45 protein-coding genes, 4 pseudogenes and 3 CRISPR repeat arrays (2 of these 52 cut by a window edge) are annotated in these 57,671 nt (G+C 42.8%); of the genes and pseudogenes, 24 read left to right on the top strand and 25 right to left on the bottom strand.

Going from position 1 to position 57,671, the window contains the following annotated elements; all coding sequences use genetic code 11:
- Together AC6IZ0_RS18935 and aroC are read left to right on the top strand one after the other, a co-directional pair.
- A pseudogene (locus AC6IZ0_RS18935) lies at window positions 1–422 on the top strand (glutamate-5-semialdehyde dehydrogenase) (it extends 885 nt beyond the left edge of the window).
- A gap of 220 nt (window positions 423–642) precedes the next feature.
- Window positions 643–1,734: a chorismate synthase gene (gene aroC, locus AC6IZ0_RS18930; protein WP_271734211.1), complete on the top strand. Its 1,092-nt coding sequence runs from the start codon at window positions 643–645 to the stop codon at window positions 1,732–1,734.
- Window positions 1,735–1,788: 54 nt separating this feature from the next.
- Here the strand turns inward: aroC and AC6IZ0_RS18925 are convergent, their stop codons facing one another.
- Window positions 1,789–2,595, bottom strand: coding sequence for a hypothetical protein (locus AC6IZ0_RS18925; RefSeq protein WP_497724387.1), 807 nt, complete (start codon window positions 2,593–2,595; stop codon window positions 1,789–1,791).
- Between the two features lie 57 nt (window positions 2,596–2,652).
- Here AC6IZ0_RS18925 and AC6IZ0_RS18920 point away from each other — a divergent pair, with 57 nt between their 5' ends.
- The 5 genes from AC6IZ0_RS18920 (at window position 2,653) to crtW (ending at window position 6,245) form a co-directional block, all read left to right on the top strand.
- Window positions 2,653–2,907, top strand: a complete 255-nt coding sequence (locus AC6IZ0_RS18920) for a SemiSWEET family sugar transporter (RefSeq protein ID WP_271734209.1) — start codon at window positions 2,653–2,655, stop codon at window positions 2,905–2,907.
- Between the two features lie 41 nt (window positions 2,908–2,948).
- Entirely contained in the window at window positions 2,949–4,556 is a 1,608-nt protein-coding gene (locus AC6IZ0_RS18915; RefSeq protein ID WP_497724386.1) for a B12-binding domain-containing radical SAM protein, read from the top strand.
- Window positions 4,557–4,745 carry a CPXCG motif-containing cysteine-rich protein gene (locus AC6IZ0_RS18910; RefSeq protein ID WP_280792888.1) on the top strand — a complete coding sequence of 63 codons (189 nt, stop codon included), beginning with the start codon at window positions 4,557–4,559 and terminating at the stop codon, window positions 4,743–4,745.
- A 19-nt stretch (window positions 4,746–4,764) separates the two neighbouring features.
- Window positions 4,765–5,214, top strand: coding sequence for an SRPBCC family protein (locus tag AC6IZ0_RS18905; RefSeq protein ID WP_497724385.1), 450 nt, complete (start codon window positions 4,765–4,767; stop codon window positions 5,212–5,214).
- A 233-nt stretch (window positions 5,215–5,447) separates the two neighbouring features.
- Complete coding sequence (gene crtW / locus AC6IZ0_RS18900; RefSeq protein WP_497724384.1) at window positions 5,448–6,245, top strand: beta-carotene ketolase CrtW; 798 nt, start codon at window positions 5,448–5,450, stop codon at window positions 6,243–6,245.
- Here the strand turns inward: crtW and AC6IZ0_RS18895 are convergent.
- From AC6IZ0_RS18895 to AC6IZ0_RS18885, 3 genes are all read right to left on the bottom strand, one after another.
- Window positions 6,203–6,844: a DUF2834 domain-containing protein gene (locus tag AC6IZ0_RS18895; protein ID WP_271734219.1), complete on the bottom strand. Its 642-nt coding sequence runs from the start codon at window positions 6,842–6,844 to the stop codon at window positions 6,203–6,205. The two genes, crtW and AC6IZ0_RS18895, sit on opposite strands and share 43 nt — an antisense overlap.
- 14 nt (window positions 6,845–6,858) lie before the next feature.
- A complete protein-coding gene (gene hrcA, locus AC6IZ0_RS18890; protein ID WP_497724383.1) occupies window positions 6,859–7,956 on the bottom strand; it encodes a heat-inducible transcriptional repressor HrcA in 1,098 nt (365 codons plus the stop codon).
- 295 nt (window positions 7,957–8,251) lie between these two features.
- Window positions 8,252–8,611, bottom strand: a complete 360-nt coding sequence (locus tag AC6IZ0_RS18885; RefSeq protein WP_497724382.1) for a rhodanese-like domain-containing protein — start codon at window positions 8,609–8,611, stop codon at window positions 8,252–8,254.
- Between the two features lie 117 nt (window positions 8,612–8,728).
- On the opposite strand from AC6IZ0_RS18885, the gene AC6IZ0_RS18880 reads away from it, so the two are divergent.
- Window positions 8,729–10,363: a DUF3352 domain-containing protein gene (locus AC6IZ0_RS18880; RefSeq protein ID WP_497724381.1), complete on the top strand. Its 1,635-nt coding sequence runs from the start codon at window positions 8,729–8,731 to the stop codon at window positions 10,361–10,363.
- A gap of 259 nt (window positions 10,364–10,622) precedes the next feature.
- The gene (gene cysE / locus AC6IZ0_RS18875; RefSeq protein WP_497724380.1) at window positions 10,623–11,387 is read left to right on the top strand and encodes a serine O-acetyltransferase; all 765 of its coding nucleotides are present in this window, start codon (window positions 10,623–10,625) and stop codon (window positions 11,385–11,387) included.
- Here the strand turns inward: cysE and AC6IZ0_RS18870 are convergent.
- The 3 genes and pseudogenes from AC6IZ0_RS18870 to bioD all read right to left on the bottom strand — a co-directional run bounded on the left by AC6IZ0_RS18870 (window position 11,384) and on the right by bioD (window position 13,977).
- Window positions 11,384–11,971 carry an Npun_F5749 family FMN-dependent PPOX-type flavoprotein gene (locus AC6IZ0_RS18870; protein WP_497724379.1) on the bottom strand — a complete coding sequence of 196 codons (588 nt, stop codon included), beginning with the start codon at window positions 11,969–11,971 and terminating at the stop codon, window positions 11,384–11,386. The two genes, cysE and AC6IZ0_RS18870, sit on opposite strands and share 4 nt — an antisense overlap.
- Window positions 11,964–13,183: pseudogene (locus tag AC6IZ0_RS18865) on the bottom strand (M20 metallopeptidase family protein). The gene AC6IZ0_RS18870 and the pseudogene AC6IZ0_RS18865 overlap by 8 nt, the downstream one beginning before the upstream one ends.
- A gap of 116 nt (window positions 13,184–13,299) precedes the next feature.
- Window positions 13,300–13,977 (bottom strand): dethiobiotin synthase, encoded by a 678-nt coding sequence (bioD, locus tag AC6IZ0_RS18860; protein ID WP_497724378.1) that lies wholly within the window; start codon window positions 13,975–13,977, stop codon window positions 13,300–13,302.
- A gap of 377 nt (window positions 13,978–14,354) precedes the next feature.
- On the opposite strand from bioD, the gene AC6IZ0_RS18855 reads away from it, so the two are divergent.
- From AC6IZ0_RS18855 to AC6IZ0_RS18840, 4 genes are all read left to right on the top strand, one after another.
- A complete protein-coding gene (locus AC6IZ0_RS18855) occupies window positions 14,355–15,371 on the top strand; it encodes a ribose-phosphate pyrophosphokinase (protein ID WP_497724377.1) in 1,017 nt (338 codons plus the stop codon).
- An 89-nt stretch (window positions 15,372–15,460) separates the two neighbouring features.
- The gene (locus AC6IZ0_RS18850) at window positions 15,461–15,691 is read left to right on the top strand and encodes a hypothetical protein (RefSeq protein WP_497724376.1); all 231 of its coding nucleotides are present in this window, start codon (window positions 15,461–15,463) and stop codon (window positions 15,689–15,691) included.
- Window positions 15,692–17,284: direct repeats of the CRISPR family, unit length 36 nt; unit sequence GTTTCCATTCAAATAATGTCCCCAGCGAGTGGGGAC.
- Window positions 17,285–17,499: 215 nt separating this feature from the next.
- Window positions 17,500–17,664: a hypothetical protein gene (locus AC6IZ0_RS18845; protein ID WP_497724375.1), complete on the top strand. Its 165-nt coding sequence runs from the start codon at window positions 17,500–17,502 to the stop codon at window positions 17,662–17,664.
- A 356-nt stretch (window positions 17,665–18,020) separates the two neighbouring features.
- The gene (locus tag AC6IZ0_RS18840) at window positions 18,021–19,571 is read left to right on the top strand and encodes an ATP-binding protein (RefSeq protein WP_497724374.1); all 1,551 of its coding nucleotides are present in this window, start codon (window positions 18,021–18,023) and stop codon (window positions 19,569–19,571) included.
- On the opposite strand, the gene AC6IZ0_RS18835 is transcribed toward AC6IZ0_RS18840, so the two are convergent.
- Window positions 19,558–19,695 carry a hypothetical protein gene (locus tag AC6IZ0_RS18835; protein WP_497724373.1) on the bottom strand — a complete coding sequence of 46 codons (138 nt, stop codon included), beginning with the start codon at window positions 19,693–19,695 and terminating at the stop codon, window positions 19,558–19,560. The two genes, AC6IZ0_RS18840 and AC6IZ0_RS18835, sit on opposite strands and share 14 nt — an antisense overlap.
- Window positions 19,696–19,946: 251 nt before the next feature.
- Window positions 19,947–21,698: a CRISPR direct-repeat array (repeat unit 36 nt; unit sequence GTTTCCATTCAAATAATGTCCCCAGCGAGTGGGGAC).
- 215 nt (window positions 21,699–21,913) lie between these two features.
- Here AC6IZ0_RS18835 and AC6IZ0_RS18830 point away from each other — a divergent pair.
- Together AC6IZ0_RS18830 and AC6IZ0_RS18825 are read left to right on the top strand one after the other, a co-directional pair.
- Window positions 21,914–22,078 (top strand): hypothetical protein, encoded by a 165-nt coding sequence (locus AC6IZ0_RS18830; RefSeq protein WP_497724372.1) that lies wholly within the window; start codon window positions 21,914–21,916, stop codon window positions 22,076–22,078.
- 419 nt (window positions 22,079–22,497) lie between these two features.
- A complete protein-coding gene (locus tag AC6IZ0_RS18825) occupies window positions 22,498–22,737 on the top strand; it encodes a hypothetical protein (RefSeq protein ID WP_497724371.1) in 240 nt (79 codons plus the stop codon).
- Here the strand turns inward: AC6IZ0_RS18825 and cas2 are convergent.
- From cas2 to csx18, 3 genes are all read right to left on the bottom strand, one after another.
- Window positions 22,730–23,011 (bottom strand): CRISPR-associated endonuclease Cas2, Ssr7093 family, encoded by a 282-nt coding sequence (gene cas2, locus AC6IZ0_RS18820; protein WP_497724370.1) that lies wholly within the window; start codon window positions 23,009–23,011, stop codon window positions 22,730–22,732. The genes AC6IZ0_RS18825 and cas2 overlap by 8 nt on opposite strands.
- 36 nt (window positions 23,012–23,047) lie before the next feature.
- Window positions 23,048–24,040, bottom strand: a complete 993-nt coding sequence (locus AC6IZ0_RS18815; protein ID WP_271734224.1) for a CRISPR-associated endonuclease Cas1, Slr7092 subtype — start codon at window positions 24,038–24,040, stop codon at window positions 23,048–23,050.
- Between the two features lie 72 nt (window positions 24,041–24,112).
- Window positions 24,113–24,382, bottom strand: a complete 270-nt coding sequence (csx18, locus tag AC6IZ0_RS18810) for a CRISPR-associated protein Csx18 (RefSeq protein WP_271734225.1) — start codon at window positions 24,380–24,382, stop codon at window positions 24,113–24,115.
- A 532-nt stretch (window positions 24,383–24,914) separates the two neighbouring features.
- Between csx18 and AC6IZ0_RS18805 the strand changes: the two genes are divergently transcribed.
- Complete coding sequence (locus AC6IZ0_RS18805; RefSeq protein WP_497724369.1) at window positions 24,915–26,108, top strand: helix-turn-helix transcriptional regulator; 1,194 nt, start codon at window positions 24,915–24,917, stop codon at window positions 26,106–26,108.
- Window positions 26,109–26,229: 121 nt separating this feature from the next.
- On the opposite strand, the gene AC6IZ0_RS18800 is transcribed toward AC6IZ0_RS18805, so the two are convergent.
- Genes AC6IZ0_RS18800 through cas10 form a run of 6 tightly spaced genes read right to left on the bottom strand, consistent with a single transcriptional unit; the run spans window position 26,230 to window position 34,981 of the window.
- The gene (locus AC6IZ0_RS18800) at window positions 26,230–27,759 is read right to left on the bottom strand and encodes a hypothetical protein (RefSeq protein WP_497724368.1); all 1,530 of its coding nucleotides are present in this window, start codon (window positions 27,757–27,759) and stop codon (window positions 26,230–26,232) included.
- Window positions 27,756–29,687, bottom strand: coding sequence for an RAMP superfamily CRISPR-associated protein (locus tag AC6IZ0_RS18795; protein ID WP_497724367.1), 1,932 nt, complete (start codon window positions 29,685–29,687; stop codon window positions 27,756–27,758). The genes AC6IZ0_RS18800 and AC6IZ0_RS18795 overlap by 4 nt, the downstream gene beginning before the upstream one ends.
- A gap of 5 nt (window positions 29,688–29,692) precedes the next feature.
- Window positions 29,693–30,088, bottom strand: coding sequence for a hypothetical protein (locus AC6IZ0_RS18790; protein ID WP_497724366.1), 396 nt, complete (start codon window positions 30,086–30,088; stop codon window positions 29,693–29,695).
- Between the two features lie 40 nt (window positions 30,089–30,128).
- Window positions 30,129–30,911 carry a type III-B CRISPR module RAMP protein Cmr4 gene (gene cmr4 / locus AC6IZ0_RS18785; RefSeq protein WP_497724365.1) on the bottom strand — a complete coding sequence of 261 codons (783 nt, stop codon included), beginning with the start codon at window positions 30,909–30,911 and terminating at the stop codon, window positions 30,129–30,131.
- A gap of 27 nt (window positions 30,912–30,938) precedes the next feature.
- On the bottom strand, window positions 30,939–32,042 hold the full coding sequence (locus AC6IZ0_RS18780) for a type III-B CRISPR module-associated Cmr3 family protein (RefSeq protein ID WP_497724364.1): 1,104 nt from the start codon (window positions 32,040–32,042) through the stop codon (window positions 30,939–30,941).
- Complete coding sequence (gene cas10 / locus AC6IZ0_RS18775; protein ID WP_497724363.1) at window positions 32,042–34,981, bottom strand: type III-B CRISPR-associated protein Cas10/Cmr2; 2,940 nt, start codon at window positions 34,979–34,981, stop codon at window positions 32,042–32,044. Before cas10 ends, AC6IZ0_RS18780 begins: the two co-directional genes overlap by 1 nt.
- A gap of 256 nt (window positions 34,982–35,237) precedes the next feature.
- Between cas10 and AC6IZ0_RS18770 the strand changes: the two are divergent.
- Window positions 35,238–35,807, top strand: a pseudogene (locus tag AC6IZ0_RS18770) (Uma2 family endonuclease).
- 215 nt (window positions 35,808–36,022) lie between these two features.
- Window positions 36,023–37,813 (top strand): translational GTPase TypA, encoded by a 1,791-nt coding sequence (typA, locus tag AC6IZ0_RS18765; RefSeq protein WP_497724362.1) that lies wholly within the window; start codon window positions 36,023–36,025, stop codon window positions 37,811–37,813.
- 54 nt (window positions 37,814–37,867) lie between these two features.
- Here the strand turns inward: typA and AC6IZ0_RS18760 are convergent, their stop codons facing one another.
- Window positions 37,868–38,671 (bottom strand): type 1 glutamine amidotransferase, encoded by an 804-nt coding sequence (locus AC6IZ0_RS18760; RefSeq protein WP_280792865.1) that lies wholly within the window; start codon window positions 38,669–38,671, stop codon window positions 37,868–37,870.
- Between the two features lie 384 nt (window positions 38,672–39,055).
- Here AC6IZ0_RS18760 and AC6IZ0_RS18755 point away from each other — a divergent pair, with 384 nt between their 5' ends.
- Entirely contained in the window at window positions 39,056–39,835 is a 780-nt protein-coding gene (locus AC6IZ0_RS18755; protein WP_280801415.1) for a hypothetical protein, read from the top strand.
- A gap of 1,357 nt (window positions 39,836–41,192) precedes the next feature.
- Here the strand turns inward: AC6IZ0_RS18755 and AC6IZ0_RS18750 are convergent.
- Window positions 41,193–42,743: an ATP-binding protein gene (locus AC6IZ0_RS18750; RefSeq protein ID WP_497724361.1), complete on the bottom strand. Its 1,551-nt coding sequence runs from the start codon at window positions 42,741–42,743 to the stop codon at window positions 41,193–41,195.
- A 483-nt stretch (window positions 42,744–43,226) separates the two neighbouring features.
- Between AC6IZ0_RS18750 and AC6IZ0_RS18745 the strand changes: the two genes are divergently transcribed.
- On the top strand, window positions 43,227–43,649 hold the full coding sequence (locus AC6IZ0_RS18745) for a thermonuclease family protein (RefSeq protein WP_497724360.1): 423 nt from the start codon (window positions 43,227–43,229) through the stop codon (window positions 43,647–43,649).
- Between the two features lie 136 nt (window positions 43,650–43,785).
- On the opposite strand, the gene AC6IZ0_RS18740 is transcribed toward AC6IZ0_RS18745, so the two are convergent.
- Window positions 43,786–45,336, bottom strand: a complete 1,551-nt coding sequence (locus AC6IZ0_RS18740; RefSeq protein WP_497724359.1) for an ATP-binding protein — start codon at window positions 45,334–45,336, stop codon at window positions 43,786–43,788.
- 918 nt (window positions 45,337–46,254) lie between these two features.
- The gene (locus AC6IZ0_RS18735; protein WP_497724358.1) at window positions 46,255–46,473 is read right to left on the bottom strand and encodes a hypothetical protein; all 219 of its coding nucleotides are present in this window, start codon (window positions 46,471–46,473) and stop codon (window positions 46,255–46,257) included.
- 61 nt (window positions 46,474–46,534) lie between these two features.
- On the opposite strand from AC6IZ0_RS18735, the pseudogene AC6IZ0_RS18730 reads away from it, so the two are divergent.
- Together AC6IZ0_RS18730 and AC6IZ0_RS18725 are read left to right on the top strand one after the other, a co-directional pair.
- Window positions 46,535–47,209, top strand: a pseudogene (locus AC6IZ0_RS18730) (hypothetical protein); the annotation flags it as partial.
- A gap of 174 nt (window positions 47,210–47,383) precedes the next feature.
- A complete protein-coding gene (locus AC6IZ0_RS18725) occupies window positions 47,384–50,452 on the top strand; it encodes a Calx-beta domain-containing protein (RefSeq protein WP_497726106.1) in 3,069 nt (1,022 codons plus the stop codon).
- Window positions 50,453–50,758: 306 nt separating this feature from the next.
- Here AC6IZ0_RS18725 and AC6IZ0_RS18720 read toward each other — a convergent pair whose 3' ends face one another.
- From AC6IZ0_RS18720 to AC6IZ0_RS18705, 4 genes are all read right to left on the bottom strand, one after another.
- Complete coding sequence (locus tag AC6IZ0_RS18720; RefSeq protein WP_497724357.1) at window positions 50,759–52,309, bottom strand: AAA-like domain-containing protein; 1,551 nt, start codon at window positions 52,307–52,309, stop codon at window positions 50,759–50,761.
- Between the two features lie 87 nt (window positions 52,310–52,396).
- A complete protein-coding gene (locus AC6IZ0_RS18715) occupies window positions 52,397–53,947 on the bottom strand; it encodes an AAA-like domain-containing protein (RefSeq protein ID WP_497724356.1) in 1,551 nt (516 codons plus the stop codon).
- 6 nt (window positions 53,948–53,953) lie between these two features.
- Window positions 53,954–54,079, bottom strand: coding sequence for a hypothetical protein (locus tag AC6IZ0_RS18710; RefSeq protein WP_497724355.1), 126 nt, complete (start codon window positions 54,077–54,079; stop codon window positions 53,954–53,956).
- A gap of 227 nt (window positions 54,080–54,306) precedes the next feature.
- Window positions 54,307–55,074: a CRISPR direct-repeat array (repeat unit 36 nt; unit sequence GTCCCCACTCGCTGGGGACATTATTTGAATGGAAAC).
- A 239-nt stretch (window positions 55,075–55,313) separates the two neighbouring features.
- On the bottom strand, window positions 55,314–56,651 hold the full coding sequence (locus AC6IZ0_RS18705) for a MurT ligase domain-containing protein (protein ID WP_497724354.1): 1,338 nt from the start codon (window positions 56,649–56,651) through the stop codon (window positions 55,314–55,316).
- 119 nt (window positions 56,652–56,770) lie between these two features.
- Between AC6IZ0_RS18705 and AC6IZ0_RS18700 the strand changes: the two genes are divergently transcribed.
- Window positions 56,771–57,370 (top strand): thylakoid membrane photosystem I accumulation factor, encoded by a 600-nt coding sequence (locus tag AC6IZ0_RS18700; RefSeq protein ID WP_497724353.1) that lies wholly within the window; start codon window positions 56,771–56,773, stop codon window positions 57,368–57,370.
- A gap of 214 nt (window positions 57,371–57,584) precedes the next feature.
- Window positions 57,585–57,671, top strand: partial view of a hypothetical protein gene (locus AC6IZ0_RS18695; protein ID WP_497724351.1) — the start only. It continues 522 nt past the right edge of the window; the window shows 87 of its 609 coding nt (coding positions 1–87); its start codon is at window positions 57,585–57,587; the stop codon falls past the right edge of the window.

The following is a 57,671-nucleotide window of genomic DNA, read 5'->3' as shown; positions in this document are numbered from 1 at the left end:
CTTTAGAGATTATACCCCATATTGGCAGGGCGATCGCCACAGACTGGGAAACAGAATACAGTGATTTGATTTTAGCAATTAAAATTGTAGACTCCATAGAACAGGCGATCGCCCATATTAACGAGTATGGTTCCCGCCATACTGAGGCCATTATCACAGAAGACCCAGCAGCGGTAGAAACCTTTTTTGGACTAGTAAACGCAGCGGGGGTATTTCACAACTGTTCTACTCGCTTTGCTGATGGTTTTCGCTACGGCTTTGGCGCAGAAGTAGGTATAAGTACGCAACAGATGCCCCCCCGTGGACCCGTTGGTTTAGAAGGGTTAGTTACCTATAAATATCAGATGACCGGTAACGGTCATATAGTAGCCACTTACACCGGAGCCAATGCTAAACCCTTTACCCATAAAAACTTAGAGTAAAAACCCACAGATAACTCATCTATGTTGATCTGTGCGCTGGGGTAGACAATTTATTAAATATAGCCTTTCTCCCTATTCCCCCTATTCCCTCTATTCCCTATTCCCTCTATTCCCTATTCCCTATTCCCTATTCCCCCTGTTCCCTGTTCCCTGTTCCCTGTTCCCTATAACTAATAACTTTCGGTACAATACAAAAGCCTCAACGTTTTTCCTCAATATCATGGGCAATACCTTCGGAAATTTATTTCGTATTACTACATTTGGCGAGTCCCACGGCGGTGGTGTGGGAGTGATAATTGACGGTTGTCCCCCTCAATTAGAAATTTCTCCCGCAGAAATTCAACTAGAATTAGACAGGAGAAAACCCGGACAAAGTAAAATTACCACACCCCGCAAAGAAGCCGATACCTGCGAAATTTTATCTGGAGTATTTGAGGGTAAAACCTTGGGAACACCCATCGCCATGATGGTGCGCAACAAAGACACCCGACCCCAAGACTACGACGAGATGGCGCAAAAGTATCGCCCCTCCCATGCTGATGCAACTTATGATGCTAAGTATGGTATTCGCAATTGGCAAGGAGGGGGGAGATCCTCCGCCCGTGAGACAATAGGGAGAGTGGCCGCAGGTGCGATCGCCAAAAAAATCCTCCGTCAAGTTGCTAATATTGAAATCATCGGCTACGTCAAGCGCATCAAAGACTTAGAAGCGGTGATTGACCCCAACACCGTCACCTTAGAACAAGTAGAAAGTAACATAGTCCGCTGTCCCGATAGCGAGTCAGCAGAACGGATGATTTCATTAATTGAGCAAATTGGTAGAGATGGTAATTCAATTGGCGGTGTAGTAGAATGTGTAGCTCGCAACGTTCCCAAAGGCTTAGGGGAACCAGTCTTTGATAAATTAGAAGCGGATATCGCTAAAGGTGTGATGTCTCTCCCCGCTAGCAAAGGTTTTGAAATTGGCTCAGGTTTTGGGGGGACTTTGTTAACCGGGATTGAACACAACGACGAATTTTATATAGATGACAGTGGAGAAATTCGCACCGTCACCAACCGTTCAGGGGGTATTCAAGGGGGAATTTCCAACGGTGAAAATATTATCTTGCGAGTTGCATTTAAACCCACGGCCACCATTAGAAAGGAGCAAAAAACAGTTACCCAAGCAGGGGAAGAAACTGTTTTAGCTGCAAAGGGAAGACATGACCCCTGTGTATTACCCCGAGCAGTACCCATGGTAGAGGCGATGGTGGCTTTAGTCCTGTGTGACCATTTGTTACGCCATCATGGACAATGTAAATTGTTGTCATAAATAGCAGTTTTAGATAACCGACTTCTTCAAGAAGTCGGGTATATTAAATAATTCCTAGACTTCATAGTAAATTGTTAAAAAGTCTTGTCCTCGTCTATCAATACCACCAGATAAATGTCCTAGTTTCTTAGAGGATGTTTGTTGATACAAGTAATTAAAACTGTGAGCATTAATTCCATAATGCTGGCGCATCTTACCTAAATAATTATAAATATCTTGCAAGGGGATGTTAGCTTTATAAAAATTTAAATCAAAGGATTTACGGGGATTATTTTCTTCACTTACCTCTAGATAAATAAAGGGATTATCATTAACCCTGTCAGCAGCAAAATTGATTAGCTCCTGGACTATTTTCCCCGGATGAGAGTGATTATAACCCTGATAAATAGATGATATCCTGTTTAAAATCTCTGCTACGGAAAGCAAAGGATAGCAGGTATATGTAGATATAACCCCCTTGGTATTGTCCAGGGCGTTCCATTTAAACCCTAAACCCAGAAGATGGGTTTCGGTTTTATGAGATTTACTTTTGAGATCCTTAACCATTTGATCCCAAAATTCTAAATATACTTTATAAATACAACTGACTTCATTACCTTCAAAACCAAAGTATACTACACTTGCCTGAGATAAATTCTGCTGAAATATTTCTAAATATTTATCTGGTATATCCATTTGTTTGCAGAAATATAAAAACTTATCCCTCAAGTTGTCTGCTGCTTGTATTGCCAATATAAAGCGATTTTTATGTAGTCCATTTTTACTAATTTTCCAAGATGCTTCTAAACGGAATTGCAAATTGAGATATTCTAAGGTATCAAAGATTAAATAGGCTTTTTGATCTATTATTTGTTGTGACATATAAGTATATTTTTATCGACTGATGGTTATATAATGACAAAAAATTAACTATTGAGTATGGATTCTATCACACTGTTAGGACTATGTGCGGCTGTTTTAACAACTAGCGCTTTTTTACCCCAAATGGTGAAAACCTGGAAAAGTAAGTCAGCTAAAGATGTCTCTTACCTGATGTTAGTTACGTTTATGAGTGGTCTTTTTTTATGGTTGGTTTATGGAATATATCTGAAATCTTTACCGATTATCCTGGCTAATAGTATCAGTTTCTGTTTCAACTTCATCATTCTATCCCTTAAAATTAAGTATAGATAAACCTTTAAAATTAAGCTCCTACTCCCCAATTACGTATTAATATGACTGTATTTGCCTCAGAACGCCTGTTATTCACCCCCACAAACCCTAACAGCGATGCAATCCCGCTGATTTTTGCTTTTCCCAATGAGTATACAGTGGGTATTACTAGTCTGGGTTATCAGGTGGTTTGGGCAACTTTGGCTACCCGTGAGGATGTACAAGTCAGTCGCTTATTTACTGATATCCAGGAAGCACTCCCTAGAAACCCGGAAATTTTGGGTTTTTCTATTTCCTGGGAACTGGATTATGTGAATATTTTAAATTTACTGGAATCTTTAGATGTTCCCATTCGCGCTCACTCCCGTAATGATTCCCATCCCCTGGTTTTTGGTGGCGGTCCGGTACTGACTGCTAACCCGGAACCTTTTGCGGACTTCTTTGATGTGATTTTACTCGGTGATGGGGAACATCTGCTGACTAATTTCATTGAGACTTATAAACAGGTGAGAAACGCTTCTAGAGCAACTCAACTCCAAGCACTGGCCCAAGTCCCAGGAATTTATGTTCCTAGTTTGTATGAGGTGGAATATCACGGTAAAGATGGGGTGGTGAAGTCGATTACACCGATTTTACCGGAAGTTCCCCCGGTGGTGCAAAAGCAAACTTACCGCGGTAATGTTCTGTCCCGGTCTACTGTGGTCACACAAAAGGCGGCATGGGAAAATATTTACATGGTGGAGGTGGTGCGCAGCTGTCCGGAAATGTGTCGCTTTTGTCTTGCGAGTTATTTGACTTTACCTTTTAGAACAGCTAGCTTAGAGGGTTCTTTAATTCCCGCTATTGAACAGGGGTTAGCAGTGACTAACCGCTTGGGGTTGTTGGGGGCTTCGGTAACTCAACATCCGGAGTTTGAGGAGCTGCTAAACTATATTAGTCAGCCGAAATATGATCATGTGCGGTTGAGTATCGCCTCGGTGCGCACTAATACGGTGACGGTACAGCTGGCGGAAACTTTAGCTAAAAGGGACACGCGATCGCTGACTATTGCTGTAGAAACGGGTTCAGATCGGCTGCGCCAAATCATCAACAAAAAGCTGCATAATGATGAAATCATCCAAGCTGCCATCAATGCCAAGGCTGGAGGATTAAAAGCTTTGAAACTTTATGGTATGGTGGGTATCCCCGGCGAAGAACCGGAAGATTTAGAGGCCACTGTGTCTATGATGGCTAATGTTAAAAAAGCTGCCCCTGGTCTGCGGTTAACATTGGGATGCAGTACCTTTGTACCCAAGGCACATACACCTTTTCAATGGTTTGGGGTCAATCAGCAAGCAGAGAAGCGGTTACAGATGCTACAGAAAAAACTCAAACCCCAGGGGATAGACTTTCGCCCAGAAAGTTATAATTGGTCAATTATACAAGCTTTGTTGTCCAGAGGCGATCGCCGGTTGTCCCAACTTCTAGAATTAACCCGTGAGTTTGGGGATTCTTTGGGTAGCTACAAACGTGCATTTAAGCAACTCAAAGGGCAAATACCCGACTTAGAATTTTACGTTTACAGCAACTGGTCAACAGAGCAAATTTTACCCTGGAATCACTTGCAAGGACTACTCCCACATTCTACACTACTAAAGCACTTAGCAGAAGCTACGAGTCAATTCAAATAAATGCAAAATACTGCTGAATACTACTGCGCTTATTGCGGCGAACCAAACTTAACTTTTATCGATTTGAGTGCTGGGTCACAACAGTCTTATGTAGAAGACTGTCAGGTGTGCTGTCACCCGAATATTTTGTATGTGCGGCTTGATGAGGATACCCTAGATATTGAAATTGATACTGACTGCGAAGGTTAGATTTTAGGTTGTTTTGGCCATGCTGCACTTTCAACATTCCTCCATCATTAATGCACCCCCCGAAGTAGTGTGGAAATTCCACGAAAGACCAGATATATTGCAATTACTCACCCCACCTTGGCAACCTGTAAAAGTAGTCCGTCGGGAAGGGGGGTTAGAAGTAGGTGCTATTACTGAATTTCGCCTGTTTTTGGGACCATTACCTTTAACTTGGTTAGCTCGTCACACTGAATGTGAGAAAAACCGCCTGTTTATTGATGAACAGATATCTGGCCCTTTTGAGTCTTGGGTACATCGCCATGAGTTTGTGGCGGCAAATGGTAAAACTAAGCTTACTGATGATATTTCTTTCTGTCTGCCTGGTGGTAGTACAGTAGAGATGATGAGTGGCTGGCTAGTACAAGCTCAACTTGAAGCTATGTTTCGATACCGCCATTATATCACTAACCGGGAGTGTGAGTCAAGATAATAGGTGAGGATTAACCGCCGTGATTTCAGGGTAACGCAGGAAATCACTAATATTAGGTGTGTCCTGACCTTTTACACATAATTTATTGTCAAATTATGTGTAATACTATTTAAGGTATCTTAATATTTAAACATATTTACTAAATGTCATAAATATTAATACTGTTGACTTGCCAAATACGAGCAGTTACTGCTTGTTGTCATGGCTACATGAATTATACGCGGAGTAAAAGCGTGTTCCAGTTAGAACCACTACCATTACCTGATAAAAAAATCAGTACCACGGCAGCAGTGAGCAGTAAATTCCTGTTTAGGGGTATTTTGGTTGCGATCGCGATTATGACTATATGGGCTATCAGTTTGGGTGTGTTAATTTATATTGATATATCCCAGTGGAAAATTTGGCTCTTATTGCCAATGATACTTTGGCAAACATTTTTATACACGGGATTATTTATTACAGCCCATGATGCCATGCATGGGGTAATTTTTCCCAAAAATCTGAAAATAAACCATTTTATAGGTTCATTGTGCCTATTTCTCTATGGGCTGTTATCCTATCCCAAGCTGTTAAAAAAGCACTGGTTACACCACCATAATCCAGCCACAGACAAAGATCCAGATTTTCATAATGGTAAATATAAGAACTTCTTAGCTTGGTATTTATACTTTATGAAAGGTTACTGGAGTTGGCGACAAATCATCACATTAATGATTATTTATAACTTAGGAAAATATATCGGACATCTGCCAGAGGATAACCTCAATTATTTTTGGGTAATTCCCTCAATCTTAAGTTCCCTACAATTATTCTATTTTGGCACCTTTCTACCCCATAGTGAACCCCTAGGAGGTTATCAAAACCCCCATCGTTCCCAAACTATTAGCCGTCCTATTTGGTGGTCATTTATCACTTGCTACCATTTTGGTTACCATTACGAACATCACGAATACCCCCATCTTCCTTGGTGGCAACTACCTCAAATTTATCAGGTATTTAATTCCGGTAACGGGGGACGCACAGATAAATAAATTAAGGGTCCGAATAAGGGAATTAAAGCTATTAACCAGAAAAATCCCCGATTTTTCACACCCCGACGCGCCATATCATCCCCCAGTAATGTGGGAAATAACAGACAAAGTAAGCAGAAATCTAAACTCATCACATGAATGAAACGGCTACTTTGCCACTGGTGTATAAAATTTTCCCCTTCTCCTTGGAAACCATAGGCGAAGAGAATCACCACGACGATAGTTAAAATCACACCAGTCACAGGGGAATCTAGGAACTTGAGCAAGAGAGTCTTTTTCCCAGAGAACTCCGGATTGGGTGAGCGTAAAGCTAAATAGGGTAACACAGCAAAAGCCCCAACAGCAAAAGATGCGGCTGCAAAAGGCCAAGCTGGGATTTTTTGACCCGTACCATCACTTAAAAGTACTGCACTATAAATTACAGGCCAGATGCCCATGAGGTTAAATAATGCTATGACTAGGGGGTTAATATCTTGCCATTGTCCCAGGGAAAGTTTTTGAATTAACTCCCAAGTATCAGGGTGATCAGGGGGAGCAAAAATAAAAGCATAGCTGAGAAATCCCAGCCATAGTAAACCAAAACCAATTTTTCTGAGCATCATCAACCACAAAATTAACTAAAAGCCTCTGAAAGGTAATCAGCAGCAGCAGCGACAACTGCGATCGCACTTTCATAGTCCAGGCGTGTAGGTCCTAATACTCCCACACTTCCTACAGGTAGCATACCCCGGCGATAGGTAGAAGAAATTAAAGTACAGGTGCGGATGGGCTCCAGGGGGTTTTCTGTACCGATGCGGACTGTTACTTTAGACTTACCCATCTCTTGGGTTTCCGGTTCAGCAAAGATTAACGGCCACAGTTGCTCTTGTTCTTCTTCAAGCAAGTGGATAATGGTTTGTACTTGCTGTAATTGAGAAAATTCCGGCTGACGCAAAACTTCCGCTACACCCCTGATCATAATTTGGGTTGTAGTTGGTGTCATATGGCTGCGAGTGAACTCTGTGACCGAATCTTTCAAGAATTGGCCATAGCGTTGGAACTCTTGATCTAATTCACTCCAGTCGAGGGAAGTTAATTCTAACAGACTGCGCCCCCGCAAGTGGGTATTCAAAAAATTAGAGACTATCTGTAATTCATGGTCTATTTTCTCTGGGTCAACTTTGGCTTCTTCCCCTGCGGGGCATAAATTGATCAGTTTGGAATGGGTTTCATAAGCATCTGTTACCATAATCAGCATGATCTTGTTGGCTTCAATTTGCATTAATTGCAGATGTCGCACAATTGCCATAGTGGTTTGGGGCATGGTAATTAAACTAATACAGCCGCTGACTGTGGCTAAAATTTGCGCAGCACCTTGTAATACCGCTTCCAAACTCCAATCTTCCCAATGGAGGCGATTTTGTAGGGCCAGTTCTACCTCTTTTGCTAAAATATCGGCTCGCGTAGCATCTCGGAAAGAAGGTGTAATTAACTGGTCAACATAAATACGATAGCCGGAATCTGAGGGTATGCGTCCAGCGGATGTGTGTGGTTGGTAAAGTAATCCTGATTTTTCTAACACACCCATGACATTGCGAATTGTGGCTGAACTCACACCGAGGTCATACTCATCAAGCAAGGCTTTTGAACCTACTGGCTCCGCAGTGGCGATGTAATGACGTACTGTTGCCCAAAGTATATGCTGTTGTCGATTCGTTAACTGGACTTGCATAGGGTATGTTTGGCTGAAGGCAGATTTAAAAGTGGAAAAAAAAGGGTTTTAAAAGCAAAAAATCTGAATAATAGTTAATTAATGTAGCAGAATATTTAATTAGTTCAGTTGATTTTGCACTTGATTATTTAAGTATTATTGCATCTCGGTTTGGGATAATATGTAGTATAAATTACTTTTACCCAAAAGCCATATGTATGCTTAATTAGTGACATCTCAGACGGTATGATCTTGAGAGTAGCATTGCGGCGATGTCATAATCAGTTACACCTGGGCAATGCTATCTGGAAATCTTTTAGTATTGGGGAATAGAAGAATCAACTAAGATAGAGTAGGCATCTATACCACCACTAATATTCTTAACATTTGTAAAACCTTGAGCAACTAGCCACTGGCACATCTGGCCGGAGCGAATACCGTGGTGACATAACACAAGGGTTTCAGCGTGGGGATTAAACATGGTGGCGACTTGGTCACTCCAGTCCCCAAATTCGCTTAAGGGGAGATTCACAAACCCGTCAATAGTAGCAGTTGCTATTTCTTGGGGTTCGCGCACATCTATTAACTGAATACTTGGATCACCAGAAGACAGACGCAGCGCCAGTTCCTCTACACTAATTGGAGTAATGAGTTGACCAGAAGGATTCCCTGTCATGAGATTTTTGTAAACAACCTATACCCTTTATGGTGACAGAAAATTTTTTTCCTGACATCAGCATCTATTCCCTAGGGAGTAGTAAAACCAAGTTAAACAAATAAAAGCACTGTCAATATGTCTAATGTCAATAGCCAACGCTCATTTTTTGGTTTTTTGGTAGCTGGGGCGATCGCACTAGTAATTATAGCCATAGGGTTATTTTACTGGTTTTTCGCCAAGACACCAGTTAACCTTGTTACTTCTACCTCTGAACCCCAGGCCGCTATATTCGTCTCCAAAGTAGCGCCGGTGATGGTGTCGTTACTGAATAATCCAGAGCGCCTGTGGGAGCGTCAAGGACAATTATCCCAACTCAAAACCAGTTTATTAGCTAAGACTGACATAGATTACAACCAAGATATTAAACCGTGGCTAGGTAATGAAATTACCCTGGCGGTGACTACCACAGATATTGACCGCGACCCAGAAAACGGACAGCAACCAGGGTATCTGATGGCACTAGCAACCAAGAAACCAGAAACCAGCCGGGAGTTTTTAGAGTTATTATTTTCTCGGCGGGTATTGGCTGGGGCTAACTTGGAGGTAGAGAAATATGCAGGGGTAAAGCTGCTATCTGATTCTAGTTCCCAGGTAAATGCTTTGTCTGCTGCGGTGGTGGATGACTTTGTATTATTTGCTAATGATGCGAAGGTGCTACGAGACGCAATTAATAACGTCCAAGCTCCTGATTTGAATTTGTCTAGTTCCTCCCGCTACCAAAGAGCGCTACAACAGCTACCTAAAGCCACCCTAGCTACGGCTTTTCTCAATCTTCCCGCTGTGGCTGCATGGCAAGGTTTAGAATTACCAGCAGCAACCTTTGATAGCCAACTTATTTCTTTGTCTTTACATCCCCAAGGACTTTTCGCAGAAAGTAACTTTCTCACTGACTCGGAAATTATGCCGGTTTCTGCTCCCCTGACTCAAAATGTAGGGGCGTTAGCATATATACCAGATGGGGTTGGGTTGGTGATTTCTGGTACTAATTTAAATAATTTGCCCAACAGTGATTTAGGTCAACTCTGGAAACAAGCAACAACGGCTGTTTTTGCTTCCGGGACTGATGCTATTTCCAGCTTGGGAAAACCATTAGAAAATCTGGGAGTGAAGACCGAGGATATTTTTAGTTGGGTAAAGGGAGAATATGCTTTAGCTGTTTTACCTCATGCTGGAGTCGGGGGGGTTAATTGGGTGTTTGTGGTGGAAAAATTAGAGGATGTCCCAGGGGGTATTGCTCGTTTAGATACCATCGCCTCCGAGCAAGGGTTGAGTGTAAGTTCTTTTAACTGGAATCAAAAAACTGTCTTTGCTTGGACTGAGTTAACTCCTACACAAACCGATACCCCAGAAGGTCTATCATTTAATATTGAGGCTCAAGTACGGGGAGTACATACCAATGAAGGTAATTATGAAATCTTTGCTTCTAATTTAGAAACTTTAGCCCCATTAATCACAACTAAGAACGCTGCTATGATTGGCGATCGCCATTTCCAAGATAGTATTGCCGGTATTCCCCAACCCAATCAAGGGTATGTATATCTGGATTGGACTAAAAGCCGCACCCTCCTAGAGCATCAATTACCCAGTTTGCAGTTAGTGGAAATAGTAGGTAAGTCTTTTTGGCAAAAGCTGCGATCGCTGACTCTCAGTAGTTACAGTCAGGAGAAAGGATTGGTCAAAACCGGGGTATTATTCCGATTTTTGGATTAATTGATTTTCAAATATGCTATAATACCCTATATGATGGCTGTTTAACAGTTGCTGTCGGAGGTCTACCCTCCACCTCCCCAGGGAGAGCAGCAACCTAAACACAGAGTCGTTAGTAACGCCTCAGAGTGGGAAAAACTTCCATACATAATAGCGGCTAGATTAGTCGTTTGGCTTGTGGACTGGTTACCCCCCACATTTCCAGGATGAAGCAAGAAGAAAACCCAAGCAATTGTTAACATTTTTGCATCGGTACTATCTCGTGCTATCTAGACTACGCGCTGATTTTGGCATTATCTTTGAACGTGACCCAGCCGCCCGTAACTGGCTAGAGGTCTTATTTTGCTACCCCGGTTTGCAAGCCCTAATATTCCATCGGCTGGCGCACTGGCTGCATAGTATTGGTATTCCATTTTTACCCCGCTTGATTTCCCATATAGGTAGGTTTTTCACAGGAGTGGAAATACACCCAGGGGCGACAATTGGCCAAGGTGTGTTTATTGACCACGGTATGGGGGTTGTGATTGGTGAAACAGCTATAGTCGGGGATTATGCCCTGATTTATCAAGGTGTCACCTTGGGAGGAACTGGTAAACAAACAGGTAAACGCCACCCCACCCTAGGGGAAAATGTGGTAGTGGGCGCAGGAGCCAAAGTATTAGGAAATATCCAAATTGGTAATAATGTCCGCATTGGTGCGGGTTCAGTGGTTCTCAGGGACGTTCCCAGTGATTGCACAGTGGTGGGGGTACCGGGTCGCATTGTTTATCGTTCCGGGGTGCGAGTTGCTCCCCTAGAACATAACAACTTACCAGACTCGGAAGCCCAAGTAATTCGCGCCTTGGTAGATCGGATTTCATCATTAGAAACAGAAATCCAAAACCTCAAAGATGGTCAGTCTGTGACAAAAACTCATGTTTTGGCGGTTTCTCTGCTCTCCAATCCCGATGATTTACCCCCCGATGCGCCCTTGTGTAGCCTCAGAGACAAAGAAATACAGCAATTTCTCGATGGTGCCGGAATCTAAGGGTTAAGTTCTTCAACTAACCAGTTTTTCTCTCCATCTAGGCGGTAAATTCGCCGGTTTTGTGGTTCCCCACGCAATTGTAAATGCTCTACCTCCACAGGTTCAAGTAGTAGTAGGTAAAAATTCCCTACCGGTTGGGTGGGATCAGGTGCTGGTGGGTTAAAGGCCTCTGGTTGATCTATCCTGGGTTTACCCGGATGAGGCCAAGCAAATTGTAACCGCGCCCCATCGCTTAGTTGTTGCCAAGTTTTCATCCGCGCTTGTTGGAGGAGAGAATTATTATCCTCACTTCCCACTATCTTTAAGCACCCAGAAAGGCGAAATTGTTCCCTGGTGTTGGGGAAGTACCAACAAATTTCTGCCCAAGGTTGTTGTTTAATGTGGGTGATTTTGTCACTGCGTCCATCAGTAATTAATTTTACCTGGTTACTATCTTCCAAAAAGCCACGAAAAACCACGGTACGATTTGCAGGGCGACCATTTTCTTTCACTGTGGCTAGTTGGAAGTAACGAGAGTATACAAGGCTGCGATTGTGATGCAGTCCACGGGCGATCGCACTGCGCCAAGGAGCAATATTACTCATTGCTTAAAAATTTCTCCACACAACGCACAAATATTTCTACACCCATGGCTAAGGCTGTTTCATCAAAATCAAATCGGGGATGATGATGGGGATAATCCAGATTTTTCTGGGGGTTAGCAGCACCCAGGAAGAAATAACAGCCAGGAACTTCTTGTAAAAAGAATGACATATCCTCACCGCCCATGGTTTGACAGGTGGGGACAATACCTAAAGGGGTTTCTACTACCGCCGCTGCTACTGACCTGACTAGTTCCGCCATATGAGCATCATTAATCACGGGGGGGTAAAGACTCCAGTATTCTAAATCATATTTTGCCCCATGACTTTGGCAAACCCCGGCAATGATTGACTCAACTCGCTGGTGAAAGAATCCGGCTAAATCTGGGTTAAAATACCTGATAGTACCACTCATGCGGGCGGTATCAGCAATTACATTAAGTTTTGTCCCGGCGTGAAGTTCTCCCACTGTGACGACGGCGGAATCTATAGGGTTGACGTTCCGGGCGACAATGGTTTGTAGGGCATTGACAACTTGGGCTGCAACTACAATAGAATCAATGGTTTGATGGGGCATGGCACCATGTCCACCTTGACCTAAAATGGTACAATTAAAACATTCTACAGATGCCATTAACGCCCCTGGGCGCACTCCTACTGTACCTAATGGTAAATTATTCCATAGGTGCAGGCCAATGATGGCATCTACATCGGGGTTTTTGAGTACCCCCTGTTTAATCATCGGTTTGGCTCCCCCGGTCCTTCCTCCGCAGGTTGGAAGATGATTTTGACAGTGCCACTCAAGTTGTGGCGGTGCTTGTGTAAGTGGTAAGCTGTACCCAGGGCGATCGCCGTATGTCCATCATGTCCGCAAGCGTGCATCACGCCGTCATGTTGGGATTTATAGCTGACATCATTTAGTTCTTGAATGGGTAAAGCGTCCATATCAGCACGAATGGCTAATACTTTCTGTGCGCCGGGTTGATTACCCTTAATTATGGCTACAATACCAGTTTCCGCTATACCTGTCTCATGGTCAATCCCCCATGCTTGCAACTTGCGAGAAACTAACTGTGCTGTGAGTCGTTCTTGAAAGCCCAACTCTGGTTTTTGATGTAGTTGTCTGCGCCATTCTACTAGTTGGGGTTGTAAGGCGCGAATTTCTAGACGAACAGCAGATAAATCAACAGCAGAATCGGGAAAACTAGAAACCATAATTAATCAAGTCCAGGTCGTTTGAGTAAGGTTAAATGAAGATATTTTCCCAGTGTACTCTTGGTTAAAAAGTTCAAGTTGCATAAAACTGGAAACTCTCAGAGCCAAATTCCTAATTACCTCAATCTTTCCCACTGGAGAGTTGAGGCTACATGGGCAAGTTGATCTAAATCTGCTAAATTATCTAAGTAAGGTAAACAACCTAAAACCGGTGTATTAGTTAAAGATTGAATTAAATCTGATGGCGTTAAATCAGCAATTTCCCCCTCATTCCGGGGTTGCACACAGTTAAGAATTATACCTTTGAGATGTACCTTTGATTGCCGAGCTAATGCTACATTAGCCACAGCTTGGGCGATCGCACCTAGTCGGACTGGTACTACTAAGACTGTAGGTAAGTGCCAATCACCGGCTAAATCAGCCACGGTCAACTCATCGGTAATCGGTGAACCTAAACCCCCTAAAGCCTCTACGAAAACAAAATCACGCTGCGATCGCAATTGAGTGAAAGCTTGCCATACTAAGGCTAAATCCACAGAGCGATTTTCCTTGGCGGCAGCGATGGGGGGGGCTAGAGGAGCGTTAAAATATAAAGGGGTAATTTCCTCCGATGACTGCTGTAAAGAAAATAACCTTTGATATAATTCGCGATCGCCCGTACCTGACTGAATGGGTTTCATGATTCCCCAAGTACGCTGGGGGTAATACTTTTGGTAATAAGCCGCCAAAGCCGTAGTTAAAACAGTTTTGCCAGCGTCGGTATCAGTACCAGTAATCAATAATGTGTTTAACAATGTGTTTAACAATCTCTTCGGCGATTACTTTCTAAATATGCACATATCAGCACAATTGTAATATATTCTCTACCCTAGTCACACCTAAACATTTTTGGGGTGATTTACGATCCAAAATTTCCTCACCCAGTTTATAATTTTCCAGCTAGTATCATAAGAGTATGCCATAAATATTTTACCTTCCCGCAAGAAATTATGAGCCAGTGTTGCTGCATCTGTTCTGACAATGGTTTATCCATCAACAAGACTGCCATATCTGCCACAAGTAAATATATTGAGAAATGTTTAAAGTTTGTATGAAAGCTTAAGAAAAACTCACAGAAGTTTTTTTACCGCATGAGAGTTAAATCTACTAAATATCTAATGATAATATTGCCATGAATGCACATCGAGGATCTGCTGTGCTCAGTTCTGCCAGTTTAAAGGTACAACCAGATATCACAGGGGTGACAGAAAATCATCGCCTGCGACTATTTTCTGGCTCTGCTAATGTACCACTGTCTCAAGAAGTCGCTCGTTACCTGGGGATGGACTTGGGGCCAATGATTCGTAAAAGGTTCGCGGATGGGGAACTATATGTTCAAATTCAAGAATCTATCCGGGGTTGTGATGTTTATTTAATCCAACCAACTTGTAAACCCGTTAACGACAACTTAATGGAATTGCTGATTATGGTTGATGCTTGTCGTCGCGCTTCCGCACGACAGATAACCGCAGTCATTCCCTATTATGGCTATGCTCGCGCTGACCGCAAAACCGCAGGTAGAGAGTCAATTACAGCCAAATTGGTGGCTAACCTGATTACTAAAGCCGGCGCTAGTCGGGTTTTAGCTATGGATTTGCACTCAGCGCAAATTCAAGGCTATTTTGACATACCTTTTGATCATGTTTACGGTTCCCCAGTCATTTTTGATTATTTGGCGAGTAAACAACTGTCAGATATTGTGGTTGTCTCTCCCGATGTCGGCGGTGTAGCAAGAGCCAGAGCATTTGCTAAAAAGCTCAATGATGCACCCCTGGCTATTATCGATAAACGTCGTCAAGCCCATAATGTCGCTGAAGTGATGAATGTCATTGGTGATGTGAAGGGTAAAACAGCCATTCTGGTAGATGACATGATTGATACTGGCGGTACAATTACCGAAGGCGCACGACTACTGCGGGAACGGGGGGCGCGTCAAGTCTATGCTTGTGCAACTCATGCGGTGTTTTCCCCACCAGCTAAGGAACGTTTATCTAGTGGTCTGTTTGAAGAAGTGATAGTTACTAATACTATTCCTATACCAGAATGCGATCGCTTTCCTCAACTAGTAACCCTGTCAGTAGCTAACCTGTTAGGGGAAACCATTTGGCGAATTCATGAAGATACTTCAGTAAGTAGTATGTTTCGCTAGTATACGGTTACAATTTGGTATCAAAAAAAGGTGAAGTAGGAAGTATGATTTTTTCAGCCTTCAGACTTCATTTTTTATTAGTTTCTTCAGTGGGAAAGATCCCCGACAAGTCGGTTATCTTGCGTCAACCGTCAACAGTCAACCGTCAACCGTCAACCGTCAACCGTCAACCGTCAACCGTCAACCGTATTCATTCAATTGATGTCCCCGGGGAAACCTCAATCAATCCATATAATTCTCAATGCGATCGCGTTTCTATCCCCACTGTTCTAGTGGGAAAGATCCCCGACTTCTCTAAGAAGTCGGGGATCTTGTCCTAGGTTTCCATTCAAATAATGTCCCCAGCGAGTGGGGACTTAACCTTCCCGCCGGTTCCGTTCTCCATGAAATTGTTTCCATTCAAATAATGTCCCCAGCGAGTGGGGACGCTCACAGTGTGTCGTGCGGTTGACCCCAATAGTGTACGTTTCCATTCAAATAATGTCCCCAGCGAGTGGGGACATACTAGGTGCTCTTGCCTTAGTGGTTGCAGTACTTTTTAGGTTTCCATTCAAATAATGTCCCCAGCGAGTGGGGACTCTACCGTGTCCACTCAACAGACCCCAGGGTCTTTGTTTCCATTCAAATAATGTCCCCAGCGAGTGGGGACGTCTCTAATTTTGTCCAGCCCAACAAAATCAGCTTTTCTGTTTCCATTCAAATAATGTCCCCAGCGAGTGGGGACCTACCTACATCCCAAAGCCTTATTTCGTACCTACAGCCAGAGGCTAAGTTTCCATTCAAATAATGTCCCCAGCGAGTGGGGACGATTTGGTGTTATATCTATACCTGATAGGTCTACTAGGTTTCCATTCAAATAATGTCCCCAGCGAGTGGGGACGAGCTTGAGGAGGAGTACCAGGTGTTCTTGGAAAGTTTCCATTCAAATAATGTCCCCAGCGAGTGGGGACTTAATTGGGAGTGTGGAATGTTCTTTTCTGCAACACTGCCTTTCTTGTTTCCATTCAAATAATGTCCCCAGCGAGTGGGGACTAGGGGAACTTGGACTCCAGGAAGTGGTAATGAATTGTTTCCATTCAAATAATGTCCCCAGCGAGTGGGGACTAAGCTGTCGAAAATCTTCTTGTCATTTGGGATACCGTTTCCATTCAAATAATGTCCCCAGCGAGTGGGGACAAGATGGAATTGGTCATGACCAAAGGCTCCCTATGGTTTCCATTCAAATAATGTCCCCAGCGAGTGGGGACCTAGCCAAGTTGCTTGGCTTGAGGGCATTCCAGTGTACCTTAGGTTTCCATTCAAATAATGTCCCCAGCGAGTGGGGACACAGAAGTTTCTACAACTTTCCCAGAACTCGGTTTCTGTTTCCATTCAAATAATGTCCCCAGCGAGTGGGGACAGCATTTATTACAGTTCCTGCCAAGGAACGGATCCAGTTTCCATTCAAATAATGTCCCCAGCGAGTGGGGACAGTCCTTATATCTCTGGGTAGATGGTGCCCGTATGTCGTTTCCATTCAAATAATGTCCCCAGCGAGTGGGGACTGCTTAATTCACTGGGCCTCTCTAAAAGGTCTGGAAAGTTTCCATTCAAATAATGTCCCCAGCGAGTGGGGACGACCCCAGCCAGAAAATTAGGCTTGGCTATCTTAGTCGTGTTTCCATTCAAATAATGTCCCCAGCGAGTGGGGACTTACTGCGAAACGGAGCAGGAGAGAGAGGAACAGATAGTTTCCATTCAAATAATGTCCCCAGCGAGTGGGGACACCCTCTCTAAAAGGTCTGGAAACTGCCTGGAAGGAAGTGTTTCCATTCAAATAATGTCCCCAGCGAGTGGGGACACCAGTACGTACTTGGAGAAGAGACTTCAGTTGTCAGGTTTCCATTCAAATAATGTCCCCAGCGAGTGGGGACCCCTGCATTCTAAACCATTACCCTGTAAGAAGTCTAGAGGCAGTTTCCGAGGTTCAGAAAAAGCGGTGGCTGAAATGGACTTTACCCCAGTTTGTCAAAGGCTGAAACCCTTATACAGCAAGGAACCGAGGGTCAAAACATTAGAATCGCTATTTCAGCTATTTTGATTGAACCTCGGTAATAGTTAACTGGTGCATTAAAACAGCACTTAGGCAATGTTAAAGGCAATGCTCTTAACCTTTGACCCGTCAACCGCCAACAGTCAACCGTCAACAGTTTGTCAAAGGCTGAAAGCCTTATACAGCAAGCGACCGAGGTTAATCGGCACTCGTCAGATTGAGGATGTCAAAACATTAGAATCGCTATTTCAGCTATTTTGATTGAACCTCGGTAATAGTTAACTGGTGCATTATAACAGCCATTAGGCAATGTTAAAGGCAATGCTCTTAACCTTTGACCCGTCAACAGTCAACAGTCAACCGTCAACAGTTTGTCAAAAGCTGAAACCCTTATACAGCAAGTGACCGAGGTTAATCGGCACTCGTCAGATTGAGGATGTCAAAACATTAGAATCGCTATTTCAGCTATTTTGATTGAACCTCGGTAATAGTTAACTGGTGCATTAAAACAGCCATTAGGCAATGTTAAAGGCAATGCTCTTAACCTTTGACCCGTCAACAGTCAACCGTCAACCGTCATAGCACTTATAATCAAATCAACCTATACGTAAACTTTTATGACTAAATGGTTTAATACCGCTGGCCCTTGTCAACCGGATATACACTATACCCTACCGACCAGTGAACGGTTACCAGAGTTAAAACGCCTGATTGCGCAGCGCAATTACTTTGTTATCCATGCACCCAGACAAACCGGTAAAACCACTGCCATGCTTACCCTAGCAGAGGAATTAACAGCCAGTGGTAAATATACCGCTGTGTTACTGTCCTTAGAAGTGGGCGCAGTATTTCCCCATGATCCTGGAACTGCTGAACGAGCAATTTTAGATGAGTGGAAACAGTCGGTTAAATTTCGCCTACCAGCTAACCTACAGCCCACTACATGGACAGAAGTGGGTACTGGTTCCCAAATAGGCACATTTTTAAGCACTTGGGCGGCTGACTCACCCTTACCCCTGGTGGTATTCTTAGATGAAATTGACGCTTTAAGTGATGAAACCTTAATTTCTGTACTGCGACAATTACGCTCCGGTTATCCCAATCGCCCCCAAGGTTTCCCCCAATGCGTAGCCTTAATTGGGATGCGGGATGTCCGGGATTATAAGGTAGCTTCCGGTGGTAGTGATAGATTAAATACCTCTAGCCCTTTTAATATCAAGGTAGAGTCTTTAACTTTAAGTAATTTTACTCTAGAAGATATTACTAAATTATACGAACAACACACTCAATCCACAGGTCAAATCTTTACCCCCGAAGCCATTAACCACGCCTACTATTTAACCCAAGGTCAACCTTGGTTAGTCAATGCGATCGCCCGTCAGGTTACAGAGTATTTAGCAGAAGATACCAATATCCCCATCACGGTAGATTTAATCAATCAAGCTAAAGATATACTAATTCAAAGGCAGGACACCCATTTAGATAGTTTAGCCGAGCGACTGCGGGAAGATAGAGTTAAGGCGATTCTTCAACCCATGTTAGCCGGTGAAGAGTTAGGCAATGTTCCTGATGATGATTTACGCTATGTACTAGATTTAGGTTTATGTAAACGGGATAGGGGTGGTGGTCTGGAAATTGCTAATCCTATCTATAGAGAGGTATTCCCCAAAACTTTAGCGAATGTCACAATTGCTTCCTTAACATCTGTTCAACCCAGTTGGTTAACACCCACTGGTAAACTCGATGCAATAGCATTGTTAGAGTCTTTTTTAGACTTTTGGCGACAACACGGGGAACCCTTATTTAAAAGTACCCCTTATCCAGAAATTGCGCCCCACTTAGTATTAATGGCATTTTTACACCGGGTGGTTAATGGTGGGGGTAGCTTAGAGCGGGAATACGCCATAGGCTCCGGGAGGATGGATATATGTTTAAGGTATGGGGATGTGGTCTTAGGGATGGAATTAAAGGTATGGAAGCAGGGTAAACCCGACCCATTGCAGCAAGGATTGGTACAATTAGATAAGTATTTATCAGGTTTAAATTTAGATACAGGATGGTTAGTAATATTTGACCGTCGCCCCGATTTAGCACCAATAAGCGATCGCACTACCACGGAAATAGCCCTGAGTCCTCAAGGGAGAAATATTACAGTTATTCGGGGGTAGGTTTGGATTTGTTGACGGTTGACTGTTGACGGTGGTCGGTGAGCGGAGTCGATAGCGATAGCGTGGCGTTAGCCATACCGTTGACGGTTGACTGTTGACTGTTGACTGGGAAGATGTGTGACAATCAACAGTCATTAGCTGGGGAATGAATTCCCCGGCTAATAGCGAAAGTCTACTGAAAGTGGACTCTTGGGTTGACAAATCTTTATATTGAGCGCAAACGGGGCTTAATCATTAATTCGTTTCCATTCAATTGATGTCCCCAGGGAAACATCAATCAATCCATATAATTCTCAATGCGATCGCGTTTCTCTTCTCACTGTTCTAGTGGGAAAGATCCCCGACTTCTCTAAGAAGTCGGGGATCTTGTCCTAGGTTTCCATTCAAATAATGTCCCCAGCGAGTGGGGACAAAATCATGACATACAAAGAATTGCAAGCAGCTCTAAAGTTTCCATTCAAATAATGTCCCCAGCGAGTGGGGACTACCAAACAATGAGTGCTTGGGGATACTTTGGGGCTTGTTTCCATTCAAATAATGTCCCCAGCGAGTGGGGACCTATGATTATTGATAGACTCTTGTCTATTAAAGTCATAGAGTTTCCATTCAAATAATGTCCCCAGCGAGTGGGGACGATCCGAGTTTCTTGGTCCTATCGTTTGCAACACCAGTTTCCATTCAAATAATGTCCCCAGCGAGTGGGGACACCGAAGAAATTGACGCGCCTATAGTGTCTCTGTCCTTCGGGGCAGTTTCCATTCAAATAATGTCCCCAGCGAGTGGGGACGAGTATACGGCGGACTCCACGCCGCTTTTAAAAGAGTGGGTTTCCATTCAAATAATGTCCCCAGCGAGTGGGGACTGAAGCATTTTCGCTGAATGATTTATCAACACACGAATAGTTTCCATTCAAATAATGTCCCCAGCGAGTGGGGACGAAAACGAGTCAAACGGGTCTGAAAAAATGAAACAGTTTCCATTCAAATAATGTCCCCAGCGAGTGGGGACGGGGACAACGTACGCGAGTTGAGATCACATTGACTTCTACTGAAGTTGTTTCCATTCAAATAATGTCCCCAGCGAGTGGGGACTTCCGGCGAATGGTTGTCTGGTTTTAAATCACTAGCTTTGTTTCCATTCAAATAATGTCCCCAGCGAGTGGGGACCTGCATCTGCATGGAAAGACTTAGCTAAGAAAGCGTTTCCATTCAAATAATGTCCCCAGCGAGTGGGGACCCTGCAGTTCTGGACTGGCCGGTACAAATTCACCATGCCTCGTTTCCATTCAAATAATGTCCCCAGCGAGTGGGGACACTACGGCGCTGACATATGGTTATACCACCGCGACTGTGAGTTTCCATTCAAATAATGTCCCCAGCGAGTGGGGACTTTAATCCTGACACCAAACAAGCAGCTCAACAGTATTTGGTTTCCATTCAAATAATGTCCCCAGCGAGTGGGGACTTATAGAAAAAGGGCTGGAAAGTTTTTGTAATAATGTTTCCATTCAAATAATGTCCCCAGCGAGTGGGGACAGAAGAGATTATTCTTCAAATGCTCGCAGACATTGAGTTTCCATTCAAATAATGTCCCCAGCGAGTGGGGACACTATAAATAAATTAATAAATTGTCGAAACACCTCCTTTGTTTCCATTCAAATAATGTCCCCAGCGAGTGGGGACAAAAAGAAACAGTCGAGGTTGAGTTGTACCAAGATCCCGGTTTCCATTCAAATAATGTCCCCAGCGAGTGGGGACGCAGAATCCAAGACCGTATAAATGCAGCATCTACGGTTGGTTTCCATTCAAATAATGTCCCCAGCGAGTGGGGACGCCGCTGCTGTATTAGGGCTGTATGACTCTTTCCTCAAGGTTTCCATTCAAATAATGTCCCCAGCGAGTGGGGACCAATTTAATCTCCTTTCCTCCTTGGGAGTAAATGATGTTTCCATTCAAATAATGTCCCCAGCGAGTGGGGACAACGGCTTTTCGGTCTTCCTCAAGCTTGTAAAAGAGGGTTTCCATTCAAATAATGTCCCCAGCGAGTGGGGACAACACAAGGGGTAGCAGATGCATCGTACTTCCGCATATCGTTTCCATTCAAATAATGTCCCCAGCGAGTGGGGACCCCTGCATTCTAAACCATTACCCTGCAAGAAGTCTAGAGGCAGTTTCCGAGGTTCAGAAAAAGCGATGGCTGAAATGGACTTTACCCCAGTCTATCAAAAGCTGAAACCCTTATACAGCAAGGAACCGAGGGTCAAAACATTAGAATCGCTATTTCAGCTATTTTGATTGAACCTCGGTAATAGTTAACTGGTGCATTAAAACAGCCATTAGGCAATGTTAAAGGCAATGCTCTTAACCTTTGACCCGTCAACAGTCAACCGTCAACCGTCAACAGTTTGTCAAAAGCTGAAACCGTTATACAGCAAGGAACCGAGGTTAATCGGCACTCGTCAGATTGACGATGTCAAAACATTAGAATCACTATTTCAGCTATTTTGATTGAACCTCGGTAATAGTTAACTGGTGCATTAAAACAGCCATTAGGCAATGTTAAAGGCAATGCTCTTAACCTTTGACCCGTCAACAGTCAACAGTTTGTCAAAAGCTGAAACCCTTATACAGCAAGGAACCGAGGGTCAAAACATTAGAATCGCTATTTCAGCTATTTTGATTGAACCTCGGTAATAGTTAACTGGTGCATTAAAACAGCCATTAGGCAATGTTAAAGGCAATGCTCTTAACCTTTGACCCGTCAACAGTCAACAGTTTGTCAAAAGCTGAAACCGTTATACAGCAAGGAACCGAGGTTAATCGGCACTCGTCAGATTGAGGATGTCAAAACATTAGAATCGCTATTTCAGCTATTTTGATTGAACCTCGGTAATAGTTAACTGGTGCATTAAAACAGCCATTAGGCAATGTTAAAGGCAATGCTCTTAACCTTTGACCCGTCAACAGTCAACCGTCAACCGCCAACCGTCAACCGTCAACCGTCAACCGTCAACCGTCAACCGTCACCCGTCAACAGTTTATACAGCAAGCGACCGAGGTTAATCGGCACTCGTCAGATTGAGGATGTCAAAAGGCCAGAATCAACGTTTCAGCGATTTTACCTGAACTACCGCCACGCCCGGGGAGCCATTGGTAAAATCAAATAATCACGGAACTGGGGGGTTTAATCACCGGTACACCCACACCCCAAGTTTCTACTTGAGATAAAGTATGTCGAGACAGGGGATAAAACCTGATGTTATCCTCCTCTAACTTGATAATTTTCCTTAACCTCCGCTGTAAGTCTTGGTATTGCTGGGTATTTAACTGACATTCAAATACAGAATACTGTACACGCTGTCCATAACCCTCCAACAAATCAGCTACTTTTTTCCGCCGTTTATCCTCCGGGATGTCGTAAGCAATGACATATAAAAACATGGTTAAGAGGGAAGGGGGTAAATATCAAAAACACCTCTAATCGATACGATATGGTTGATAACAGTGACTGGGGTTATAAACAAACTGCTTAAAAGCCCGCACCTGCTGAGTTAATAAGTCCCACTTAGGTTGTTTAATTCCCTCATCGGTTTGAATTTCCGCAGTCATACGCTGAACAAAAGCCCGTAAAAACTTCTTTCTCCCGGAATTATTTAAATAACAGCCTCCATTTTTAAACTCAAAATCATCTCCAGCATCAACAATATGGCGATTAATTAACCACAGCACCAGAGAATCTACCAAAGGGGCGCGAAATTCTTCAATTAAATCGGAAGCCAAAGCCGCATGACCATCATGTCCCTGATGTAAACACCCATAATAGGGGTCAAGTCCTTGAATTTCAATTAACGCTAACAAGTGATTCCACAATACCTGATAACCAAAACTCAACATGGCGTTGACGGGGTTTCCCGGTGGACGACGACTACGACCGGAGAAAATAAAATCAGGATGAGTCAAGCAGTCACTAAATGCGGTGAAGTATTGTGCAGCACCAGCACCCTCTAGACCCATTAACTTTTCCCATGTATCAGCCTTTACCGCCTCCTGGGCTAGATAGTCTAAACTTTGTAATACTGTTTCCAACACCTCCGACTCTTTTGTTTTTTTGTGTCGTCGCAACAATACGCGGCTATTTTTTAACTTTCCCTGGATAATCGCCCTAGCGGTAATTAACTTGTCTACAGGGGATAACTGCTGTTGATAACGTGACAGCTGGCGATATCCCCGGGAAATAGGTAAAATTCTGCCATAGCAATATCCCATGCGGGATAAATAACCAATGGGGATATCTCGCGATAAACAAGCTCGAATAGCTTGAGTTGTCACCTGAGAATAACCAAAAATCAAAATTTGTTCTAAGAGAGGTAACTGTACTTCCCCATAGGAGGTTTCGCCCTGCTTGACAATTAAACTTTCTTGTTGTAAGCAAACATAGCAATTTTGCTCTGAAACATAAAGAGTTTGCATCAGCTGTGACAGTTGATTTTTTTGTGGTGGGAATAGGGAAAAGGTGACAAATTGGTGTGTAGTTGATTAGACTCAGAAACGTTTTAACTTAGACTCACCCCTAGAACCATGTTGAGAGTGCTCAGAAAACATTAATTCTGCTTTTTGTTCTGGTTGTAACCACAAAACCACCCTATCGGCCCCGGTACAAACTATATAAGTAGAGAGGGTTACCAGTAAAGTATTTATCATTACTGCTGCTAAACCCAGGGGTGCAATCAGCAAAATCACTAAAGTAATACTCCCATTCACAACAGACACGGAAACATTTTTCACCGTAGCAGAACGCCGAGAAATATACATAATTTTCACCGACTGAATGGATGATATTGACTACCATAGTCTGAAAAAGGGAGAAATACGACAAAAAGATGCTAAATTAGAATCTTATGTATATCTGCTAGAAATCAGCATTGACAATACTTACAGTCAATGTTTAAGAGAGTTATGAATATTTTGTTTTTATACTCAGATTGAGGCAGTGTAATTTAGTTACAGAAAAAATTTAATGATGGATGTCCTCAAAGAAACTACTCCCCCCCCTAGTGTCAATCTCCCGTTAATGCGATCGCTCTATCAATAAATATTCTTTTACCTCCCCTGTTCCGGTGTTCCGGTGTTCCGGTGTTCCCTAACTCTACTTAGAGGATGTTTCAAAACTTATGATTAATGCATCAAATATTCTTTTACCTCCCCTGTTCCGGTGTTCCGGTGTTCCCTAACTCTACTTAGAGGATGTTTCAAAACTTATGATTAATGCATCAAATATTCTTTTACCTCCCCTGTTCCGGTGTTCCCTGTTCCCTGTTCCCTGTTCCCTGTATTTATTTTAACTATGGCCAAGCAGGAAAGAAATCATCCCTATATAGATAATCTGGCCTTTACCCGGTTAATGCTATTAATTGCTACATTATTAAAGTATCCCGGTATAGGTAGTCGAGAGTTTAGTAAATGTAGTCAGAATAAACAGCACAATGCAATTGATGCTGTGAGGGTATATCTGCAAAAACTCGCAACAGAACTGAATATAAAATTACCATTGGGTTATCCGTCTGTCCCCACCCTGCGTAAAGATTTAGAAACTCTCCGGCGTTATGGTATACTCGGAGACCGGATGTACCGCTGGGGTTATTACCTGGGTACTGGTGCGCTCTCCACTACAGAGTTAAAAATAGCTTTTAATGCTTTGGCTTCCCAAGCAGAATATCAAGGTGATGCTCAAGTCAGACGGGTTTATGAAGCGGTCAGTAAGAGATTACGGGGTTTAGATATGGAAATGAAGGGGGAATTTTTTTACCCCACTCGCCAATACCTCAATCGTGCTATTGTCTATACTGACCCGGAAGAAATGGCATACAAGGGGGAAAACCGGGATACTTTATTTCATCAGTTATCATTAATCGAAACGGCAATTATTCAAGGACAAGCTGTAGAAATTTACCGCAGTAAAGACTTTTATGGTTCTAACCGCATTGGATATTTTAGAGTTTTTCCTTTACAGTTAATTTACCATGATGTGGCTTGGTATTTACTTTATGAAGCTTGTGCTAGTGACCATTTAGTAATTGGGCGTTTAAATCGTTTTAGTAATTACTGTGAACTCCTGAAAATACCAGCGCGGGGGTTAGAAAAACAAAAAGAAAGTTTAACCAAAGCTGAGACACTACTGGAAAATGGCTGGGGTTTAAGTTTAGGGGAACTAGAAGACCAAAACTTAGAACTAGAGGGAAATTTACCATTTATTACTGTGAAGGTGCGGTTTTTCTCCCCAGTATCAGCATTTATTTTAGAGGGTGAGTTACGTCATGTCAAACAAGTAATTACTCCTGGACTGGTTGACAGGAACACGGGTAACTACAGTTATATAGACTATCAAGTGAGTCTCCCACCCCGGTCTTTAAATGAGTTTAGTTTGTGGGTAAATCGGTTTTTAGATAAAGCTCAGGTTTTATCTCCACCGCAGTTGGTAGAAAAGCATCGTTTATCGGCTCAGGCTTTAGTTTCTCGCTATGGTAATATAGTGTATTAAGAGGGGGAACACACCGAACACACAAAAAACAATCAAATCCAGTCCCCTCCTCTTGTAAGGGGAGGGTTAGGGTGGGGTCAAACAATATTTGATACATTAATCATAACTTTTGAAACATCCCCTAAGTAGAGTTTTTGAGGTAGTCTAGTCCCCATTGATAGAGCGATCGCATTAACAGTTGATTGACGCTAGGGGGGGGAATAATTTCTTTGAGGACATCCATCATTAAGTTTTTAATGATCTCTGGTGTTTCGGGAAATCTCACGGGAAAGTTATTATTATTCCACAGGTGACGAATATCTCTTAAGGTGATAGATTTACCTTCGTGAATTACCTCATTGCGTTTTTCCCTAATGGCGGTTAATAATTTTGACCATTGATGATTTTGATTAAATCTTTGATAATCGCACCAACCTTGAATTAAATCATTAAGTGATGGCTCATCGCTTCTTTGGGGTTTCCAACCCCTCCTAGCCCAATTTTGTCTTGTTGACTGAATGTAAAGTAACCGTTCCAAAATCTGCGCGAATTGAATAAAGGCTGTGGTGTAGTTCTCCCGTTGTACCGATAAATCTATAATAATTGTAGACTCCCATAATTTAGTTAAATCATCACCTTGCATGATATCTAACTGTGTATTCCAAGCTTGAAGCTGTTCCCCATCCACGGTTTTACTGACATGGCGAGAATTTAACCATTCTTTTAACTTGCGGAAAAAATCCTGATCATGAGATTCCCAGTTACTATACTTTGCTAAAAAACCAGCTAATTTATATAGTAGTTCGTACTTGTTTTGATGAATCCTCAACCACAGTTGAGCTTCCACAAAATCCCCTCTTTCCCAAGCTGAGATAATCCGTAACCGTTCCAAAGACCAAAAATATTCTCCCATGGGGATGAGTTGGAAGCTTTGGGAATGATTAGCGCTAACTAAACCATTTTCTGATGTGGTGAAAAATTCCCTAGGGTCATCAGGACTAGCATTGAATACCTGACACTGACGCACCAGAGCAGCGGCGCAAATTTCCACAGAAGATGCGATCGCAGGTGCACAACCTTTATTTTGTATCCACAAAACAAACTCTTGTTTGTTATCGGGCGAAAAACTATCTAAGGCTTCCTTTAAAACTAACAATTCCAATTCTTGACGAATAGCATAATTATCATTAGCGACAATTTTAGGCGCGTGAATATCAACTCTCAGTTGAGGATATAAACTGATAATTTTCCCCCTCATTAACTCTGCTATCCACACCGTATCAAGACGACGATGGAACCAAGAAACTGTTTCTGGTTGGTCAGTTCCCCACAGGATAATATGTTTTAAACCTTGCTTCACCCCTTGGTCAATTATATTTTGATCTAGGAGTAATTCCACAGGGCTAAAATCACCCCCTAACCATTCCTTGCAGTATTCATAATAACGCTGTCCCAGGTCTTTAGCACTACAGGGGTAGGTTTTGTCATTTTCTAGATGTACACCCCGTTCTATTCCCAATTCTTGATACAGTTGAGTGATATGGGAGGGATAACCAATATTACCATCAGCACCAAAGGAACGAATAATATGATCTTTGCAGCGCCAGCCTATTTGTCGAGTACCTACGGTAATAATTAAGGTATCAACGTGATGGGAATTATTGACACTCATAGGGGGAAAATTTGTAAAGAATTTTCTAAAGTTTGTAAATATTGTTTCCGGGGGTCTGCATTAGCTCCAAATACGGTTACTACTTGATATTCGTCTAAATCTGCAATCCATATGGGGGAAGGAACTACTTTACGTTGAGTATGATTGGGGTAATCTGTTATAACGCCACCGCAGAGGTTTTTGGCCTTAGTGTAGTCAGCATCTTCTAATTGGTGAAACCGTTGATGTAAAATATGCAGTGGATAGGGTTTATTGGTGTTTGTGTCACCGCTAACTACTACAATTTTGGCATTAATATCTAATGCTTCACGCCAAGTAGAAGAGTTAGCTGTACCAGAGTTTTGTAGTTGCTGATAATTACAATTAGCGCCTAAACTTTGGAATGCTTGATAAAAATCTCTGAGTCGCTGTTTAAAGAGTTTTTGAAATTCCCTAGGAGTTTCTGGTAATTTCCAAAATGAATTTTCACTCTCTGGTATGAGGGTAGAACCACGCCACCAAGGAGCATATTGATTATTGTAGCGAGAATAACAAGGTCTTCTGGCTCCCTGACCAACACCACCTAAATGGAACATTAACCAAGTCAAGTTTTTCCCTAGTTTGCTTAAGTTTTCTTGCTGATTTTTTGGTATCTCTGGGGAGTAATTTAATGTTAAAATACCTTCTTGTTGCCCAGGATCATCTTGTTGATTTTTAGCTTCCCTTTGGGTGACTCTACCATCTAATACCCTCACCATTAACCACCCCAATTCTTTTTTAGGAGGGGTAATGGTCCCAAATATTTTACCTTCCCAGGTTTGAACTTGTCCCGCTTCTAAAACCCCTAAAGCCAAGGTTCTAAACCAATAACGGAGCATGGATTTAAACGCTACCGGTCTCACTTCTGCATGATTGATTGTATTTGCTCTACCTTGGTGGTTCAAGGGTTGATTAACATTGCTAAATTTTTTCCTCCCATGAATTAATTGACCTTCTAAAGTAAATTTAACTCGGAAAAATTCACTTTGGGGGATAATTCTACCAGCGCGGTTTAACTGACCGTAACCACTATTGACTTGGGAACCAATTCCCCCTTGTAAACCTGCAGTTAACCACTGTTTAACTTTTTCTAAAATTTGCTCATCTGTACAACCGCTAGCTAAACGTAACCCAATGAGAAAAAAAGGTTTTTCTAAACTCAAAAATGGGTTAGGATTAGGACTATATACTGTTGTGTTACCTTCCCATTGCCAAATGTTATTAGCCATATCTACAGCTAACACATTCTCATTTGGTTGAGGGAGGGGATAAGCATCGAGAAAGACAACTTTACCAGAGCGTTGGTTGAGGTTTGTGGTTTCTAAGGAGCCAAACCAAGGCGCAACTTGTTTTTCTGCGTCTTTCCAAGAAATTCCTTGTTGGGTGATAATTTCCCGAATAGCTTGGGTTCTAGCTACACCCCTTAAAGTGCTAGAAGGAATGTATGGTAAACCCAAAGCATCGAAAGCTGGTAATAAAATACTTTCTGGTCCGCGGTGTCCACCTACTCTGATGCGCCAAGGACATTGCACTTTAAAGCTAGTTTGGGCGATTAATTCTGTGCGCTGGGTTAGTTGTTGTAAGCGATCGCGGTAGTTTCCCTGTTCTGCCAATTGTAATATCTGCAATTTGGTGATATCTTTATTTTCACCGTCAGGCGATCGCATCCAGCGTAAATACTCAACAAAACTAGCTTCTTTATGTGGTTGCGGTGGATTTTCAGGGTTTAACCAAGGGGAAGGTTGACCACCACCCCCACCATGACCACCACCTCCACCATGACCACCACCCCCACCATGACCACCACCTCCACCATGACCACCACCCCCACCACGATTAGAATTAGGTCTATTAACTGCTTGGGGTGTAGGGTTTTTGGAACTCTTTGTTTTTGGTCTTTCAAATACCATGATTTTTATTCTCCCTTAATATCTGCATAAATAGCAGTCGCCCAAAAACTAAATTCCTGTGCTAAAGCTAGACCTAACCCAGTTAAACCTAAATATTCATCTGTACCGAGTTTTCTTAAAGTATCTAAACCGCGATCGCCGACTAAATTTCGTACTCCTGAAACCTCTTCTAAACACTGAAAAAACTTCTTCACCACCTGCTTTTTACCCTCCATATTATTACCCAAGGCTGTTTCTTCAGCCTTAGGGCGCATCATTCCCCAGGTAGAAAGATAGGTATAAAGTTCAACTGCTTGACTTTTTTGTTGTCTCAAACGATCAACATCTTGATTAGGGAGAGCGCGCAAATTATTTAAAGCGTCATAAATCGGACTAGCGAGAGTTCTGGGGTCAAAGGTCATATCAATTAATTCCTGTAATTAATTTCATAATTGTTAATTTCTACATCCACTGTTGGACAAATCCCCGTCCTAAACTTTCCTGTCCACCAATTTGCACAATGGTATTACCAGCTAATAATGTTTCAAACTCAGAGCAGGAGTTTTGTGATCTTCCATTCGCTTGGGATGTCATACCCCAGGGTAAATACATTAATGTATCTGGGGGGATAGCTTCCTCATAGCGAAAACCACCATCTACAGATTTATGTTCATCCAATTTAATTTTTACCTGTCGCCATAAACTCATTTGAATTAATGTACCGCAATGTTTATCAGGTAAAACTAACAGGCGATTAATTGAACTTGTGGGCGAGGATTTAGGGACAAAATCTGCCCACTTATCCCATTTTTTTAAGTTTTCCGCCTTAATAATGGCATCTTTGAGGTAAATAGCAGAGTTAACAGCAGCGAAATTACAGCTATATTCTGGGGGGATAGTTAAATGACCTAAATTACCGCCTTGTAATCGTTGCCATCTTTGTAATAACATAGGGCAACTCACCCACACCACACTATGGCTGAGAGATGGTACTGGTAACCACAATATAGAAGCGTCACCAATCCAAATATCACCTTGTTCTAATTTACCATCTTTTAAATCTGTACCAAATAATTGAGCTTGAATGCTTTTCTCTGCAAGAGAACGGATTTTACCGCGCATGGTACTAGAAGGAATATAAGGTAAATTAGTATGTGACTCCCGCGCAATTCCCAGTAAATTACCTTCTTGAGTTGTCCCACCTGTATGTAATGGTGACAGTAAATATAAATAAATCGATTTCATGATGATGTTACCTAACTTAATTGATTGCTATTTGTATTCAATCCACAGCATTTCGGAATAACCCAACCGTCGCCAATGATTTACACAATTCGGGTAATCATCCTGAAATAATCCTTGGGGTTGATTCAAAAAATACAAACTTCCCGGCGGTGCTGCAAATACTTGAGGTGCAGGAATGCTATTATTCTCAGTATATTTACCGCGAATACGGCAACTAATAGGTACTGGCTTGTCAGTAGCCATGGTAACAAATTTACCATTTATTAATTTCCATTCCCAGGGATAGGGACGACATAAAGATGTAAACCTGTTATTTCTAATGCGGTGTTTACGTTCAAATACCCCAGGGGTAATTAAATAAGCAATAGATTTATGAGTAGATTGGAAATTCTCCTGGGAAATTCCTTGAAGTTCTACCCATTGTTGTGTTAATTCTGGACAATATTCTATCATTGTCCGGTGTCCTTCCCCTCCCAATCTCATGGTATTAGGTGTTGGTAATTCCTCATTAACACCGATGGCTAAACTCCAATGAGGACGGAGGCGAATGGCGTTTTCTACAAAATAACCATCAGCATCTTTAACTTGTCTAGTTCCCGGCTCTAGGCTATTATGAGAACGGGTTTCTATAGTCCAAGGTTCATCTTCATGCCTACCACTCTCTACTAACCAATCTTTTTCTTTAATCTTCCCTGTTTTGAGATAATCTTTAACAACTTCATAAGGTAGATATTGTCTGAAGTCATCAGCTTGACCCTTAGCTGAATTGTATTCGTCATCATCTCTAGATGCATCAGCGGGTTTAACTAAAGGACAAGGTTGATTATGATCCCACAATGCATTATGCACATGAGATTCATCTTCCCATACTAGTGGCACCAGGGGGATAGATTTGACAAATCCTAGGGGACGAGGAAAATATAAGGTATTCTCTCCCTGGTTTTGACGACAGAGCAACGGACCTGTTAAACGAAACTCTTTTTTCTCTCCTAAAAGTCCCCGCAATGCTCCGGCGATCGCATGACCATTAGGAGGAAATACACTCCCGGCCCAAGCCCTTTCCTGTGGTGAAAAGGGTTTAGCATCCCGTAACATTAATATATCTAAAGGTGTGAGTTTGTACCAATACATTAACGACCACCTCCTATTTTAATATGGCGGTTACGTTTGACAAATGCTGCAAGTTTTAACCAGTTCTCTACTTCATCATTAAGATGAGTAATTTGAGTGGTTGTAAACAGAAGGTTGAGAAATGCTGCTAATCTTTGTTGAAACTCGGCTTTTGCAGTTTGATTATTTTGGAACTGGTCACGGCGATCGCAAAATACCTGCGTCCAAGGTAAAATAGCCTCAGAATTAGGCGCTGGGTGTTGACTCCACAAACTCGCAGCTTGTTCAAATAGGGCGCTGTCTTCTTCCCCACTGATTAATATTTGCCATTGATGAAAAACTTCAAACTTTGCCGTTGACTGTAAGGTGTTACCATTACCGTATAGTACCCGCACCTGTACAGCATCCTTTTTTGCACCTTCAGGACTGTGATGTTTTTTAGCTTTTTTTTCTGCTTCCCAGAGACTTTCTAAGGCGATCGCTAGGGGAACCGAATGATGGGCGATGATAATACCAAAGCTGATAGTAGCTGCGCTCCCCATAGTAAACAGAGGACGGTCAACTAACTGCTGGCTATTACCTTTATACCGCCAATAATCACCATCATTACTAAATTCATCCTTGGGGTCTTCTCCACCTTGGAAACATTGGCGAATATCCCATAACCACTCGTCCCATTCCCACAGATTCGTATAGGCTAGAACGTCATCACCACCACCATAAATCAGTTTACCAGCATAGCGACATTCTGTGAGGTAAGGCACAAGTTGATTAGAAAAATCTAGTAAAGCGCGACTTAAGGCATTATGGGTACTAGGTCCCATGCGTTTTTTCAGTTCTAGGAATTGGGGGAAATTCTCTAAATCAACCTCCAAACCAGAGGGAATATATTCCTTATAGGCTTTCATCTTCGCCCCTTTTAACCATTCACTCATCCCATCACCATCACCAGCGGCTAACACATACCAGCTAGAAGGGTTATTTTGGGGATAGTATTGACTAATAATCTGATTCCAGGCTTGAGTATATTCAATTCTAAATTCCTTCCCATTTTCCAACTCCTCCACTAACCACCCAGAATTGAGTAGACGGGGATGATATTGTTTAGGAGTATTTTGTTTATCTCTCCAAGGAATACCCCATTTACCGCGCATATCTTGGAGCATTGTTTTGGTGTCGGTAAACCTGCTAATTATAGCTTGACAAGCCTGGTTAAAATTGTTTTCATGTTCAGACTGACCCTGATTAACCTTCAAATACCCCGCGACTCCAGAAGTTAAATCAGGATAGGATACTTGTAAATCAGGTACTCCTAATAATTCGCCGATAATTTTTGGTAAACCGCGTTTAAGGGTTTCCGTCGCGTTTAACTGTTCTGTACCATCAAATAAACCAGCTTGTCTTGACCACAATCTTTTAGTATCCCCTTCTGTTGTCCAGTCCTTACCAGGGTTGACCACAGGACCAATACCAGAAATTGTAGACCGCGGACCAAATGCTGTGGGTATTTCCCAATTTCTAGCATTTTTCACAGATGCTAAACTTGCACGAGTAGCATCAAATATATATCCCCACCATGAACCAACATTAGCACTAAAGCCTCGTTTTTGCTTTTCCCAACGTTTTTTATATGCTTCCCGCAGTAATTTTAATTCTTGGTCTTTAAATAATTTAACTCCCTCACCTGTCACCGGTTGATGTAAATTATAGGTTTTGTTTTGTACCTCACACCATTCTTGCAATTCTTGATCTTTATTTTCAGCAGCGGAAATCTTAAATTCCTCACCTTCTTTCCCAATCGGTAAAGCAGTCCAATAAAACTGCCATTGGGATTGTAACCAACCTTCCCAAGTGCTATGATTAGCATCTAGGTTTCTCATCCAATAACGTTCGTTTTGTAGTTCTTCTAGAACTAATTTACTAATATGTTGCCATTCAGCGAGCAGAGTTTGTTGGGCTGTTTGCATGGCGGCTTTAACTTTAGCTTCAGGCAAAACTAAAACTATAACATTAGGGAAACCTGCGGTTAGTAATGATTCTGCTGTCGGTGCGGTTACCCACTGCTGATATTCTGGATATGTTTGTAGTAACCAATGGTCAATCAGTGGTTGTTGGTAAAGACTGGGATAAAGTAAACTATCTGGTCCATATTGATTAGCCAGTTTCCAGCAAACTTTGGCTGAAAGATAATGTAACAACCACGAACCAGCCCAAAAATCCCGCATTTTGCGACTGGCCTTGATTAGTTCTTGTACCGGACTAAAGCTAAATACTGCTAGGTAGGGATGAGATACTGGTTGATTTCTCGGCCACTGTTTGACTTGTTCTAGGGTTAGGTCATATCCTGCTAATGCGCCAGCTAAAGCTGAGGTCATGCTTACATGACTCCAGATGGAAGCATCGGGTAATCTGGTTTCCGCCGGCATTAACATTAATGAACTATCATTAAATAAGTCACAGGTTGCTTGGGGTAAACAACGCCATAACCACCAATATAATTTCTTAATCTGGGCAATATTATCTGTAATATCTGCGGTTTGTAGTTCTTTCGGTATGAGTTGTAATAATTGTTGCTCTTTTTCTGCTAAATAGTCTTTACGTGGAGATGTGATTAAGGTCTGATGCTCTCTAATCTTAAATTCTTGGGTTGCACCAGATAATAAATGAGTAATATCTAAGCCCTTCTCAGGATTCTTCCCCGGAGCATAGTTGATCGTAGCTGTTACACTACCTATGGCTGCTCTGTCACTAGCGGAGGCGATATAGTCAGCTAAAAGTATATTTTTTAATACTTTCCCAGCTGATTCTTCAGGTATTCTATTAATCTCAACCCAAGGTTTCATTGCTTCTAGTTTCTCATAGAAGCTGTTCCCACCCCTACCGCTGTTGTTGTGTAAGGCTTTTAACACAGGGTCATGGAGTAAACCCCAAATTTTCGCCCGCCAATACTCTGTTGACATTAGTATTTTATCTGTGTTGCCGATATCAGTATCCTAAAAGATTTAGTTCATATCTGTCTATTAACAGCAAATATTACCAAAATATCTTACCTAGGGCTGAAAAGCTTTAATAATAACCGTTTGGGGTATTGTAAAGATTATTACTAATATTATTTTTTTATTTGGTTAAAGTTTGATATAGTATAAAATATCTTGGACAAAAAGGCTCAATAGTCTTGAGGGTGGGGTTATGGTTTGCCTACAGGAGTAATTGCTGATGGAACTGTCAACTCAGGTAACTGGCGATATCTCCCTGGGAGAATTTCTGAAATTATCAGATACTAAACCGCCCAGGGAGTATATTGATGGCTGCATCTACCAAAAACCAATGCCCCAAGGGAAACATAGCAGAATCCAAACTTGTTTATCAACTAATATTAATCAGGTGGGTGAACCCCAAAAATAAGCCTTAGCACTAACTGAATTACGCTGCACCTTTGGGGGAGGTTCTTTAGTGCCGGACATTGCTGTATTTGCATGGTCACGCATCCCCACCGATGAAGATGGAGAAATTGCCAATAAGTTTGAAAGTTATCCAGATTGGACTATTGAAATTTTATCACCCGACCAATCGCCAAATTACGTAATTAATAAAATTATTTTTTGTATGCAGCAGGGGACTAAGTTAGGTTGGTTTATTGACCCTAATGATAAATCCGTGATGGTATTTCAACCTCAACAATTACCAGAGGTCAAATACAATACTGATATATTACCTGTGCTTGATGTGTTAAAAGATTGGCGGTTAGAGGTAAGACAGATATTTAGTTGGTTGCAAGTGAAATAAATTTGGTATTAATTAAGACGCACTTGATAGATAACCTAGGGATGAACATATTTATTTCTGGAGAAGTTTACAGAAAACCCCCCGGAATTGTGACAATTAAGCTAGAATTATTAAAGGTTCTTTACAGAAGTTGCTAATTAACAATAGTTCTGTTACAGCGACTCGTATTGACATTGAAAACTGAAAACCCCCTCTTGAGTTCACTAAAAGCTCCTATGACGCTCCCAATTCGCAACGTCGCCATCATCGCCCACGTTGACCACGGCAAAACTACCCTGGTTGATGCGCTCCTCAAACAATCTGGTATTTTCCGAGAAGGTGAAGACGTTCCGGATTGTGTCATGGACTCCAACGCCCTAGAACGGGAGCGGGGTATTACCATTCTCTCTAAAAATACAGCTGTTCGCTACAAAGACACATTAATTAACATTGTGGATACCCCCGGACACGCCGACTTTGGCGGCGAAGTGGAACGGGTACTAGGTATGGTGGATGGTTGTCTGTTAATTGTAGATGCTAATGAGGGTCCTATGCCCCAGACGCGCTTTGTATTGAAAAAAGCGTTAGAAAAGGGACTGCGCCCCATTGTCGTGATTAACAAAATTGACCGCGCCCAGGGTGACCCCCATGTGGCTGTAGATAAGGTTTTGGATCTGTTCCTAGAATTAGGTGCAGATGAAGACCAATGTGATTTTACCTATCTATTTGCTTCTGGTATGGGCGGTTACGCCAAGGAAACCATGGAAGGGGAAGCGGTAGATATGCAGCCTTTGTTTAATGCCATTTTACAACACGTTCCACCTCCTGTAGGGGATATTAACAAACCTCTACAATTGCAAGTCACCACCCTAGATTATTCGGAATATCTGGGACGGATTGTGATTGGTAGAATCCATAATGGTACTATCCGCACTGGACAACAGGCGGCTTTAGTAAAGGAAGATGGTACTATTGTCAAGTCCAAAATTACCAAATTAATGGGATTTGAAGGACTCAAGCGGGTGGAAATGGAAGAAGCCACCGCGGGTTATATTGTGGCGGTAGCTGGTTTTGGTGATGCTTATATTGGCGAGACTATTACCGACCCCAACGAACCCCAAGCTTTACCTTTAATTAAAGTGGATGAACCCACTTTACAAATGACTTTCTGGGTGAATGATTCACCTTTTGCCGGTCAAGAAGGTAAACTGGTAACATCCAGACAGGTACGCGATCGCCTGTTGCGGGAATTAGAAACTAACGTCGCCCTACGAGTAGAAGAAACTGACTCCCCCGATAAATTCCAAGTTTCCGGTCGGGGTGAATTACATTTGGGGATTTTAATCGAAACCATGCGCCGAGAAGGTTTCGAGTTCCAAGTATCTCAACCACAGGTAATTTACCGAGAAATCAACGGTCAACCTTGCGAACCCTTTGAACTCCTAGCGCTGGACGTTCCCGAAGATGCAGTAGGTAGCTGTATTGAACGCCTAGGACAACGCAAAGGCGAAATGCAAGATATGCAAGTGATTGGGAATGGTCGCACCCTGTTAGAGTTTATCATTCCCGCCCGGGGTTTAATTGGTTTCCGGGGTGAATTCATGCGGTTAACCCGTGGTGAAGGGATTATGAACCACAGTTTCCATGATTATCGTCCCATCACCGGTGACATTGAAACCCGGAACAAAGGGGTTCTGATTGCATTTGAAGAAGGTGTTTCTACATTCTACGCCATGAAAAACGCAGAAGATAGAGGCGCATTCTTTATCACTCCCGGAACCAAAGTTTATAAGGGTATGATTATTGGAGAACATAATCGCCCCCAAGACTTAGAGTTAAATGTGTGTAAAACCAAGCAATTAACCAATCACCGCGCCTCCGGTGGGGATGAACTGGTACAATTGCAAACACCAATAGAAATGAGTTTAGAGAGAGCTTTAGAGTACATTGGTTCAGATGAATTGGTGGAAGTCACACCGGAATCAATTCGTTTACGCAAAGTCACCAAGAAATTCGCGAAACGTTAAAAACCCCACCCCCAAACCCATCCCCAGGGATGGGTTGGAAACTTCTATCCACGGTTAAACCGAATGTGTTAAACTGAGGTTTAACCGCTTTAACATTGCCGATCGCGCTTGTAAGGCTAGACTATCATCTAGTGGTGACAAGGCGATCGCCTGTTGATACTTCAGCCGCAAAGCAGTTTGAATCAACCAGTCAGCGACAAAAGGATTTTTAGGTAACAGAGGACCGTGGGAATAAGTGGCGATCGCATTCTGATAAAATGCGCCCTCAGTCCCATCCTCACCATTATTACCCAAACCATAGACCACACGCCCCAAAGCTTCCACTTCACCTAGGCGAGTGCGTCCCCCGTGATTCTCAAAACCCACTAAATAGGGTTTAGTTCCGGTCATCTCTGCTAATTCCCGCCCTAAGCGATTAGCTGTAACTTCAACTACCAAATTACCAATACAGCGTTGAGTATTTTCACCGGGATGTACAGAGACTAAATCAAAGATTCCTAAACCTTCAATCCGCTTCCCTAAAGCAGGTTCGTAATATTTACCCAACAGTTGGGGAGAACCACAGGTAAATACTCCCGGTGTACCATTGTGAATTTTATCACCCATAGCCTCCGCTTTTGCGCCCTGTAAATCGCGCATGACAATTTCTTGTTGGCGGTCCTGTGCGCCACCACCAACAATAATATCTACACTGCGAATATCAGCAGCGGTAGAATTTTGGTCTAGGGGAACCACCCTCACATTATACCCCCGCCACTGGGCGCGACGTTCGATGGTAATCACATTACCGCGATCGCCATAGGTACTCATCAGTCGAGGATACAACCAGCCGATAACTAATTCTAAAGTAGAACTCATAAAACCTCAATTACCCCAATTATAACTAATAACTTGGCTACTACTCAGATTAACCACCCATAAACACACATACATTTTGACTTCCAAACATCGGGAACCATGACAACCTTCGGGTATTATACATAGCTAAAATCTGCCAGCGTTGAATTAAACCTCAGCAATTAGTATTCTATGTAACAGTTTTTTTGTCATATATTCACCATACTGTCAGAGTGTTTCCGGCTATCTCCAAGATTTAAAGCCTTTTTCAGGCTCATGAAGTACACACCAATTCCCTGTTCCGGTGTTCCCTGTTCCCTCAAACTAAAAAAAATGTACCTCACGAGCATGGTAAATGCTATATTTGTTAATTTTCCAGCCAACAAATTATAATCGGGATTACTTATGCAAGTTATTACAGCTCCTAATATTCCAATCATTGCTGGAGAAAACGCCGTCCCCGTCTCCCAATTACCTCCCATATGGCAAAATATAGCCGCAGGGGTTGCAAATGTGGGACTAGATCACCCCCAGACTTACGTAGAAATGGCTCAGTTATTCCAATATAAACTGGGGCGGGGTGATGTAGACTTATTTAGTGAACGTCCAGAATTAGCGCCTTTTAAATCAGCATTTTCCCAGCTATTTGGTCAACTAGGTTATGAAACCCTAGAATTTTATGGTCATGATTTCTTGATTTCTAGCTATCCAGATTTTAAACAAGTTCTCGCAGATGTAAAATCCCAGGGTAGAGAATTCGCCCATGAGGTGAAAGTCGCACTCATAGGTAGAGAACTGTTTGATGAGTTTGGCTACGAACTACCCGCTAGTTTCTATCATGTCCACCTCGCGCCAATTTACCGAGATCATATATTTGAAGAACGAGCTTTACGCTTTGATCAACGTGATATAGCACACAAACGCTCTTGGGATGCTGTCTTACACGCGGGTAAAGTTTTTGCTGTGCAAATGAAAGTGCAAAGCATCGCCTCTAAATATGGTTTTACCTATCATCATGGTTGCGGTTGTAATTCTCATCTATCTTCTATTGATATCTCTGAGGGAGAATTTAACTATCAAATCAGTGCTGAGAAATATCACAGATGGATTAGAAGTTTTATCTGGACTGCTTGGTATGAATACGCCTTCTTTCCCATCGTTCCCAACACCAGTTATTTAGTCTAAGTCAGTGTCAGAAGAACCAGGGGTTAAAAACCCCTGTCTGATAGCTAAAGTCGGATAAATCCGACTGGGTGACTCATATCCCCGACTTCTGACTATGAGCTTGTGGGGTAGTGATAAATTTTGCTAGAAGTCGGGGATATTACCCAGCACAGTCAACACCCACAGCAGCGATCGCCTACAGTCAACGCCCACCCCGCCAGGGGTTAAAAACCCCTGTCTGATAGCTAAAGTCGGATAAATCCGACTGGGTGACTCATATCCCCGACTTCTGACTATGAGCTTGTGGGGTAGTGATAAATTTTGCTAGAAGTCGGGGATATTACCCAGCACAGTCAACACCCACAGCAGCGATCGCCTACAGTCAACGCCCACCCCGCCAGGGGTTAAAAACCCCTGTCTGATAGCTAAAGTCGGATAAATCCGACTAGGTGTTAACTCTAACAGTACAAATGTTGACGGTTGACGGGTCAGAGGTTAAGACCATCGCCTTTAACATCGCCTAGGGGCTGTTTTAATGCACCAGTTAACTACTACCGAAGTTCAATCAAAATAGCTGAAATAGTGATTCTAATGTTCTGACATCGTCAATCTGACGAGTGCCGATTAACCTCGGTCGCTTGCTGTATAAGGGTTTCAGCCTTTGACAGACTGGGGTAAAGTCCATTTCAGCCGCCGGTTTTTCTGAACCTGGCTAACGCCACGCTATCGCTATCGGAAACTGCCTCTAGACTTCTTACAGGGTAATGGTTTAAAATGCAAGGGTCCCCACTCGCTGGGGACATTATTTGAATGGAAACTTATACGTATATGTCAAGTGTTTTTACGTATATTTATGTCCCCACTAGCTGGGGACATTATTTGAATGGAAACTTAACAACGCCTGAATTGTTAAGATTATTATTTTATGTCCCCACTCGCTGGGGACATTATTTGAATGGAAACAGTTAGTTGATATAATAGGATTTGCTAGTTAGTGTTAGTCCCCACTCGCTGGGGACATTATTTGAATGGAAACCTAGGACAAGATCCCCGACTTCTTAGAGAAGTCGGGGATATTTCCCACTCGAACAGTGAGAAGAGAAACGCGATCGCATTGAGAATTGTATGGATTAATTGACGTTTCCCTAGAGACATCAATTGAATGGAAACGAATTAATGATTAAGCCCCGTTTGGGCTGAATATAAAGATTTGTCAACCCAAGAGTCCACTTTCAGTGGACTTTCGCTATTAGCCGGGGAATTCATTCCCCGGCTAATCCAATGATTGTTATCACACATCTTCCCAGTCAACCGTCAACCGTCAACCGTCAACCGTCAACCGTCAACCGTCAACCGTCAACCGTCAACAAATCCAAACCTACCCCCGAATAACTGTGATATTTCTCCCTTGAGGACTCAGGGCTATTTCCGTGGTAGTGCGATCGCTTATCGGGGGTAAATCAGGGCGACGGTCAAATATTACTAACCATCCTGTATCTAAATTTAAACCTGATAAATATTTATCTAACTGTATTAATCCTTGGGGTAAGGGGTCAGGTTTACCCTGCTTCCATACCTTTAATTCCATCCCTAACACCACATCCCCATACCTTAAACATATATCCATCCTCCCCGATCCTATAGCGTATTCCCGTTCTAAGCTACCACCACCATTAACCACCCGGTGTAAAAATGCCATTAATACTAAGTGAGGCGCAATTTCTGGGTAAGGAGTGCTTTTAAATAATGGCTCCCCGTGTTGTCTCCAAAAGTCTAAGAATAAGTCTAACAATTTTTCTGGGATTAATTCACCACTAGGACTCAACCATTCAGGTTCAATCACCCCTAAAGACATAATCGGGGTATAGGCTAAAACTTTAGGTAAAACCTCTCTATATATGGGGTTGGCAATTTCTAAACCTCTGATGGGATGATAGCGACACAATCCTAAATCTAGGAGAAAACGAATATCATCATTAGGTACATCTGGTAATTCTTCCCCAGCTAACATGGGTTGAATAATCGCCTTAACCCTATCTTCCCGCAGTCGCTCGGCTAAACTATCTAAATGGGTGTCCTGCCTTTGAATTAGTATATCTTTAGCTTGATTGATTAAATCTACAGTGATGGGGATATTGGTATCTTCTGCTAAATACTCTGTAACCTGACGGGCGATCGCATTAACTAACCAAGGTTGACCCTGTGTTAAATAGTAAGCGTGGTTAATAGCTTCGGCGGTAAATATTTGCCCTGTGGCTTGAGTGTGTTGTTCGTATAATGTAGTAACATCTTCTAAAGTAAAATTACTTAAAGTTAAAGACTCTACCTTGATATTAAAGGGACTAGAGGTATTTAACCTGTCACTACCACCGGAAGCTACCTTATAATCACGTACATCCCGCATCCCAATTAAGGCTACGCATTGGGGGAAGCTCTGGGGGCGACGGGGAAAACCGTCCCTTAATTGCCTTAATACATTAATTAAAGTTTGATTTTGCAGAGAGTCAATTTCATCAATAAACACTACTAAAGGGCGCACAGAAGTTTCTGCCCAAGATTTAAGGAAAGAGCCAATACGTTGAGGTGGATTACCATTAGTTAAGAAAGGTGGTTGTAATTCTGTTGGTAGCCAACAGTCAATAGCATCTTGCCAAGCATCTAAAATCCTTCTTTCTGCTACTTCTGGCTGATCGGGAAAAGCAGAGCCTACCTCTGCGGATACCATGACGGCGGTATATTTACCACTGGCTGTTAATTCCTGTGCTAGGGTGAGCATGGCAGTAGTTTTACCGGTTTGTCTGGGTGCATGGATAACAAAGTAATTGCGCTGCGCAATCAGGCGTTTTAACTCTGGTAACCGTTCACTGGTCGGTAGGGTATAGTGTATATCCGGTTGACAAGGGCCAGCGGTGTTAAACCATTTAGTCATAAAAGTTTACGTATAGGTTGATTTGATTATAACTTCTATGATTGTTGACGGTGGTCGGTGAGCGGAGTCGATAGCGATAGCGTGGCGTTAGCCATACCGTTGACGGTGGTCGGTGAGCGGAGTCGATAGCGATAGCGTGGCGTTAGCCATACCGTTGACGGTGGTCGGTGAGCGGAGTCGATAGCGATAGCGTGGCGTTAGCCATACCGTTGACGGTTGACAAATCCAAACCTACCCCCGAATAACTGTAATATTTCTCCCTTGAGGACTCAGGACTATTTCCGTGGTAGTTCTCTCACTCATGGGGGATAAATTACTAAATTTTAAGCGCGATCGCCTATGGTAAGCCACGCTATCGCCAACTACCTCTAGACTTATACACTGTCAGGGTTTAAAATCGGGTAATTCCCATGCCCAGGGGACACCAATTACATGGAAACATTTCCAAACTAAATAGACAGAAGTTTAAAATCTTCTAATCATATGACTGACAAAGAACCTTACGTTTATAAAATCAGATCAGTTCACAAAGTTGTAGATGGTGACACCATTGACGCTGATATTGATCTTGGTTTTAACATCTCCCTGACTAAGCGAATTCGTCTTGCTGCTGTCGATACCCCAGAATGCAGGACAAGTAATACCTATGAAAAGAAACTCGGTCTTGAAGTTAAACAATGGCTTCAGAAGAATTTAGATGGGAAAAAAGAAATCCTGATCAAAACAGAACTTCCAGATAGCACCGAGAAATATGGTAGAATTCTTGGCAGGTTATATGTTGATGGTGTATGTCTTAATGATCGTATGATCGAAGAGGGATACGCTTGGGAATATGATGGCGGCACAAAGAAAAAAGATTTTGCTTTGTTGGAAGCCAAAAGAAATGCATTCTCAAGCTCAACCTGAAGAAAAAACTCAGAAAAAGCCCCCATCCCTTGGGGACACTCATGGCTTTTGTTACAGCGATCGCTAGCAGCTGTTTTGTTGAAGGTTGACGGTGGTCGGTGATGGGAGTCGAAGCGTTGACGGATAAATGACTAGGTTATCCGCGAATAACTGTAATATTTCTCCCTTGAGGACTCAGGGCTATTTCCGTGGTAGTGCGATCGCTTATTGGTGCTAAATCAGGGCGACGGTCAAATATTACTAACCATCCTGTATCTAAATTTAAACCTGATAAATATTTATCTAACTGTATTAATCCTTGCTGCAAGGGGTCGGGTTTACCCTGTTTCCATACCTTTAATTCCATCCCTAAGACCACATCCCCATAACGCAGACATATATCCATCCTCCCCGATCCTATAGCGTATTCCCGTTCTAAGCTACCCCCACCATTAACCACCCGGTGTAAAAATGCCATTAATACTAAGTGAGGCGCAATTTCTGGGTAAGGGGTACTTTTAAATAACGGTTCCCCATGTTGTCGCCAAAAGTCTAAAAAAGTTTCTAATAGAACTTGCGGGTTTAATTCCCCTGTGGGTGTTAACCAACTGGGTTGAATCATCGGTAAACTATCTTGAGTACCCTGAGCTAACACCTTGGGGATGACCTCTTGATACATGGGGTTAGCTACCTTTAACCCGCCCTCTTTACTGCGAATTACTAAACCTAAATCTAACAGATAACGGCGATCGTCTTCCGGTGTGTTGGGTAACTCTTCCCCAGATAAAATAGGTTCTATGATTGCTTTTACCCTATCTTCCCGCAGTCGCTCGGCTAAACTATCTAAATGGGTGTCCTGCCTTTGAATTAAGATATCTTTAGCTTGATTGATTAAATCTACAGTGATGGGAATATTCACATCTTCCGCTAAATATTCTGTAACTTCCTTAGCTAAAGCGTTGACTAACCAAGGTTGACCTTGAGTTAAATCATAGGCGTGGTTAATGGCTTCGGGGGTAAATATTTGCCCGGTAGCTTGAGTGTGTTGCTCGTATAGACTCTTTACATCTTCTAAGGTGAAATTACTTAAAGTCAGAGAGCGCACCTTGATATTAAAGGGACTAGAGGTATTTAACCTATCACTACCACCAGAAGCTACCTTATAATCCCGGACATCCCGCATCCCAATTAACGCCACACATTGGGGGAAGCTCTGGGGGCGACGGGGGAAACCGTCCCTTAACTGTCTTAAGACATTAATTAAAGTTTGATTTTGCAGAGAGTCAATTTCATCAATAAACACTACTAAGGGGCGCTTAGAAGTTTCTGCCCAAGATTTAAGGAAAGAGCCAATACGTTGAGGTGGATTACCATTAGTTAAGAAAGGTGGTTGTAATTCTGTTGGTAGCCAACAGTCAATAGCATCTTGCCAAGCATCTAAAATCCTTCTTTCTGCTACTTCTGGCTGATCGGGAAAAGCAGAGCCTACCTCTGCGGATACCATGACGGCGGTATATTTACCACTGGCTGTTAATTCCTGTGCTAGGGTGAGCATGGCAGTGGTTTTACCGGTTTGTCTGGGTGCATGGATGACAAAGTAATTCTCTTGCTCAATCAGGCGTTTTAATTGGGGTAACCGTTGACTGGTCGGTAGGGTATAGTGGATATTTGGCTTACAAGGGCCAGCGGTGTTAAACCATTTAGTCATAAAAGTTTACGTATAGGTTGATTTGATTATAACTGTGATGACGGTTGACGGTTGACTGTTGACTGTTGGCGGTTGACGGGTCAGAGGTTAATGGAAACTTTTAGGGAATATGCGATCGCATTACCGCGGTGAGGGGTCTCCACTCCCTGGGGACATTATTTGAATGGAAACGAGGTCAAGCTGCTTTTACCCTGTGCGTGTCCAAAGCGATCGCTTTTATTAGTTACTCATATCCCCGACTTCTCACCATGATCTTGTCAGGTAACTATAAACTTTCGTAGAAGTCGGGGATATTGCCCAGCTAGTGATGAAAATTACATATCAACACTTATTAAACAACCTTCGGGCGCGTCTAATAGTTAAAGTCGGATAAATCCGACTCAGTGTTAAATATAGTCATCCTATTTGACTTGAGAAATTATCAGTGAGGAAAGGGAACACACCGAACAGGGAACAGGGAACAGAAATTGTTCATGAATCATTTAGGATTGCTATATAAGATTATAAATAGGGTTAACAATCATTGCCTAAAGTATTATATGTAACTCACCAGTCCACTTTCAGTGGACTTTCGCTATTAGCCGGGGAATTCATTCCCCGGCTAATCTAATGCTTACAGCACTTGTAAAGTAAATAAAGTAACATACCTTAAGATGATAAATCTTGTGGGGTGGGCATCTTGCCCGCCATTTTCTATCTCACTCAGATGAAAGACGATGTATTATACTTACATCGCGATCGCCTTGACCTATGATTCATATTCTCAAAAATCTACCCTAGGATAGATGACTAAATTACTTAAATCGTATATGTAGGTTTTCAAATGTAAAAAAAATACATTTTTCAATTAGAGTTAAATTAATTGTGGTATCATAAATCCGGTAATTTAATCCATGAATCGAGTTTTATAGGCTATAATCACAGGTTTTGCTGTGTTCCCATGGCGATCGCCCAAGGTTGATGATGAGTATAAAAATCAAGGATAATTTTATACATTCCATAGCTGCCCCTACTCAAGCTGGAGAAAGTCCTATCAAAACATTCTGGAGTAGCACCTTGATTCCCATTAGGGAACACACCGAACAGGGCGGGTTTGCCATCTCTGATAGATAGCGATCGCCTTGAGCTATGATTCATATTCTTGAATATCTACTCTAGGATAGATGACTAAATTTGACTAAATTACTTAGGAGGAATTATGCTTAACATGGGATTGACAAAGCTGTTAGAAAATATTATACCTGAAAGTGAGACTACAGAAGTTACTTTACCCCCAATATCAATACCTGTAATATCAACACCTGGAATATCAATACCTGGAATATCAATACCTGGAATATCAATACCTGGAATATCAATACCTGGAATATCAATACCTGTAATATCAACACCTGTAATATCAATACCTGAAATATCAATACCTGGAATATCAATACCTGTAATATCAATACCTGCAATATCAATACCGCCAATATCAATACCTGGAATATCAATACCGCCAATATCAATACCTGTAATATCAACACCTGCAATATCAATACCGCCAATATCAATACCTGGAATATCAATACCTGGAATATCAATACCGCCAATATCAATACCTGAAATATCAATACCTGAAATATCAATACCGACCTTCATCAGTATCGCCCAGACCAATGGAGTACAACCAGAAGGTAATGAAGAACTTACCCCCTTCACCTTTACAGTCATCCGCACAGGGAACACCACAGGTACAAGCACTTTTAATTGGGAAGTTACAGGTACAGGAGAAAACCCCGCTACAGCTGATGACTTTGCAGATGGAGTATTCCCATCAGGTGTAGTCACCTTTGCAGATGGGGAAATATATCAAGAGATTGCAGTCAATGTTGCTGGTGATACAGAAGTAGAACCAGATGAAAACTTTACTTTTACCCTATCAGACTCCGATAACGCCACGATTACCATCTTTAATCTTACCGGGACAATTCAAAATGATGACCAAAGTGATAACTTATTAACAAATCTTCCGCAGGCGATCGCTCCAAAAAGCCAAGCAGCAGGTGTGGCCGCTGTAGCCACCGACTCTGAAACCGCACCTAACAGTTTGACTCTGGGAATTACCGCTACAGACGCGGTTGGTAATACCTCCACCGTTACTGATGTTACCAGCTACGTCTTAAATCAGATGGAAGTAACCTTAGTAGGGATGTGGGATTGGTTAAGCTTTGCCAATGCTGTCACAGTGGTAGGTAACTATGCTTACGCAGTGGGAGATACTTTAGAAATCATCGATATCAGCAACCCCGCTAACCCCACACTTACCGAACGTTACGATACCTCTAACGCTAGGGGTGTAGAAGTAGTGGAGAACTACGCCTATGTCGCTGATGGTGAAGCAGGATTGCAAATTATTCATATCAGCAACCCCGCTAACCCCACACTTACCGAACGTTACGATACCTCTGGGTCTGCTTTGGGTGTAAAAGTAGTGGGGAATTACGCCTATGTGGCTGATGGTGGTGCAGGATTGCAAATCATCGATATCAGCGACCCCGCTAACCCCACACTTACCGAACGTTACGATACCTTTGGTATTGCTTGGGATGTAGAAGTAGTGGGGAATTACGCCTATGTGGCTGATGGTTTTACAGGATTGCAAATCATAGATATCAGCAACCCCGCTAACCCCACCCTGACGGGGGGTTACGATACCTTTGGTATTGCTTTGGGTGTACAAGTAGTGGGGAATTACGCCTATGTGGCTGATGGTTTTACAGGATTGCAAATCATTGATATCAGCAACCCCGCTAACCCCACCCGCACCGGGGGTTACGATACCTCTGGCTCTGCTGTGGGTGTACAAGTAGTGGGGAACTACGCCTATGTCGCTGATAATGATGCAGGATTGCAAATCATTGATATCAGCGACCCCGCTAACCCCACCCCCACGGGGCGTTACGATACCTCTGGCTATGCTAGGGATGTACAAGTAGTGGGGAACTACGCCTATGTCGCTGATAATGATGCAGGATTGCAAATCATTGATATCAGCGACCCCGCTAACCCCACCCCCACGGGGCGTTACGATACCTCTGGCTATGCTAGGGATGTACAAGTAGTGGGGAACTACGCCTATGTGGCTGATAATGATGCAGGATTGCAAATCATTGATATCAGCAACCCCGCTAACCCCACCCCCACGGGGCGTTACGATACCTCTGGCGTTGCTTGGGGTGTACAAGTAGTGGGGAACTACGCCTATGTCGCTGATGGGTTTGCAGGATTGCAAATCATTGATATCAGCAACCCCACTAACCCCACCCCCACGGGCGATTATCATACCTATAAAGCTCAGGATCTACAAGTGGTGGGGAACTACGCCTATGTCGCTGATGGGTTTGCAGGATTGCAAATCATCGATATCAGCGACCCCGCCAACCCTACCCGCACCGGCGGTTACGATACCTCTGGCGAGGCTTATGGTATACAAGTAGTGGGGAACTACGCCTATGTGGCTGATAATGATGCAGGATTGCAAATCATTGATATCAGCAACCCCGCTAACCCCACCCCCACGGGGCGTTACGATACCTCTGGCTGGGCTCAGGATGTACAAGTAGTGGGGAACTACGCCTATGTGGCTGATCTGAGTGCAGGATTGCAAATTATTGATATCAGCGACCCCGCTAACCCCACCCGCACCGGCGGTTACGATACCACTGGCTGGGCTCAGGATGTACAAGTAGTGGGGAACTACGCCTATGTCGCTGATGGTTATGAAGGATTGCAAATCATAGATATCAGCAACCCCGCTAACCCCACCCGCACCGGCGGTTACAATACCTCTGACTATGGTTATGGTGTACAAGTAGTGGGGAACTACGCCTATGTGGCTGATAGTGCGGGCGGGTTAAAAATTATCGATGTGAGTCAGTTTACTCAAGTCCCAAATGATCAACCATCTATAGGGATAATCGCCCCCACCAACGCCATACAGTCAGAAGGTGACTCAGGTACTACCGCCTTCACCTTCACAGTTACCCGCACTGGGGATACAGGTACAAGTAGTGCTAACTGGGAAGTTACAGGTACAGGTGACAACCCTGCTACTGCTGATGACTTTGAAGGTGGAGAATTACCATCAGGTACAGTCACCTTTGCAGATGGGGAAACATCTCAAGTAATTACAGTCAATGTCAGTGGTGATACGGTAGTAGAACTAGACGAAACCTTTACCGTTACCCTCTCTAACCCTAGTAACGCCACCATTACCACTGCTGCTGCTACGGGGACAATTAGGAATGATGATACACCACCAGTGGAGGGCGATCGCCAACAAATTACATCATTAGACAATTTAACTGCTGCTCCTGGCGGTAACGTATCTATTCCCCTGTTCTATAAGACTTCCACAGGTGACAACACCGTCACGGGTATTAGTCTGCGGTTGCACTACAATTCTGATGAACTGAATTTCCAAACTGTAGAAAACCTCTTCAGTAATAATCTATTTATTCCCCTATCAGACCGAGATGATACGAGTGACTTTGACAACGACCCCAATACTAACAAGTTTATCCAATTTGGCTATACTGACTTTGCTGGTAACTGGCCTAACCAAACCCTACCGTTAAAGTTAGCGGATTTCAACTTTACCACCACTGGTAACTTTACTGAAACTCAACTTAATCTTAGTTCCGATAATTTAGCCCCTGGTTATAGCCTAGAAGCAGACCCGATTTTAGTCAGTAAGCAGGAGTGGAATTTTGATATTGACGGGAATGGAGAAATCAAAGCCCTTTCCGATGGCATTATGATAGTACGCCATCTGTTTGGTTCTACTGCTTTCCCCGGTGAAAAATTAACTGAAGGTGCGATCGCTCCTAACGCTACTCGCAACCTAGCAGAAATTCAAGCCTACTTACAACAAGGGGTAGATAACCAATACCTAGATATTGACGGGAATGGAGAAATTAAAGCCCTTTCCGATGGCATTATGATAGTACGCCATCTGTTTGGTTCTACTGCTTTCCCTGGTGACAAATTAATTGAAGGTGCGATCGCCCCTGATGCTACCAGGGATTTAACCCAGATACAAGCACATTTAACTCAGTTCAGCACCGTAATATAGATGACGGTTGACCGTTACTCATATCCCCGACTTCTGACTATGATCTTGTCCGGTAGTGATAAATTTTGCTAGAAGTCGGGGATCTTACCCAGCACAGTCAACACCCACCCCGCCAGGGGTTAAAAACCCCTGTCACACAGATCCCCGACTTCTGACTATGAGCTTGTGGGGTAGTGATAAATTTTGCTAGAAGTCGGGGATCTTACCCCCTCCACAGATCCCCGACTTCTGGACTTATATGAGATTATGCCAATTATCTAAGAAGTCGGGGAGCTTACCCCCCGTCAACCGTCAACAAATCCAAACCTACCCCCGAATAACTGTAATATTTCTCCCTTGAGGACTCAGTGCTATTTCCGTGGTAGTGCGATCGCTTATCGGGGGTAAATCGGGGCGACGGTCAAATATTACTAACCATCCTGTATCTAAATTTAATCCTGATAAATACTTATCTAACTGTATTAATCCTTGCTGCAAGGGGTCGGGTTTACCCTGTTTCCATACCTTTAATTCCATCCCTAAGACCACATCCCCATAACGCAGACATATATCCATCCTCCCCGATCCTATAGCGTATTCCCGCTCTAAGCTCCCACCACCATTAACCACCCGGTGTAAAAATGCCATTAATACTAAGTGAGGCGCAATTTCTGGGTAAGGAGTGCTTTTAAATAATGGTTCCCCATGTTGTCGCCAAAAGTCTAAGAATAAGTCTAACAATTTTTCTGGGATTAATTCACCACTAGGACTCAACCATTCAGGTTCAATCACTCCTAAAGACATAATCGGGGTATAGGCTAAAACTTTAGGTAAAACCTCTCTATATATGGGGTTGGCAATTTCTAAACCTTTGATGGGATGATAGCGACACAATCCTAAATCTAGGAGAAAACGAATATCATCATTAGGTACATCTGGCAATTCCTCACCGGCTAACATGGGTTGAATAATCGCCTTAACCCTATCTTCCCGCAGTCGCTCGGCTAAACTATCTAAATGGGTGTCCTGCCTTTGAATTAAGATATCCTTGGCTTGATTGATTAAATCTACAGTGATGGGAATATTCACATCTTCTGCTAAATACTCTGTAACTTCCTTGGCTAAAGCATTGACTAACCAAGGTTGACCTTGAGTTAAATCATAGGCGTGGTTAACGGCTTCGGGGGTAAATATTTGCCCGGTAGCTTGAGTGTGTTGCTCGTATAGACTTTTTACATCTTCTAAAGTGAAATTACTTAAAGTCAGAGAGCGCACCTTGATATTAAAGGGACTAGAGGTATTTAACCTATCACTACCACCAGAAGCTACCTTATAATCCCGGACATCCCGCATCCCAATTAACGCCACACATTGGGGGAAACCTTGGGGGCGACGGGGATAACCAGAGCGTAATTGGCGCAGTACAGAAATTAAAGTTTCATCACTTAAAGCGTCAATTTCATCTAAGAATACCACCAGGGGTAAGGGTGAATCAGTTGCCCAAGTGCTTAAAAATGTGCCAATTTGGGAGCCAGTACCCACTTCTGGCCATGTAGTGGGCTGTAGGTTAGTTGGTAGGTGAAATTTAACCGACTGTTTCCACTCATCTAAAATTGCCCTTTCAGCAGTTCCAGGATCATGGGGAAATACTGCGCCCACTTCTAAGGATAGTAAGACGGCGGTATATTTACCACTGGCTGTTAACTCCTGTGCCAAGGTCAGCATGGCAGTAGTTTTACCGGTTTGTCTGGGTGCATGGATGACAAAGTAATTTTGTTGCTCAATCAGGCGTTTTAATTGGGGTAATCGTTCACTGGTGGGTAAGGTATAGTGGATATCTGGCTTACAAGGGCCAGCGGTATTAAACCATTTAGTCATAAAAGTTTACGTATAGGTTGATTTGATTATAACTTCTATGATTGTTGACGGTTGACGGTTGACGGTTGACGGTTGACAAATCCAAACCTACCCCCGAATAACTGTGATATTTCTCCCTTGAGGACTCAGGGCTATTTCCGTGGTAGTGCGATCGCTTATCGGGGGTAAATCAGGGCGACGGTCAAATATTACTAACCATCCTGTATCTAAATTTAAACCTGATAAATATTTATCTAACTGTATTAATCCTTGGGGTAAGGGGTCAGGTTTACCCTGCTTCCATACCTTTAATTCCATCCCTAAGACCACATCCCCATACCTTAAACATATATCCATCCTCCCCGATCCTATAGCGTATTCCCGTTCTAAGCTACCACCACCATTAACCACCCGGTGTAAAAATGCCATTAATACTAAGTGAGGCGCAATTTCTGGGTAAGGAGTGCTTTTAAATAACGGTTCCCCATGTTGTCGCCAAAAGTCTAAAAAAGTTTCTAATAGAACTTGCGGGTTTAATTCCCCTGTGGGTGTTAACCAACTAGGTTGAATCATCGGTAAACTATCTTGAGTACCCTGAGCTAACACCTTGGGGATGACCTCTTGATACATGGGGTTAGCTACCTTTAACCCACCCTCTTTACTGCGAATCACTAAACCTAAATCTAACAGATAACGGCGATCGTCTTCCGGTGTATTGGGTAATTCCTCCCCGGCTAAAATAGGTTCTATGATTGCTTTTACCCTATCTTCCCGCAGTCGCTCGGCTAAACTATCTAAATGGGTGTCTTGCCTTTGAATTAAGATATCTTTAGCTTGATTGATTAAATCTACCGTGATGGGAATATTCACATCTTCTGCTAAGTATTCCGTAACCTGACGGGCGATCGCATTAACTAACCAAGGTTGACCCTGTGTTAAATAGTAAGCGTGGTTAATAGCTTCGGCGGTAAATATTTGCCCTGTGGCTTGAGTGTGTTGTTCGTATAAGTTAGTAACATCTTCTAAAGTAAAATTACTTAAAGTTAAAGACTCTACCTTGATATTAAAGGGACTAGAGGTATTTAACCTATCACTACCACCGGAAGCTACCTTATAATCCCGGACATCCCGCATCCCAATTAACGCCACACATTGGGGGAAACCTTGGGGGTCATTGGGATAACCAGAGCGTAACTGGCGCAGTACAGAAATTAAAGTTTCATCACTTAAAGCGTCAATTTCATCTAAGAATACCACCAAGGGTAAGGGTGAGTCAGCCGCCCAAGTGCTTAAAAATGTGCCTATTTGGGAACCATTACCCACTTCTGGCCATGTAGTGGGCTGTAGGTTAGCTGGTAGGCGAAATTTAACCGACTGTTTCCACTCATCTAAAATTGCTCTTTCAGCAGTTCCAGGATCATGGGGAAATACTGCACCCACTTCTAAGGATAGTAACACGGCGGTATATTTACCACTGGCTGTTAACTCCTGTGCCAAGGTCAGCATGGCAGTAGTTTTACCGGTTTGTCTGGGTGCATGGATAACAAAGTAATTGCGCTGCGCAATCAGGCGTTTTAACTCTGGTAACCGTTCACTGGTGGGTAGGGTATAGTGTATATCCGGTTGACAAGGGCCAGCGGTGTTAAACCATTTAGTCATAAAAGTTTACGTATAGGTTGATTTGATTATAAGTGCTATGACGGTTGACGGTTGACTGTTGACTGTTGACTGTTGACTGTTGACTGTTGACCGTTGACGGTTGACGGGTGACGGGTCAGAGGTTAAGACCATCGCCTTTAACATTGCCTAAGTGCTGTTTTAATGCACCAGTTAACTATTACCGAAGTTCAATCAAAATAGCTGAAATAGTGATTCTAATGTTCTGAAGCTCGGTCGCTTGCTGTATAAGGGTTTGAGCCTTTGACAGACTGGGGTAAAGTCCATTTCAGCCATCGCTTTTTCTGAACTTCGGAAACTGCCTCTAGACTTCTTACAGGGTAATGGTTTAGAATGCAGGGGTCCCCACTCGCTGGGGACATTATTTGAATGGAAACGTCATCCATTGGAGAGGCATATACCTCTAAATTGGGGTCCCCACTCGCTGGGGACATTATTTGAATGGAAACTCTTATTAGTTCTTCTACCGTTTCCGTAGACAAGAGTCCCCACTCGCTGGGGACATTATTTGAATGGAAACATAACTCAAATCACTCCTTTTTATTTGATGAAATTACGTCCCCACTCGCTGGGGACATTATTTGAATGGAAACTTTGTAGATCAAAATCGGCTACTTTACCATTGACTTCTAATGTCCCCACTCGCTGGGGACATTATTTGAATGGAAACCAAAGTACCCCCAAGCACCCATCGTTTGGTACTTGTGCGTCCCCACTCGCTGGGGACATTATTTGAATGGAAACGGGTTAAACGCTCCATTGGCATGACGCAGATAAGCTGCTCGTCCCCACTCGCTGGGGACATTATTTGAATGGAAACGACCCCACTCTGGGGCAAAGTTGTCTAGCGTAAGCTAGTCCCCACTCGCTGGGGACATTATTTGAATGGAAACATCAACATCAACGTATTCATCATCTTCGTAGTCATTTAGTCCCCACTCGCTGGGGACATTATTTGAATGGAAACTACATACCTTGATTTGATCGTCTTGGAAAGAGGGAAGTCCCCACTCGCTGGGGACATTATTTGAATGGAAACTTTCATGCGGCTTAACAGAAGGCTTTTTGTCAAAGTCCCCACTCGCTGGGGACATTATTTGAATGGAAACACGCAGCGATCGCCTTAGATTTTTCCGCTTGATTCACACAGATCCCCGACTTCAGCACAAACTATATGAGATTATGCCAATTATCTAAGAAGTCGGGGATCTTACCACATGATCTTGGAGTCACACAGATCCCGGACTTCAGCACAAACTATACGAGATTATGCAAATTATCTAAGAACTCGGGGATCTTACCCACCCAGGTGCTATCCCATCCCCTTAAAGTGAAGCTAACCAAAAGCTTAAAGAATTTTCCTCCCTGTAAGAATCTCTCTGACTTCCAACATAGCCGAATAAGTAGGGAGAATATGCAGGGTTTCATTTTCTGGGGTGTGTTGTAACGCCGTAGCGATCGCCTGCGCCAAATCTTCCTCTACAATCAAATTTAAGTTACTCTGGTTTAACTCCTGACTATAGCGCAGACGTAAAGCCATATCATAGACGCGATCGCCACTCACTACTAAAGTCCCTCCCCGTTGGACTAGTTTTTCTGTATCCACGTCCCAAATCCAAGATACATCAGTACCATCAGGGGTGCGATCGTTTAACACTAATAAGGTGGTGCTATCATCGCTTTGGGTAACAACCCGAATTGTCTCATTAGTCCCCACCGGATTTTTAGATAACAAAATCCGCACCCGTTTATGATTAAATACCAAATCCTCCACCCGACCGAAAGCAGCTTGAAAATTATTAATAGTCTCTTGAATTATCCCTTCATCAACCCCCAACTCTCGCGCCGCCGTCACAGCTGCCAAGGTATTATACTTATTATATAAACCTACTAAAATCTGTGACCATTCACGACTTTCTAGACTAGGTTGACTTTTACTAAAACCACATCGGGGACAAGTGAAATCTCCCAAGTGAGACAAATACACACCTTGATAATCTAGAGAGTGTCCACAACTCGGACAATAAATAGAATCCACAGCGTGGGGAATAGCTTCTAAATACTGTTCTGGTTCATTCATCCCAAAAAATAACACCTTTTGGGGTAGTTGCTGACCCAGGTAAGATAAAGTCGGGTCATCAGCATTGGGGATTACCACCGTTTCCAGAGGGAGGGTAGAAATTACCTTTGTCCAGCGCTTACTAATAGTGTCTACTTCCCCATACCTATCCAGTTGGTCACGGAATAGGTTTAAACACAGAATGATTCTGGGTTGGAGAGGCTGTAAAACCTTGGGTACAATATTCTCATCTACTTCTAGAATCCCATAGTCAACATTTAACCTTCCCAGAAAGTCAGCATTTTCCATCAACGCCGTCATTAAGCCATTTTCCAAGTTTGCGCCTGTGGAATTATGGGCAATGCGGTAACCTTGGCGTTTTAAAATACCACATAACAGCAGAGCCGTGGTAGTTTTGCCATTAGTACCAGCAATGACAATTATACCATTTTTAACTTGCTGACTCAACAACCGCAACAACCGCGGTTCAATCCGACGCGCAATAGACCCTGGTAATACACTAGCAGCACCCAGACCCAGCGATCGCACTATAAAAGTTACAGCTTTAGCCACCGATACCGCCAAACCTAGTCGCAGTCTATCTATGAGTTTAATTTTATTTCCCACATCCGTAACCTAACTCTGGCTGTTATTTTAGAAAATAGTGCGTAAATGTAATTATATATCCAGTTTAGTTGGACTAATTCCGCACAAACCGACGAAAATTAATTGTAAGGTGCTCTGGGATGAAAAGCATAAAGCTTGTTTTTTTACTGAAAAAATGCCTCTTCTTGCTTGCTTGTCTATTAATAATCAATATACAACCTGCATTTGCCGGCATCAATGACGATGTTTATGATGGTAACATTTTCGTGGTTTATGCTGGTAACGGTTCACTGGTTCCCCCCAGACAAAGTTTAGCCAAATCTTTAGAAGAACATAAACCGGTATTTTTAGCCTTTTACATTGATGACAGCAGAGATTGTAAAGAATATGCCATCTCCATATCCACAGTCCAGGAATTCTACGGACGAGCAGCGGAAATTATCCCCATAGATGTAGATACTATTCCTGTAAAATCTAGCTATGAACCCACAGAACCAGGATACTACTATTCTGGCGCGGTTCCCCAGGTCGTAGTTTTCAATCAATCAGGTGAAGTGCTGTTAAATAAAACCGGTCAAGTCCCTTACGCAGAAATCGACGATAAATTTAGAGAAGTGTTTGATTTATTACCACGTTCTGAATCTTTACCATTGCAGCGACGTTCATTCAACGAGTTTAGTAGTGAATTAACCAATAACTTTCAGGGTAGGCCAAGGTCTACCCGCGCTTTTAAGCAATAATAAAGCCTTTTTCAGGCTCATGAAGTCCACACCAATTCCCTATTCCCTGTTCCCTGTTCCCTGTTCCGGTGTTCCCTCAAACTAAAAAAGTTTGTAACTCACGAGCATGGAAAAGACTATATTAGAATCAACCAACATCATCACTATTGTTTCTTAAGAACAGAAACACCAACCTGAAACATCTACCATCTTCACAAGTTAGGAGTGTGTTTTGATGTCAAAGGTTTATACTACCGAAGAGCTAATCAAAATCTTGGCAAATGAACGCCAAGCTTGTCTCACAGGGAAACGCCTTAAATTA

This window comes from Anabaenopsis sp. NIES-4685, from assembly GCF_059725405.1.
The sequence above is the reverse complement of the archived record's forward strand: the minus strand, read 5'-3'. Positions and strand labels throughout refer to the sequence as shown.

What these genes read in the sequence shown, in the direction of transcription:
- aroC (WP_271734211.1), top strand. Translation starts at nt 643, where the DNA reads ATGGGCAATACCTTCGGAAATTTATTTCGTATTACTACATTTGGCGAG.
- AC6IZ0_RS18925 (WP_497724387.1), bottom strand. Translation starts at nt 2,595, where the DNA reads ATGTCACAACAAATAATAGATCAAAAAGCCTATTTAATCTTTGATACC.
- AC6IZ0_RS18920 (WP_271734209.1), top strand. Translation starts at nt 2,653, where the DNA reads ATGGATTCTATCACACTGTTAGGACTATGTGCGGCTGTTTTAACAACT.
- AC6IZ0_RS18915 (WP_497724386.1), top strand. Translation starts at nt 2,949, where the DNA reads ATGACTGTATTTGCCTCAGAACGCCTGTTATTCACCCCCACAAACCCT.
- AC6IZ0_RS18910 (WP_280792888.1), top strand. Translation starts at nt 4,557, where the DNA reads ATGCAAAATACTGCTGAATACTACTGCGCTTATTGCGGCGAACCAAAC.
- AC6IZ0_RS18905 (WP_497724385.1), top strand. Translation starts at nt 4,765, where the DNA reads ATGCTGCACTTTCAACATTCCTCCATCATTAATGCACCCCCCGAAGTA.
- AC6IZ0_RS18895 (WP_271734219.1), bottom strand. Translation starts at nt 6,844, where the DNA reads ATGCTCAGAAAAATTGGTTTTGGTTTACTATGGCTGGGATTTCTCAGC.
- hrcA (WP_497724383.1), bottom strand. Translation starts at nt 7,956, where the DNA reads ATGCAAGTCCAGTTAACGAATCGACAACAGCATATACTTTGGGCAACA.
- AC6IZ0_RS18885 (WP_497724382.1), bottom strand. Translation starts at nt 8,611, where the DNA reads ATGACAGGGAATCCTTCTGGTCAACTCATTACTCCAATTAGTGTAGAG.
- AC6IZ0_RS18880 (WP_497724381.1), top strand. Translation starts at nt 8,729, where the DNA reads ATGTCTAATGTCAATAGCCAACGCTCATTTTTTGGTTTTTTGGTAGCT.
- AC6IZ0_RS18870 (WP_497724379.1), bottom strand. Translation starts at nt 11,971, where the DNA reads ATGAGTAATATTGCTCCTTGGCGCAGTGCGATCGCCCGTGGACTGCAT.
- AC6IZ0_RS18855 (WP_497724377.1), top strand. Translation starts at nt 14,355, where the DNA reads ATGAATGCACATCGAGGATCTGCTGTGCTCAGTTCTGCCAGTTTAAAG.
- AC6IZ0_RS18845 (WP_497724375.1), top strand. Translation starts at nt 17,500, where the DNA reads ATGTTAAAGGCAATGCTCTTAACCTTTGACCCGTCAACCGCCAACAGT.
- AC6IZ0_RS18840 (WP_497724374.1), top strand. Translation starts at nt 18,021, where the DNA reads ATGACTAAATGGTTTAATACCGCTGGCCCTTGTCAACCGGATATACAC.
- AC6IZ0_RS18830 (WP_497724372.1), top strand. Translation starts at nt 21,914, where the DNA reads ATGTTAAAGGCAATGCTCTTAACCTTTGACCCGTCAACAGTCAACCGT.
- AC6IZ0_RS18825 (WP_497724371.1), top strand. Translation starts at nt 22,498, where the DNA reads ATGTTAAAGGCAATGCTCTTAACCTTTGACCCGTCAACAGTCAACCGT.
- cas2 (WP_497724370.1), bottom strand. Translation starts at nt 23,011, where the DNA reads ATGTTTTTATATGTCATTGCTTACGACATCCCGGAGGATAAACGGCGG.
- AC6IZ0_RS18815 (WP_271734224.1), bottom strand. Translation starts at nt 24,040, where the DNA reads ATGCAAACTCTTTATGTTTCAGAGCAAAATTGCTATGTTTGCTTACAA.
- csx18 (WP_271734225.1), bottom strand. Translation starts at nt 24,382, where the DNA reads ATGTATATTTCTCGGCGTTCTGCTACGGTGAAAAATGTTTCCGTGTCT.
- AC6IZ0_RS18805 (WP_497724369.1), top strand. Translation starts at nt 24,915, where the DNA reads ATGGCCAAGCAGGAAAGAAATCATCCCTATATAGATAATCTGGCCTTT.
- AC6IZ0_RS18800 (WP_497724368.1), bottom strand. Translation starts at nt 27,759, where the DNA reads ATGAGTGTCAATAATTCCCATCACGTTGATACCTTAATTATTACCGTA.
- AC6IZ0_RS18795 (WP_497724367.1), bottom strand. Translation starts at nt 29,687, where the DNA reads ATGGTATTTGAAAGACCAAAAACAAAGAGTTCCAAAAACCCTACACCC.
- AC6IZ0_RS18790 (WP_497724366.1), bottom strand. Translation starts at nt 30,088, where the DNA reads ATGACCTTTGACCCCAGAACTCTCGCTAGTCCGATTTATGACGCTTTA.
- cmr4 (WP_497724365.1), bottom strand. Translation starts at nt 30,911, where the DNA reads ATGAAATCGATTTATTTATATTTACTGTCACCATTACATACAGGTGGG.
- AC6IZ0_RS18780 (WP_497724364.1), bottom strand. Translation starts at nt 32,042, where the DNA reads ATGTATTGGTACAAACTCACACCTTTAGATATATTAATGTTACGGGAT.
- cas10 (WP_497724363.1), bottom strand. Translation starts at nt 34,981, where the DNA reads ATGTCAACAGAGTATTGGCGGGCGAAAATTTGGGGTTTACTCCATGAC.
- typA (WP_497724362.1), top strand. Translation starts at nt 36,023, where the DNA reads ATGACGCTCCCAATTCGCAACGTCGCCATCATCGCCCACGTTGACCAC.
- AC6IZ0_RS18760 (WP_280792865.1), bottom strand. Translation starts at nt 38,671, where the DNA reads ATGAGTTCTACTTTAGAATTAGTTATCGGCTGGTTGTATCCTCGACTG.
- AC6IZ0_RS18755 (WP_280801415.1), top strand. Translation starts at nt 39,056, where the DNA reads ATGCAAGTTATTACAGCTCCTAATATTCCAATCATTGCTGGAGAAAAC.
- AC6IZ0_RS18750 (WP_497724361.1), bottom strand. Translation starts at nt 42,743, where the DNA reads ATGACTAAATGGTTTAACACCGCTGGCCCTTGTCAACCGGATATACAC.
- AC6IZ0_RS18745 (WP_497724360.1), top strand. Translation starts at nt 43,227, where the DNA reads ATGACTGACAAAGAACCTTACGTTTATAAAATCAGATCAGTTCACAAA.
- AC6IZ0_RS18740 (WP_497724359.1), bottom strand. Translation starts at nt 45,336, where the DNA reads ATGACTAAATGGTTTAACACCGCTGGCCCTTGTAAGCCAAATATCCAC.
- AC6IZ0_RS18735 (WP_497724358.1), bottom strand. Translation starts at nt 46,473, where the DNA reads ATGAATCATAGCTCAAGGCGATCGCTATCTATCAGAGATGGCAAACCC.
- AC6IZ0_RS18720 (WP_497724357.1), bottom strand. Translation starts at nt 52,309, where the DNA reads ATGACTAAATGGTTTAATACCGCTGGCCCTTGTAAGCCAGATATCCAC.
- AC6IZ0_RS18715 (WP_497724356.1), bottom strand. Translation starts at nt 53,947, where the DNA reads ATGACTAAATGGTTTAACACCGCTGGCCCTTGTCAACCGGATATACAC.
- AC6IZ0_RS18710 (WP_497724355.1), bottom strand. Translation starts at nt 54,079, where the DNA reads ATGGTCTTAACCTCTGACCCGTCACCCGTCAACCGTCAACGGTCAACA.
- AC6IZ0_RS18700 (WP_497724353.1), top strand. Translation starts at nt 56,771, where the DNA reads ATGAAAAGCATAAAGCTTGTTTTTTTACTGAAAAAATGCCTCTTCTTG.